At 70.9% G+C, this 57,671-nt stretch carries 51 protein-coding genes (2 of these 51 only partly in view); 35 read left to right on the plus strand and 16 right to left on the minus strand.

Features of this window, described 5'->3' with window-relative positions; genetic code table 11:
• Positions 1 to 2,567, minus strand: the 5' portion of a protein-coding gene (locus OG410_RS26410) for a tetratricopeptide repeat protein (protein WP_329301417.1). It extends 628 nt beyond the left edge of the window; the window shows 2,567 of its 3,195 coding nt (coding positions 1–2,567); it begins with the start codon at positions 2,565 to 2,567; its stop codon lies off the left edge, out of view.
• A 77-nt stretch (positions 2,568 to 2,644) separates the two neighbouring features.
• Positions 2,645 to 3,106 (minus strand): hypothetical protein, encoded by a 462-nt coding sequence (locus OG410_RS26415; RefSeq protein ID WP_329301418.1) that lies wholly within the window; start codon positions 3,104 to 3,106, stop codon positions 2,645 to 2,647.
• Between the two features lie 92 nt (positions 3,107 to 3,198).
• Here OG410_RS26415 and OG410_RS26420 point away from each other — a divergent pair, with 92 nt between their 5' ends.
• The 6 genes from OG410_RS26420 (at position 3,199) to OG410_RS26445 (ending at position 12,521) form a co-directional block, all read left to right on the plus strand.
• Entirely contained in the window at positions 3,199 to 3,783 is a 585-nt protein-coding gene (locus OG410_RS26420; protein WP_329301419.1) for an ArsR/SmtB family transcription factor, read from the plus strand.
• Complete coding sequence (locus OG410_RS26425) at positions 3,764 to 5,800, plus strand: thioredoxin domain-containing protein (RefSeq protein WP_329301420.1); 2,037 nt, start codon at positions 3,764 to 3,766, stop codon at positions 5,798 to 5,800. The genes OG410_RS26420 and OG410_RS26425 overlap by 20 nt, the downstream gene beginning before the upstream one ends.
• A 181-nt stretch (positions 5,801 to 5,981) precedes the next feature.
• A complete protein-coding gene (locus OG410_RS26430; RefSeq protein WP_329301421.1) occupies positions 5,982 to 7,244 on the plus strand; it encodes a glycosyltransferase in 1,263 nt (420 codons plus the stop codon).
• Complete coding sequence (locus OG410_RS26435; protein ID WP_329301422.1) at positions 7,241 to 8,911, plus strand: ArnT family glycosyltransferase; 1,671 nt, start codon at positions 7,241 to 7,243, stop codon at positions 8,909 to 8,911. Before OG410_RS26430 ends, OG410_RS26435 begins: the two co-directional genes overlap by 4 nt.
• On the plus strand, positions 8,908 to 10,113 hold the full coding sequence (locus OG410_RS26440) for a glycosyltransferase family 2 protein (RefSeq protein WP_329301423.1): 1,206 nt from the start codon (positions 8,908 to 8,910) through the stop codon (positions 10,111 to 10,113). The genes OG410_RS26435 and OG410_RS26440 overlap by 4 nt, the downstream gene beginning before the upstream one ends.
• A gap of 143 nt (positions 10,114 to 10,256) precedes the next feature.
• On the plus strand, positions 10,257 to 12,521 hold the full coding sequence (locus OG410_RS26445) for a galactose oxidase early set domain-containing protein (RefSeq protein WP_329304257.1): 2,265 nt from the start codon (positions 10,257 to 10,259) through the stop codon (positions 12,519 to 12,521).
• A 31-nt stretch (positions 12,522 to 12,552) separates the two neighbouring features.
• Here the strand turns inward: OG410_RS26445 and OG410_RS26450 are convergent, their stop codons facing one another.
• The 4 genes from OG410_RS26450 to trhA all read right to left on the minus strand — a co-directional run bounded on the left by OG410_RS26450 (position 12,553) and on the right by trhA (position 16,396).
• Positions 12,553 to 13,278, minus strand: coding sequence for a Mut7-C RNAse domain-containing protein (locus OG410_RS26450; protein ID WP_329301424.1), 726 nt, complete (start codon positions 13,276 to 13,278; stop codon positions 12,553 to 12,555).
• 4 nt (positions 13,279 to 13,282) lie between these two features.
• The gene (locus OG410_RS26455) at positions 13,283 to 13,945 is read right to left on the minus strand and encodes a TetR/AcrR family transcriptional regulator (protein WP_329301425.1); all 663 of its coding nucleotides are present in this window, start codon (positions 13,943 to 13,945) and stop codon (positions 13,283 to 13,285) included.
• Positions 13,946 to 13,950: 5 nt separating this feature from the next.
• Positions 13,951 to 15,516, minus strand: a complete 1,566-nt coding sequence (locus tag OG410_RS26460; protein ID WP_329301426.1) for an MFS transporter — start codon at positions 15,514 to 15,516, stop codon at positions 13,951 to 13,953.
• A 166-nt stretch (positions 15,517 to 15,682) separates the two neighbouring features.
• Positions 15,683 to 16,396, minus strand: a complete 714-nt coding sequence (gene trhA, locus OG410_RS26465; RefSeq protein WP_329301427.1) for a PAQR family membrane homeostasis protein TrhA — start codon at positions 16,394 to 16,396, stop codon at positions 15,683 to 15,685.
• Between the two features lie 323 nt (positions 16,397 to 16,719).
• Between trhA and OG410_RS26470 the strand changes: the two genes are divergently transcribed.
• From OG410_RS26470 to OG410_RS26500, 7 genes are all read left to right on the plus strand, one after another.
• The gene (locus OG410_RS26470; RefSeq protein WP_329301428.1) at positions 16,720 to 18,546 is read left to right on the plus strand and encodes a phosphoenolpyruvate carboxykinase (GTP); all 1,827 of its coding nucleotides are present in this window, start codon (positions 16,720 to 16,722) and stop codon (positions 18,544 to 18,546) included.
• A gap of 221 nt (positions 18,547 to 18,767) precedes the next feature.
• Positions 18,768 to 19,754 carry a serine/threonine-protein kinase gene (locus tag OG410_RS26475; protein ID WP_329301429.1) on the plus strand — a complete coding sequence of 329 codons (987 nt, stop codon included), beginning with the start codon at positions 18,768 to 18,770 and terminating at the stop codon, positions 19,752 to 19,754.
• Positions 19,741 to 20,205, plus strand: coding sequence for a hypothetical protein (locus OG410_RS26480; protein ID WP_329301430.1), 465 nt, complete (start codon positions 19,741 to 19,743; stop codon positions 20,203 to 20,205). The genes OG410_RS26475 and OG410_RS26480 overlap by 14 nt, the downstream gene beginning before the upstream one ends.
• Before the next feature lie 144 nt (positions 20,206 to 20,349).
• Positions 20,350 to 21,603 carry a hypothetical protein gene (locus tag OG410_RS26485; protein WP_329301431.1) on the plus strand — a complete coding sequence of 418 codons (1,254 nt, stop codon included), beginning with the start codon at positions 20,350 to 20,352 and terminating at the stop codon, positions 21,601 to 21,603.
• Between the two features lie 17 nt (positions 21,604 to 21,620).
• Positions 21,621 to 22,382, plus strand: coding sequence for a vWA domain-containing protein (locus tag OG410_RS26490; RefSeq protein ID WP_328448780.1), 762 nt, complete (start codon positions 21,621 to 21,623; stop codon positions 22,380 to 22,382).
• 27 nt (positions 22,383 to 22,409) lie between these two features.
• Positions 22,410 to 23,216 (plus strand): PP2C family serine/threonine-protein phosphatase, encoded by an 807-nt coding sequence (locus OG410_RS26495; RefSeq protein WP_329301432.1) that lies wholly within the window; start codon positions 22,410 to 22,412, stop codon positions 23,214 to 23,216.
• Positions 23,213 to 24,382: a hypothetical protein gene (locus tag OG410_RS26500; RefSeq protein ID WP_329301433.1), complete on the plus strand. Its 1,170-nt coding sequence runs from the start codon at positions 23,213 to 23,215 to the stop codon at positions 24,380 to 24,382. The genes OG410_RS26495 and OG410_RS26500 overlap by 4 nt, the downstream gene beginning before the upstream one ends.
• A gap of 73 nt (positions 24,383 to 24,455) precedes the next feature.
• Here the strand turns inward: OG410_RS26500 and OG410_RS26505 are convergent, their stop codons facing one another.
• The 6 genes from OG410_RS26505 to OG410_RS26530 form a co-directional block, all read right to left on the minus strand.
• A complete protein-coding gene (locus tag OG410_RS26505; RefSeq protein ID WP_328448774.1) occupies positions 24,456 to 25,064 on the minus strand; it encodes a hypothetical protein in 609 nt (202 codons plus the stop codon).
• The gene (locus OG410_RS26510; RefSeq protein ID WP_329301434.1) at positions 25,051 to 26,595 is read right to left on the minus strand and encodes a substrate-binding and vWA domain-containing protein; all 1,545 of its coding nucleotides are present in this window, start codon (positions 26,593 to 26,595) and stop codon (positions 25,051 to 25,053) included. Before OG410_RS26510 ends, OG410_RS26505 begins: the two co-directional genes overlap by 14 nt.
• Positions 26,592 to 27,764, minus strand: coding sequence for a toxic anion resistance protein (locus tag OG410_RS26515; protein WP_329301435.1), 1,173 nt, complete (start codon positions 27,762 to 27,764; stop codon positions 26,592 to 26,594). Before OG410_RS26515 ends, OG410_RS26510 begins: the two co-directional genes overlap by 4 nt.
• Positions 27,765 to 27,776: 12 nt before the next feature.
• The gene (locus OG410_RS26520) at positions 27,777 to 28,850 is read right to left on the minus strand and encodes a substrate-binding domain-containing protein (protein ID WP_329301436.1); all 1,074 of its coding nucleotides are present in this window, start codon (positions 28,848 to 28,850) and stop codon (positions 27,777 to 27,779) included.
• A gap of 223 nt (positions 28,851 to 29,073) precedes the next feature.
• Positions 29,074 to 29,493: an SCO4983 family protein gene (locus tag OG410_RS26525; RefSeq protein ID WP_329301437.1), complete on the minus strand. Its 420-nt coding sequence runs from the start codon at positions 29,491 to 29,493 to the stop codon at positions 29,074 to 29,076.
• A 123-nt stretch (positions 29,494 to 29,616) separates the two neighbouring features.
• A complete protein-coding gene (locus OG410_RS26530; protein WP_326785792.1) occupies positions 29,617 to 30,828 on the minus strand; it encodes a pyridoxal phosphate-dependent aminotransferase in 1,212 nt (403 codons plus the stop codon).
• 217 nt (positions 30,829 to 31,045) lie between these two features.
• Here OG410_RS26530 and OG410_RS26535 point away from each other — a divergent pair, with 217 nt between their 5' ends.
• The 4 genes from OG410_RS26535 (at position 31,046) to OG410_RS26550 (ending at position 34,408) form a co-directional block, all read left to right on the plus strand.
• Positions 31,046 to 31,429, plus strand: a complete 384-nt coding sequence (locus OG410_RS26535; protein WP_329301438.1) for a hypothetical protein — start codon at positions 31,046 to 31,048, stop codon at positions 31,427 to 31,429.
• Positions 31,429 to 32,337, plus strand: coding sequence for an RNA-guided endonuclease InsQ/TnpB family protein (locus OG410_RS26540; RefSeq protein ID WP_329301439.1), 909 nt, complete (start codon positions 31,429 to 31,431; stop codon positions 32,335 to 32,337). The genes OG410_RS26535 and OG410_RS26540 overlap by 1 nt, the downstream gene beginning before the upstream one ends.
• A 71-nt stretch (positions 32,338 to 32,408) precedes the next feature.
• The gene (locus OG410_RS26545; protein ID WP_329301440.1) at positions 32,409 to 33,038 is read left to right on the plus strand and encodes a hypothetical protein; all 630 of its coding nucleotides are present in this window, start codon (positions 32,409 to 32,411) and stop codon (positions 33,036 to 33,038) included.
• A 467-nt stretch (positions 33,039 to 33,505) separates the two neighbouring features.
• A complete protein-coding gene (locus OG410_RS26550) occupies positions 33,506 to 34,408 on the plus strand; it encodes a S1 family peptidase (RefSeq protein WP_329301441.1) in 903 nt (300 codons plus the stop codon).
• Positions 34,409 to 34,428: 20 nt separating this feature from the next.
• On the opposite strand, the gene OG410_RS26555 is transcribed toward OG410_RS26550, so the two are convergent.
• The gene (locus OG410_RS26555) at positions 34,429 to 36,057 is read right to left on the minus strand and encodes an N-acyl-D-amino-acid deacylase family protein (RefSeq protein ID WP_329301442.1); all 1,629 of its coding nucleotides are present in this window, start codon (positions 36,055 to 36,057) and stop codon (positions 34,429 to 34,431) included.
• Between the two features lie 93 nt (positions 36,058 to 36,150).
• Entirely contained in the window at positions 36,151 to 37,428 is a 1,278-nt protein-coding gene (locus tag OG410_RS26560; RefSeq protein WP_329301443.1) for an amino acid deaminase, read from the minus strand.
• A 275-nt stretch (positions 37,429 to 37,703) separates the two neighbouring features.
• Between OG410_RS26560 and OG410_RS26565 the strand changes: the two genes are divergently transcribed.
• From OG410_RS26565 to OG410_RS26585, 5 genes are all read left to right on the plus strand, one after another.
• Complete coding sequence (locus OG410_RS26565) at positions 37,704 to 38,789, plus strand: sugar kinase (RefSeq protein WP_443063909.1); 1,086 nt, start codon at positions 37,704 to 37,706, stop codon at positions 38,787 to 38,789.
• Positions 38,786 to 39,553, plus strand: coding sequence for an IclR family transcriptional regulator (locus OG410_RS26570; protein WP_329301444.1), 768 nt, complete (start codon positions 38,786 to 38,788; stop codon positions 39,551 to 39,553). The genes OG410_RS26565 and OG410_RS26570 overlap by 4 nt, the downstream gene beginning before the upstream one ends.
• 7 nt (positions 39,554 to 39,560) lie before the next feature.
• Positions 39,561 to 39,971 (plus strand): RidA family protein, encoded by a 411-nt coding sequence (locus OG410_RS26575; protein WP_326785785.1) that lies wholly within the window; start codon positions 39,561 to 39,563, stop codon positions 39,969 to 39,971.
• A 207-nt stretch (positions 39,972 to 40,178) separates the two neighbouring features.
• Positions 40,179 to 41,702, plus strand: coding sequence for a GntP family permease (locus OG410_RS26580; protein WP_329301445.1), 1,524 nt, complete (start codon positions 40,179 to 40,181; stop codon positions 41,700 to 41,702).
• Between the two features lie 136 nt (positions 41,703 to 41,838).
• Positions 41,839 to 42,552 (plus strand): hypothetical protein, encoded by a 714-nt coding sequence (locus tag OG410_RS26585; RefSeq protein ID WP_329301446.1) that lies wholly within the window; start codon positions 41,839 to 41,841, stop codon positions 42,550 to 42,552.
• Between the two features lie 78 nt (positions 42,553 to 42,630).
• Here OG410_RS26585 and OG410_RS26590 read toward each other — a convergent pair whose 3' ends face one another.
• Both OG410_RS26590 and OG410_RS26595 read right to left on the minus strand, forming a co-directional pair.
• Complete coding sequence (locus tag OG410_RS26590) at positions 42,631 to 44,001, minus strand: M14 family metallopeptidase (RefSeq protein WP_329301447.1); 1,371 nt, start codon at positions 43,999 to 44,001, stop codon at positions 42,631 to 42,633.
• A 257-nt stretch (positions 44,002 to 44,258) separates the two neighbouring features.
• The gene (locus OG410_RS26595; RefSeq protein WP_329304259.1) at positions 44,259 to 45,944 is read right to left on the minus strand and encodes a chitinase; all 1,686 of its coding nucleotides are present in this window, start codon (positions 45,942 to 45,944) and stop codon (positions 44,259 to 44,261) included.
• 383 nt (positions 45,945 to 46,327) lie between these two features.
• Here OG410_RS26595 and OG410_RS26600 point away from each other — a divergent pair, with 383 nt between their 5' ends.
• The 13 genes from OG410_RS26600 to OG410_RS26660 all read left to right on the plus strand — a co-directional run.
• Complete coding sequence (locus tag OG410_RS26600) at positions 46,328 to 47,209, plus strand: hypothetical protein (RefSeq protein ID WP_329301448.1); 882 nt, start codon at positions 46,328 to 46,330, stop codon at positions 47,207 to 47,209.
• Positions 47,210 to 47,501: 292 nt separating this feature from the next.
• On the plus strand, positions 47,502 to 48,215 hold the full coding sequence (gene cpaB / locus OG410_RS26605; protein WP_329301449.1) for a Flp pilus assembly protein CpaB: 714 nt from the start codon (positions 47,502 to 47,504) through the stop codon (positions 48,213 to 48,215).
• Positions 48,216 to 48,395: 180 nt separating this feature from the next.
• Positions 48,396 to 50,015 (plus strand): AAA family ATPase, encoded by a 1,620-nt coding sequence (locus OG410_RS26610; protein WP_329301450.1) that lies wholly within the window; start codon positions 48,396 to 48,398, stop codon positions 50,013 to 50,015.
• A 263-nt stretch (positions 50,016 to 50,278) separates the two neighbouring features.
• On the plus strand, positions 50,279 to 50,554 hold the full coding sequence (locus OG410_RS26615; RefSeq protein ID WP_329301451.1) for a hypothetical protein: 276 nt from the start codon (positions 50,279 to 50,281) through the stop codon (positions 50,552 to 50,554).
• Positions 50,555 to 50,572: 18 nt separating this feature from the next.
• Positions 50,573 to 51,916 (plus strand): CpaF family protein, encoded by a 1,344-nt coding sequence (locus OG410_RS26620; RefSeq protein ID WP_328671168.1) that lies wholly within the window; start codon positions 50,573 to 50,575, stop codon positions 51,914 to 51,916.
• A 103-nt stretch (positions 51,917 to 52,019) separates the two neighbouring features.
• Positions 52,020 to 52,961: a type II secretion system F family protein gene (locus tag OG410_RS26625; RefSeq protein WP_329301452.1), complete on the plus strand. Its 942-nt coding sequence runs from the start codon at positions 52,020 to 52,022 to the stop codon at positions 52,959 to 52,961.
• A 13-nt stretch (positions 52,962 to 52,974) separates the two neighbouring features.
• Positions 52,975 to 53,865, plus strand: coding sequence for a DUF5936 domain-containing protein (locus tag OG410_RS26630; RefSeq protein WP_329301453.1), 891 nt, complete (start codon positions 52,975 to 52,977; stop codon positions 53,863 to 53,865).
• On the plus strand, positions 53,865 to 55,277 hold the full coding sequence (locus OG410_RS26635; protein ID WP_329301454.1) for a sensor histidine kinase: 1,413 nt from the start codon (positions 53,865 to 53,867) through the stop codon (positions 55,275 to 55,277). The genes OG410_RS26630 and OG410_RS26635 overlap by 1 nt, the downstream gene beginning before the upstream one ends.
• The gene (locus OG410_RS26640) at positions 55,270 to 56,001 is read left to right on the plus strand and encodes a response regulator transcription factor (RefSeq protein WP_329301455.1); all 732 of its coding nucleotides are present in this window, start codon (positions 55,270 to 55,272) and stop codon (positions 55,999 to 56,001) included. Before OG410_RS26635 ends, OG410_RS26640 begins: the two co-directional genes overlap by 8 nt.
• A gap of 114 nt (positions 56,002 to 56,115) precedes the next feature.
• A complete protein-coding gene (locus tag OG410_RS26645; protein WP_326785771.1) occupies positions 56,116 to 56,316 on the plus strand; it encodes a hypothetical protein in 201 nt (66 codons plus the stop codon).
• Positions 56,313 to 56,921 (plus strand): pilus assembly protein TadG-related protein, encoded by a 609-nt coding sequence (locus tag OG410_RS26650; RefSeq protein ID WP_329304260.1) that lies wholly within the window; start codon positions 56,313 to 56,315, stop codon positions 56,919 to 56,921. Before OG410_RS26645 ends, OG410_RS26650 begins: the two co-directional genes overlap by 4 nt.
• Positions 56,922 to 56,936: 15 nt before the next feature.
• Positions 56,937 to 57,530 carry a hypothetical protein gene (locus OG410_RS26655; RefSeq protein WP_329301456.1) on the plus strand — a complete coding sequence of 198 codons (594 nt, stop codon included), beginning with the start codon at positions 56,937 to 56,939 and terminating at the stop codon, positions 57,528 to 57,530.
• Between the two features lie 3 nt (positions 57,531 to 57,533).
• Positions 57,534 to 57,671 carry the 5' end (the start) of an OmpA family protein gene (locus OG410_RS26660; protein WP_329301457.1) on the plus strand. The gene runs 510 nt beyond the window's last position, so the window shows 138 of its 648 coding nt (coding positions 1–138); it begins with the start codon at positions 57,534 to 57,536; its stop codon lies beyond the right edge, outside the window.

Consider the following 57,671-nt stretch of genomic DNA (forward strand, 5'->3'; position numbering starts at 1 on the left):
TGGCCCAGGTAGTACACCGTCCACGCCTCGCCGCGCGCGTCCTCGTTCTCGCGGTGCGAGGAGGCCGCCTGGCGCAGCCCGTCGACCGCGGCCGAAGGGTCGCCCTCGACGAGTCGCGCGCGGGCGAGCTGGGTGAGCGCCCAGGCCTCCCCGCGGGCGTCGCGCGTACGGCCGTACAGGTCGAGCGCCTCGCGCAGTTCACGTTCGGCGCGCGGTACGTCGCCCATCCGCAGCCCGAGCTGGCCGAGCTGGAAGTGGGCCCAGGCCTCGCCGTGGACCGAACCGCTCTCGCGGTGCAGGACCAGGGCCTCGGTGAGCAGGCCCAGTGCCCGGCCGAGCCGGGACCGGTCGCGTTCCACCGCCGCGAGCGCGTGCATCGTCCAGGCGCGGTCGGCCGCCAGCTCGGGTGAGGCCTGGAGGTCCATGGCCTCCTGGAGCTTGGCCGCCGCCTCGACGAGGGTGCCCTGGTGGTGCAGCGTGATGCCGAGGGAGCACAGCGCCCTGGCGGCCCCCGCGTCGTGATGGGCCTCGAAATAGAGATCCACCACCGCGGCCAGGGTCGTCCGCGCCTTGTCCAGCTCGCCGAGCTGGCGGGCCGCGATACCCGTGCGCCACTGCACCGAGCGGACCAGGAGCCCCTGGTCGACGGCCTGGGTCAGCTCGCTGATCTCGCCCAGCCGGTACAGATCGCCGCGCAGCAGGCAGTAGTCGCACAGAGCGCCCAGCAGATGGAGCACCGCCGCCTGGTCCACCCCCTCCGCGTGCCGCAGGGCCGCCGTGATGAAGCTCGACTCGTCGTCCAGCCAGCGCAGCGCGGCGTCCAGGGAGGTGAAGCCCTGCGGCCCGAACTGGTCGGCGCGCGTCGACGTCCGGCCGTCCACCAGGCGGATCACCGAATCGGCGAGTTCCGCGTAGTTCACGATCAGCCGCTCCTGCGCCGCCGTGCGCTCCGAGGCCTCCTCCTCGTCGAGGAGGCGGGCCGCCGCGAAGGTCCGCACGAGATCGTGCAGGCGGTAGCGGCTGCCACGCACGTGGTCGATCAGACCCGCCCGGGAGAGGTCGGTCAGATGACGGACGGCCTCGGGTTCGTCCGTCGCGAGCAGGGACGCCGCCGCTGCCGCGCCCAGCGAGGCCCGGCCGGCCAGGGCCAGCCGGCGCAGCAGCCGGCGCGCCGTGTCCGACTGGTCCGTGTAGCGCAGCCACAGCACCCGTTCGACGGGCTCCACCGGGCCGTAGGCCGCGAGGTCGCCGGCGAGGGCGCGCGGGGTGCGGGGGCCGAGCGAGGAGCCCGCGACCCGCAGCGCCAGCGGCAGACCGCCGCACAACTCCCGTATCAGGTCGGATGATTCGGCGTCGTACGGACCGGAGGCGTCCTGTGCCGCCGCGGTCAGCAGCTCCTCGGAGCCTGCCGCGTCCAGTGCCTCCACGGGGAGCTGGTGCACCCAGGCGGAGAGACCGGCGGGCAGGTCGAGGGGTTTGCGCGCGGTCACCAGGACCAGGCTCTCGGAGCGCTCGGGGACCAGGGTGCGTACCTGCTCGGCGTCGCTCGCGTCGTCCAGCACGATCGTCACGGGCAGGCCGGTCAGATGCTGGTGGTAGAGCTCGCTCAGTCGTTTGACCTGCTGGTCCTGCGAGGAGCGTTCGCGGAAGAGGAGCTGTTCGCGCGGGGCGCCCAGCCGGTTCAGCAGGTGCAGGAGCGCGTCGCGGGTGGTGAGCGGCGGATCGTCCGGGCTGTCGCTCCGCAGGTCGACCACGCACGCGCCGCGGAACTGGTCCTTGAGGGCGTGCGCCGCCCGGACCGCGAGGGTGCTGCGGCCGGAGCCGGGGGCGCCGTGCAGCACGACGACCGTCGGTCTCGTCTCCGTGCTCGCGCGGGCCGCGTGAACCCACTGCGCGATCCGCGACAGTTCCGTGCGGCGCCCGGTGAACGGGCCCTCCTGTTCCGGGAGCTGGCCGAAGGATTGCTCCAGCACGCTGCGCCGGCGGGCGGCCGCGCTCTTGTCGGTGCGCCGCAGCTGGGGGGCGCCCTTCTTGGCGCCGGTGGTGGCGGTGAGCACCCGCTGCTGGTCGAGGAACGGCCGGATGCCCCGTACTTCCAGGGCCGTCAGCCACTGGAGGCGCAACTGCTCGGGGCCGCCGGGCTGCCCCAGGGCTCCGGCGCGGCGGCTCGCGGCGGGTACGTGCGAGGCCGTCACCTTGAGGACGGTGGCGGTCGCGCCCGCCACGGCCACCGTCGCTCCGGTGCCGACGGCCGTGCCGGCGCCGGTGCCGAGGGCCAGGTCGCAGGCGACGGCGGCGAGCGCGCCGACCGCGGCCACCAGCAGGGGAGTTCCGGATCCCTCGCGGGCGAACCGCTGCCCGAAGGTCAGCCGTCCGGCCTCGGACTCGTCCAGCGCCCGTGTGTACGCCGTGTACTCCTCGGCGGCCGTCTCCGCCATCGCGTCGAGCGAGGCCCGCGTCCGGGACAGTAACGCCGTCCCGTCCGCACGCCCCCCTGAGCGGCGCACCTCCTCCTCGACGGCCCGGACCAACAGCCGCTCGGCCTCCGCCCGATGGCCGTCCCGCATGTCACGTCCCCCTCCGGCAGCAACTCCCTGGCCTACGAGTGTCCTTCGGCCGGGACGCGAACGCGAGGGGGCGTCGATCATTCGCCGCGATCGCGTGTGCCCGGCTCCGGAGTTCGCCCCCTCGGACGCACGAGCTCCGGCTGTTCATCGCGTGGGGCGCGGCCTTTGGAGAGAGCGAGGAACACGCAGGCGCAGGCGAGTCCCGCCTCCGCCACCGCGCAGGCCAGGGCCTGGACCAGAGGGGCGCCCGGCTGCGCGGTGGTTATGTCGAACCAGGCGTCGAGCACCGCGACGGCGGCCGTCGCCGAGGCGGTCAGCCGGGCGCGCGGATCGCGGCGCAGCCCCAGCACGGCGGTCGCCGCGCAGCCCGTGGCCATCAGCACGTCGAGTCCCGCCCAGGCCACCTGCCAGTTCCGCACCTCGGTGCTCGCCGGGAGCGTCCGCACGAGGAGCACCATCCACGGCACGAGCGCCACGGCGATGACACCGAGCAGCACCAGAGCCCAGTCGCTTCGCATGACGGCGCGATTCGTCTTCATGCCTCCACGATAGAACCACAGAGGAATTTCTGCAAAGAAAATTCTGCAGAACTAGTTCTGTGGAAGAGGTGGGCCGGAGATACCGTGTCCGTATGCCCGACCCCGAGCTGACCGGTCTCGAACGCACCGCCCTGTACAAGTCCCTCGGCAGCCCGCTGCGCCGCCGCATCCTCGACTACCTCGGCCGGCACGGCGAGGCGAACTCGACCGTGCTCGCCAGGGAACTCGGCGAGAGCTCCGGCACGACCAGCTACCACCTGCGCAAGCTGGCCGACCAGCATCTGATCGAGGAGATCGCGGAGAAGTCGGGCGGCCGTGAACGCTGGTGGCGGGCCCTGCCGTTCAGTCACACCACACCCGATCCGGCCACGATGGCCCCTGAGGAGCTCGCGGCCGCCGAGGGCGTGGCGCGCCTGAAGATCGAGATGGATACCGGGCTGTACCTCCGGGCGCACAAGGAGTACGCGGGGCCCGAGGGGTGGGCCCAGGTCCAGCGCTCCGGCAACTGGATGACCAGGGAAGAACTCCTGGACTTCGTACGCGAGTACCGGGCGCTCCTGGACCGGTACGGCCACGCTCGTGAAGACGCCCCCGACGGGGCGCGCCCGGTGCATCTGCGCTTCTACGCCGTCCCGGACGCCGTGGGAGAGTGGCAGGGTGAACCGACTGGCCCATGAGACGTCCCCGTATCTGCTCCAGCACGCCGACAACCCCGTCGACTGGTGGCCGTGGTCGGCCGAGGCCTTCGACGAGGCCCGCAGAAGCAACCGGCCCGTTCTGCTGAGCGTCGGATACAGCAGCTGCCACTGGTGTCATGTCATGGCCCACGAGTCCTTCGAGGACGAGGCGACTGCCGCCTATCTGAACGAGCACTTCGTCAGCGTCAAGGTCGACCGCGAGGAACGGCCGGATGTCGACGCCGTCTACATGGAGGCGGTGCAGGCGGCGACCGGGCAGGGCGGCTGGCCGATGACCGTGTTCCTCACCCCCGATGCCGAGCCCTTCTACTTCGGCACCTACTTCCCGCCCGAGCCGCGCCACGGCATGGCCTCCTTCCGGCAGGTGCTGGAGGGTGTGTCGACCGCCTGGAGCGACCGGCGGGACGAGGTCGCCGAGGTCGCCGGGAAGATCACGCGGGATCTCGCCGAGCGGGAGATGTCCTTCGGGGACAGCCGGGTGCCGGGCGAGGAGGAGCTGGCCGGCGCGCTGCTCGGGCTCACCCGGGACTACGACGCGGCGCGCGGCGGATTCGGCGGTGCGCCCAAGTTCCCGCCGTCCATGGTGATCGAGTTCCTGCTGCGCCACCACGCGCGGACCGGTTCCGAGGGCGCGCTTCAGATGGCCGTGGACACCTGTGAGCGGATGGCGCGCGGCGGTCTCTACGACCAGCTGGGCGGCGGATTCGCCCGCTATTCCGTCGACCGGGACTGGGTGATCCCCCACTTCGAAAAAATGCTCTATGACAACGCCCTCCTCTGCCGGGTCTACGCCCATCTCTGGCGTTCCACCGGGTCCGAGCTCGCGCGGCGGGTCGCGCTGGAGACGGCGGACTTCCTGGTGCGCGAACTCCGCACCGACGAGGGCGGGTTCGCCTCCGCGCTCGACGCCGACAGTGACGACGGCACCGGCAGGCACGTCGAGGGCGCCTACTACGTGTGGACGCCGGCGCAGTTGCGTGAGGTGCTCGGGGACGCGGACGCCGAGTTCGCGGCGCGGTACTTCGGGGTCACCGAGGAGGGCACCTTCGAGGAAGGGGCCTCCGTGCTGCAACTGCCGCAGCAGGAAGGAATCTTCGACGCCGAGAGGCTCGCCTCGGTACGGGAGCGGCTGCTCGCGGCACGGGCCGGGCGGCCCGCCCCGGGGCGCGACGACAAGGTGGTCGCCGCCTGGAACGGGCTCGCGGTGGCCGCCCTGGCGGAGACCGGCGCCTACTTCGGCCGCCCCGACCTGGTGGAGGCTGCGATCGGCGCCGCCGACCTGCTCGTACGGCTGCACATGGACGACCGGGCGCGCCTCGTCCGTACCAGCAAGGACGGCCGGGCCGGGGCCCACGCGGGGGTGCTGGAGGACTACGCGGACGTCGCCGAGGGCTTCCTCGCGCTGACGTCCGTGACCGGGGAAGGGGTCTGGCTGGAGTTCGCCGGGTTCCTGCTCGACCATGTCCTCGCGCAGTTCACGGACGCCGAGTCGGGTGCGCTGTACGACACGGCGGCCGACGCCGAGCGGCTGATCCGCCGCCCGCAGGATCCCACCGACAACGCGACGCCCTCGGGGTGGAGCGCGGCGGCCGGGGCGCTGCTGTCGTACAGCGCGCAGACCGGCGCGGAACCGCATCGCACCGCCGCCGAGCGGGCGCTCGGCGTGGTGAAGGCGCTGGGGCCCCGGGCGCCCCGCTTCATCGGGTGGGGGCTCGCGGTGGCCGAGGCGCTCCTCGACGGTCCCCGAGAGGTCGCGGTGGTGGGCGAGGCGGGCGATGCGGCCACAACGGCCTTGCGGCGTGCGGCACTTCTGGGCACCGCGCCGGGGGCCGTCGTGGCGGTGGGGGTGCCGGAGAGTGAGGAGCTGCCGCTGCTCGCCGGCCGTCCGCTGGTGGACGGGAAGCCGGCCGCGTACGTCTGCCGTAACTTCGTCTGCGACATCCCGACGACCGATCCCGACCGGCTTCGCGAGGTCCTGAACGGCCGAAACACGTAACCCCCAACCGGTCCAAACGCCCCCAGAGAACGATTTGTTCGGCAATTTGGCCGAGCATGATGAAACACGCTCTTCATCGGAGCAACCCGTGTCCTTCACAGATCGCCCATAGCTTCTGCGTGGGGTCGTGACAGCCATGACGTGCTGTCACGACGGGGGTTTGGGGATCTGGGGGGATCTGTTGCTGACGTCTGTCTTCATCACTGCCGTCTCACTGGCACTCTTCTGCATGGCGGCCTTCACCCTGTGGTGGCAGATGCACGCGTGGCGTACGCCCGAAGTGCTGGCTTCCACCCGGTTCAGCAGTCCGGACGGGGGTGAGAGCCTGTCCTTCTCGCTGCTGCTGCCCGCGCGGCACGAGCAGGCGGTGCTCGACCACACCATCCAGCGACTGCTGGAATCCGGCCACACCGACTTCGAGATCGTCGTGATCGTGGGTCACGACGATCCGGAGACCGCGGAGGTGGCCCGGAGCGCGGAGGCACGCGATGCGCGGGTGCGGGTCGTCGTCGACCACCACGAGACGAAGAACAAGCCGAAGGCCATGAACACCGCCCTGCCGCACTGCCGCGGCGATGTGGTCGGGGTCTTCGACGCCGAGGACCAGGTGCATCCGGAGCTGCTGGCCCACGTCGACCACGCGTTCCGCACGACGGGCGCGGACGTCGTCCAGGGCGGGGTGCAGCTCATCAACTTCCACTCCAGCTGGTACAGCCTGCGCAACTGCCTGGAGTACTTCTTCTGGTTCCGCTCGCGCCTTCATCTGCACGCGCAGAAAGGGTTCATACCGCTCGGCGGCAACACCGTCTTCGTACGGACGGAGGTCCTGCGGGAGGCCGGCGGTTGGGACCCCGACTGCCTGGCGGAGGACTGCGACCTGGGCGTACGCCTGTCCAGCGTCGGCAAGAAGGTCGTCGTCGCGTACGACTCCGACATGGTGACCAAGGAGGAGACGCCCGGCTCGCTGGTGTCGCTGCTCAAGCAGCGCACCCGGTGGAACCAGGGCTTCCTGCAGGTCTACCGCAAGCGCGACTGGAGACAACTGCCCACCTTCGGACAGCGGTTGCTCGCCCGCTACACGCTGATGACGCCGTACCTCCAGGCGGTCTCCGGGGTGATCATCCCGCTCAACGTGGCGGTCGCCCTCTTCCTCGACGTGCCCGTCGGGATCGCCTTCGTCACGTTCCTGCCGGCCGTGACCGCCCTGGTCACCTTCGTCTTCGAAATCGTCGGGCTGCACGACTTCGGCAAGCAGTACGGGCTTCGCGTGCGCTTCGTGCACTACCTGAAGCTCGTCGTCGGCGGCCCCTTCTACCAGGTGCTGCTGGCAGGTGCCGCCGTGCGCGCCGTCTGGCGTGAGCAACGGGGCCGCAACGACTGGGAGTTGACCAGTCACGTCGGCGCGCATCTCACCGACGCGATCCGAGAGGACGTTCCCGCGTGACCTCCACCCTTCCCGCGGCGACCACACCCACGGTCCCCGCGCAGCGGCCTCCTGCGCCCAAAATCGTCTCGACGTCCCTCGCGGCACCGCGGTTTCGCAGCTCGCGCGCCGATCTGATCCTGTGTGCGGTGCTGCTCGCCGCGATCCTCCTCGTGCAGGGCTGGAACATCTCCGCCTACCCGGCCCTCAGCGACGACGAGGGCACCTACCTCGCCCAGGCCTGGGCCGTCCAGCACGGCAAGGGCCTGGCCCACTACACGTACTGGTACGACCATCCGCCGCTCGGCTGGATCCAGATAGCCCTGCTGACCTGGATCCCCGCGCACATCAGCCCGTCCCTGATGACGGTGGGCTCGATGCGCTTCGCGATGCTCGTGGTCAGCGCGGTGAGCGCGGTCCTGCTGTACGTCCTCGCGCGCCGGCTGTCGCTGCCGCGGTGGGCGGCCGGGCTCGCGATGGTCCTCTTCGGGCTCTCGCCGCTCTCGGTCGTGCTCCAGCGGGAGATCTTCCTCGACAACATCGCGGTGATGTGGACGCTGCTCGCGTTCTGCCTGGCCGCCTCGCCGAGCCGTCATCTCTGGCACCACTTCGGCGCGGGCCTCGCGGCCGCCGCCGCCGTGCTGACCAAGGAGACGATGCTCGTCATCCTGCCCGCGCTGTTCGTCACGATGTGGCGGCACAGCCACCGCGACACCCGCAAGTTCGCGCTCACCGGCGCCGTCACGGCATGTGTGCTGATCGGCACCGCGTATCCGCTGTTCGCCCTGCTCAAGGGTGAGTTGTTCCCCGGCGGAGGACATGTCTCGCTCTGGGAGGGCATCACCTACCAGATGAGCCGCCCCGGTTCCGGATTCGTCCTGGAACGCGGCACCGGTTCGTACGGGGTCCTGCATTCCTGGCTGTACTACGACCGGGTCCTGCCGCTCGGCGGACTCGCGGGCGCGCTGCTGCTCCTGGTCACCTTCCGCTGGTCGGTGACGGCCCGCGCCCTGGCCGGGCCCGCGCTCACCGTGGCGGTCCTCGCCGTGGTGGCGCTGCGCCCGAACGGCTACCTGCCCGCGATGTACGTGATCCAGGCGCTCCCCTTCCTCGCCCTCGTCCTCGCCGGAGGCACCGCGAGCGTGGCCCACGCCGTGCTGCGCAGACGGCGGACCGAGCAGGAGCGGACGTATGTGACCTGGGGGCGGCGCGGGCTGGCCGCGGTACTGGTGGTGGCCGCGGGCGCCTATGTCGTGCCCCGCTGGTACGACGGTGACCGCACCGCCATGACGGCCGACGCCAACGCCCCCTACCGGGCGGCCTCCTCATGGCTGCGGACCGAGGTGAAGGACCCCGGGGACACCCGGGTCCTGGTCGACGACGCGCTCTGGCTCGACCTCGTGCACGACGGCTACCGGCCGGGCCTCGGCGTCATCTGGTTCTACAAGGCCGACCTCGACCCCGCGGTCACCAAGACGATGCCGCGGGGCTGGAAGGACCTCGACTACGTGGTCGCCTCCCCGACGGTACGGCGTGACGCGCCCGACCTGCCGAACGTGAAGGCCGCGATGGAGCACTCCACGCCTGTCGCCACGTTCGGCACGGGCGAGGACCGCGTCGAGATCCGGCGGATCGACGACAACGACGACACCACCACCACCGTCCGTTCTTCCGGAGGCGATCGATGAGCAGCTTCGAGAGCACCGCACCGCAGGAACTGGCCGATCCGGCCGTACGTGCCGCCGAGGTCCCGGAGCCGGGCGCCGTCACCGTCGTCGTACCGACCTTCAACGAGTCGGCGAACATAAGGCAGTTGCTGCGGCAGATCACCGAGTCCGTGCCGGCCCGGCTGCCCTGCGAGGTCGTCTTCGTGGACGACTCCACCGACGACACCCCCGAGGTGATCACCGAGGCGGCGCGGGACTGTCCGTTCCCGGTGACCGTGCTGCACCGCGAGACGCCCGAGGGCGGGCTCGGCGGCGCGGTCGTGGAGGGGCTGAAGGCGGCGACCTCCCAGTGGATCGTCGTCATGGACGGGGACTGCCAGCATCCGCCCTCCCTGATACCGGAGTTGATCGCCTCGGGGGAGCGTGCGAACGCGGGCCTCGTGGTCGCGAGCCGGTACATCAAGGGCGGCAGCCGGGAAGGGCTCGCGGGCGGCTACCGGATCGCGGTGTCGCGCGGAGCGACCTGGCTGACCAAGTCGCTCTTCCCGCGCAGGCTGCGGGGCATCAGCGATCCGATGAGCGGGTTCTTCGCGATCCGGCGCAGCGCGGTGACCGCCGAGGTCCTGCGGCCGCTCGGCTACAAGATCCTGCTCGAACTCGCCGTACGCAGCCGTCCCCGCCAGGTCACCGAGGTGCCGTTCGTCTTCCAGGACCGCTTCGCGGGAGAGTCCAAGTCGAGCGCGCGGGAGGGCTTCCGGTTCCTGCGCCATCTCGTCGGGCTGCGGACCGCCTCGCCGGTGGCCCGCATGGTGGTCTTCGGGCTGATCGGCGCCACCGGTTTCGTGCCGAACCTGCTCGGGCTGTACGCCCTCACGGCCGCCGGACTGCACTACGTACCGGCGGAGATCCTCGCCAACCAGCTCGGCGTGGCCTGGAACTTCCTGCTGATCGAGCATCTGCTGTTCCGGGAGCGACGCAAGCACCGCAGCCGCTGGGACCGCATGGGCCGGTTCGCGCTGCTCGCCAACGCCGATCTGCTGCTGCGCATCCCGCTGATCGCGCTCTTCGTCGACCGCTTCGACATGGGCGCCCTGTCCGCCACGGCACTGGCCCTGGTGACGACCTTCGTTCTGCGCTTCGCCGGCACCGAAGCGCTGGTCTATCTGCCGCGCCGCAGCCGCGAGAGCGGGCACGGAGGCCGTACCGCGAGGAGGACCGTGTGAGATTCCGGGTGAGACCGCGACGCAGAACGTCACTTCTGGCCGTGACAGGTCTGGCCGCCGGGCTGCTGCTCGTGTCACCGCAGCCCGCGTCGGCCGTCAACCTGGTCACGAACCCGGGCTTCGAGACCGCCGGCACGGACGGCATGCCGTCCTGCTGGGAGAAGTCCGGCTGGGGCGACAACGACTTCACCTTCGCGACCGTGACCGACGCCCATTCCGGTTCCCAGGCCATGAAGGTGACGCTGACGCGCCGGGTGGACGGCGACCGCAAGGCGCTGATCACCGAGTCCGCCGCGTGCGCGCCGGTGGTCACCGTGGGCAAGCAGTACGATCTCGGGCTCTACTACAAGACGACGACCCCGGACGCGGCGATCACGCTCTTCCGGCACGACACCACGGCGGGCTGGCAGTACTGGACCGACCTGAAGACCCTGGACATGGCGGCGGCCTGGACCGGGGCGACGGTGCGCACCCCGGTCGTCCCGGCGGGCACCGACCGGATCACCTGGGGCGTCTCTGTGTATGGCACGGGCTCCGCGACCACAGACGACTACACGATGGAACAGGTCTCCGACCCCGTTCCGCCGGCCACCTGTACCGGCACGGCCGAGGAGTGCGCGAACGGGAAGTGGACGGTCCTGCCGACCCAGAACCCGGTCCGCTCCATGCACTCCGTCGTCCTCAACAACGGCAAGGTGCTGCTGATCGCGGGCTCGGGGAACAGCGAGGAGAACTTCGCCGCGGGAACCTTCACGTCGGCGGTCTACAACCCGGCGACCGGCTCGTACAAGGTGATCCCCACCCCCAAGGACATGTTCTGCGCCGGGCACGTCCAGCTCGCCGACGGGCGGGTGCTGGTGATGAGCGGCAACAAGGCCTTCCCGGTCGTGGGCGGTCACGGCTACGAGGGGTACAAGGACTCGTACGTCTTCGACCCGGTCACCGAGACGTACGGCAAGACCAACGACATGAACGACGGTCACTGGTATCCGTCGGCGACCGAGCTGGGCAACGGCGACATCATCTCGTTCGGCGGTCTGCGCGAGGACTCGTCGGGTTCGGTGACCGCCGAGCGGTGGTCGAACGCCCAGCAGCAGTGGCTGCCGCTGTGGCAGGTCAACCAGACGTGGTCGTTCTGGGGCCTGTACCCGTCGATGATCCTGATGCAGGACGGCCGGCTCTTCTACTCGGGCAGCCATGTCTTCGGCAACGGCACCCCGGGCACCGGCTCGGCGATCTACGACTACGACGCCAACACCACGACCGCGGTCCCCGGGCTGCAGAACAAGGACGAGCGCGACCAGTCCGCGAGCGTGCTGCTGCCTCCCGCGCAGGACCAGAAGGTCCTCACCCTCGGCGGCGGCAACATCGACTCGAACCCGGCCGCGAACCGGCTCACCGACATCATCGACCTCAAGGCCGCCGACCCGGCGTACACGATGGGCCCGCCGATCCCGCAGGGCACGGTGGACCTCGGAACCGGCAAGGTCGCCCAGACCGGCGCCCAGGGGAAGATGTACGTCTCCGCCGTCCTGCTGCCCGACGGCAAGGTCCTGGAGACGGGCGGCGGACTGCACAACCGCGCCGACCCGGTCTTCGAGGCGTCGATCTTCGACCCGGCGACCTCGGCCTTCGACCCGGTGGCCGCCGACCCGGAGGCGCGCGGCTATCACTCCTCCGCGTTCCTGCTGCCCGACGGCCGCGTGATGGCCACCGGTGACAACCCGGGCAACGGCACCTGGAACCACGACGTGTCCATCTACACTCCGCCGTACCTCCTCAAGGGCACCCGCCCGACGATCACCTCGGTGATCGACAACGAGTGGGTGTACGGGGACACGCAGCGCATCACCGTCGACCGGCCCGTCGTGAAGGCGGAGTTGATCCGGCCGGCCGCCGTGACCCATTCCTCCGACCCCAATCAGCGGTTCGTGGACCTGCCGCTGAGCGTGGACGGCAACAACGTCGACCTCAATGTGACGAGCAACCCCAACATGGCGCCGCCCGGCTGGTACATGCTCTTCGCGGTCGACGCCAACGGCGTTCCGTCGGTGGCCAAGTGGGTGCATCTCCAGGGGCCGTCCGCGCTCGCGGGGGACACCGCCTCGGCGCACGTCCACTCCTTCGCCGACTCCCTCGAGGGCACCGTCACGGAGCCGGGCAGGAAGAAGACCTCGCAGAAGGTGTCCACGACCATCTCGGGCTGCGACCGCCACTACGGCACGGTCAACGTCTGTGTGCCGACGGTCTTCCCGGAGGGGGTGAAGAAGACGACGGCCTCCCGCTGCGCCTGGCTGAAGAAGAACGACTACGGGCGGCTGAGGATCAACGGCAAGGACGATCCGCTCGGACTCGACCCCAGCGGGGACGGGCTGGCCTGCGGGGCAAGGGATCTGATCAGGCGCTGAGTGTCATCCGCGGGGCTCCGGGGCCTGTCCCTCAGGTCCCGAACTCCGCGAGGGCGCGCTCCACGACGGTCTCCAGCCGGTCGTGGTGCGCGCCCTTCCAGTAGGCGCGCCCGCACTCGGCGCACTGCGCGAAGACGTCGTACGACCGCTCGGTGCCGCTCTCCAGCTGGTCCGCGACCTGTTCCTTGGTGGCCTTCGCGAGCAGGCCGTTGCACGCGGTGCAGCGCGACCAGGGTCTCAGCTCGGGCGCGAACCGGCCCAGGACGTCACGGAGTTGGTCGTCGGGCTGGGTGCTGTAGACGAAGCCGCCGGCCCACAGCTCGCGGCGGTGCAGCAGCCCGCGGTCACGGCTGAGCAGGACGCGCCGCTCGGCCGCCGAACGGGCGGCGAGCGCCGGGTCGCCGATGTCGGTGGACTCGTACGCCGTGTCGACGCCGAGCAGGCGCATCCGGCGGGCCAGGGTGCCGAGATGGACGTCCAGGAGGAAGCGCAGCGGCGCGCCGGGGACGCGCTGCGGGCGTTCGACGGCGCGGACCCGCACCGTCTCGTCCGCCGCCGGGATGTGCGAGAAGGGAACCTCGCGCCCGTCCACGACCAGGGCGCCGACCTCGGTGAGCGGGACGCCCAGCGACTCGACGACATGGCCGAGGGTGGAGGAGCCGTCGGTGCCGACGGGGCTGTTTCCCGTACGGCGGGCGTGCGGGACGAACAGCCCCAGTTCGGGGGCGAATTCGATGTGGATCTCCGGTCCGTTCACCCGGTCAGGATGTCATGCGGGGTGCGCCCCGGTCCCCCGGGTTCTGCGGCGGCAGACCGTGCTCCAGGACGTTCACGGTCCGCTCGACGAGATCGGCGAGGTCGTCCCCCTGCCCGGTCTCGGCCCAGTACATGGAGGTCTCCATCAGCCCGCCGATGAGCGACATCGCGAAGACCCGGACCTCCAGACTGTCCGGGTCCCGGCCGGAGCGCTCCCCGACGACCCGGCTCAGCAGCCGCCCGGTGACGGACATGCTCTCCATCATCCGGGAACGCACCGCGGGGACCTCGACCATCAGCCGTGTCCGGAGCCGGCTGATCTCGGGGTCCTCGGAGCTGCTGGCGCCGATGGCCTTCCTGATCACATGGCGCAGGGAGTCGAACCACGGCTCGTCGGCGGGGCGCTCGCGCAGTTCCTGTTCCAGGAGCGGGTCGTACTCGTCCGTGAGGACGATGTCCTCCTTGGTCGGGAAGTAGCGGAACACCGTGGACGGGGAGACCTCGGCCGCCTCCGCGATCTGCTCGACCGTCGTCGCGTCGTACCCCTGCCGCTCGATCAGCCGGTAGGTCGCCTCGCGGATCGCGACGCGGGTCTTCATCTTCTTCCGCTCGCGGAGCCCCGGCTGGGGCTCCGCGGCGGGAGCGGAACTCTGAGTGGTGGCGGCCATGGTTCCTATTGTCCGGCATCCGCCGGGGCAGGGGCCATGGCGGTGTCCTCCACGGGCACCGGGTCGGCCTGCCGCGGGCTCGGCAGCAGCGCCGCCGCCAGCAGCGCGGTGACCAGCGCCGCGATCCCGCTGACCAGCAGGACCAGATCCATGCCGTGGAGGTACGCGGCGTTCGCGGAGGCGGCGAGGGCCGGGTCGCCGAGCCGCTCCGCGACCACATGGGCGCCGACCACCGAGCCGTCGGCGGCGTCCGCAGCGGCACGCGGCAGCGCGGACGTGTCGAGACGGTCGGCGTACGTGCTCGCCAGCAGGGAGCCGAGCAGGGCGATACCGATCGCGCTGCCCACCTGGCGCACCGTCATCAGCAGCCCGGAGCCGCTGCCGGCCCGGTCGCGGGGGAGTTCGCCGAGGGCGGCGGACATGGCGGGCACCACGGCGAAACCGAAGCCGAGCCCGGCGACGGACAGCCACAGTGCCGTGGCGCCGTACCCGTCGTCGACGGTCGTACGGCTGCCGAGGAACGCAGCGAAGGCGAGGACGACGAGACCCGCGCTGATCACCGAGCGCGCCCCGATGCGGGCGACCAGCGGCTGCGCGCCCCGGGAGGCGACCAGCAGTCCGCCCATCATCGGCAGCATCCGGACCCCGGTCGCCAGCGCGTCGTGTCCGAGCACCGCCTGGAGGTACTGCGGCAGTACGAACATCAGGCCGGACAGGACGAACATGACGAGTGTCGCGGCGAGGGCGTTGAGCAGGAAGCCGCGCTGGGCGAGCAGGGAGAGATCGAGCATCGGCCGGGGGCTGCGGCGTTCGCGGACGACGAGCAGCGCGATCAGGAGGACGGAGGCGGCGAAGCAGCCGAGGACGAGCGGGTCGCCCCAGCCGCGGGACGGGGCCTCGATGATGGCGTAGATCAGGACGCTGAGGCCGACCGCGGTGAGCGCGGTGGAGAGCGCGTCGACCTTGGGCGATGCCGGGTCCCTGGTCTCGGGGAGCAGGAAGGCGCAGGCGGTGATCCCGATGGCCGCCATCGGGATGTTGACCAGGAAGACCGAGCCCCACCAGAAGTGGTTCAGGAGCCAGCCGCCGATGATCGGGCCGAGCGGCAGACCGAGCGCCGAGGCGGCGGAGACGGCTCCGACCGCCTTGGTGCGCTCGTCGGGTCCGAACAGCGAGGGCAGGACGGCGAGCGCGAGCGGCATCACCAGCGCGCCGCCGACACCCATCAGGGCGCGGGCGGCGATCACCCAGGTGACATCGTCGACGAGGGTGCCGACCAGGGAGCCGGCGAGGAAGACCGCGAGGCCCGTGATGAGCATCCGGCGCCGCCCGAAGCGGTCGCCGAGCAGGCCCGCCGGGAGCATCAGCGAGGCGAAGACCACGACGTACGCGTCCGCCATCCACTGCTGCTCCCCGGTGGACGCGCCGAGGTCCCGGGCCATCGTCGGCAGCGCCACATTGAGGATCGTCATGTCGAAGCCGAGCGCGAGCATGCTCGCGACCAGGGCCCCGAGGGCCCACCAGCGTCGGGGGTCGCGCCGTACGGCGCCGTCCTGCGTGAGAGTCACCATGAAATGAGAGTAACTCCCAAAAGCTAGGTGATGTCAATCGAGTACGACTTTCAGGCCACTGGTGGGTGTCGTCGCGGCGGAGGCGCGAGGGCCGGACGGTGGCCGGAAAACGCGCAGTGGCCGCGGCTGGGGAGCCGCGGCCACTGAGGAAGGAGAGTCGGGGGGATCAGCCGTGCTGGTAGGCCACCAGGGAGATGCCGACGTAGTGCACGATGAACGCCGCGAGGGTCAGGGAGTGGAAGACCTCGTGGAATCCGAACCAGCGCGGTGACGGGTTGGGCTTCTTGATGCCGTAGATCACTCCGCCGGCGCTGTAGAGCAGCCCGCCGACGATCACCAGGACGAGGACGGCGATGCCGCCCGTGCGCATGAAGTCGGGCAGGAAGAACACGGCTGCCCAGCCCATCGCGATGTAGCAGGGCGTGTAGAGCCAGCGCGGGGCGCCGACCCAGAACACCCGGAAGACGATGCCCGCCGCCGCGGCGGCCCAGATGCTCCACAGGAGCCACTGCCCCTTGGCCTCCGGCAGCAGCAGCATGGTCAGCGGTGTGTAGGTGCCCGCGATGATCAGGAAGATGTTCGCGTGGTCGAGTCTGCGCAGGACGCCGTCCATGCGCGGGCTCCAGTCGCCGCGGTGGTAGAGGGCGCTCACGCCGAACAGCAGGCAGGCCGTCAGAGCGAAGATCCCGCAGGCGATACGTCCGCGGGGCGAGTCCGCCAGGGCGGTGAGGACCAGTCCGGAGACGAGGGCGGCCGGAAACATGCCGAGGTGCAGCCAGCCGCGGAGCTTGGGCTTGATCTCTTCCGACAGGGAGTGCGCGACAGAGACATGGCCGGCGGCCGGCGTGTCCGTGGGCGCGTCGGGGACGGACGCAGTCATGCGCCGAATCGTACCTACGGAACCGTAAGTTACGCGTCAGTCCCACGTAAGCGAGTCGCGATAGTGGCCATGATCTCACGGCGCCGACGGGATCCAGGGGGTACTCGCGGTGAACCCCGGGTGAGCGGGCGGAAACCCCCCTGGAAGTGGCGATGCTCACTCCGCTCAGTTGTGAGGCCCTCTGGACATATGCGCGACACGGTCGGATCATCAAATGAGTGCGGTCGGCACCGGATGAGCGCCAGGGGTTCCATCACCGTGAAGCATCCGGGTCGCAGCCCCCACGGGGCATGACAACAAAACCCCCTCATTTAGGAGCAATCGTGGCGCGCGACATCGCGGCTCCCGTCCCGACCAACCACAAGGAACTGATCTCGTGGGTCAACGAGATCGCCGAACTGACCGAGCCGGACAGTGTGGTCTGGTGTGACGGATCCGAGGCCGAGTACGAGCGACTGAGCGAGGAGCTCGTCCGCAAGGGCACCTTCAAGAAGCTCGACCCGATCAAGCGCCCCAACTCGTACTACGCCGCTTCCGACCCGACCGATGTCGCGCGGGTCGAGGACCGGACGTTCATCTGCTCCGAGAAGGAGGAGGACGCGGGCCCGACCAACCACTGGAAGGCTCCCGCCGAGATGCGGGAGATCTTCCAGGGCGAGGGCGGCCAGGGCGGCGTCTTCCGCGGCTCGATGCGCGGCCGCACGATGTACGTGGTCCCGTTCTGCATGGGCCCGCTCGGCTCGGACCTCTCCGCGATCGGCGTCGAGATCACCGACTCCGCCTACGTCGCCGTGTCCATGCGCACCATGACCCGTATGGGACAGCCCGTCCTGGACGAACTCGGTACCGACGGGTTCTTCGTGCGTGCCGTGCACACGCTCGGAGCGCCGCTGGCCGAGGGCGAGGCGGACGTGCCGTGGCCCTGCAACTCCACGAAGTACATCTCGCACTTCCCCGAGACCCGCGAGATCTGGTCGTACGGCTCCGGCTACGGCGGCAACGCGCTCCTCGGCAAGAAGTGCTACGCCCTGCGCATAGCCTCCGTGATGGCGCGCGACGAGGGCTGGCTCGCCGAGCACATGCTGATCCTCAAGCTGACGCCGCCGCAGGGCGAGTCGAAGTACGTCGCCGCCGCGTTCCCGAGCGCCTGCGGCAAGACCAACCTCGCCATGCTGGAGCCCACGATCTCCGGCTGGACGGTCGAGACCATCGGCGACGACATCGCCTGGATGCGGTTCGGCGAGGACGGCCGCCTCTACGCGATCAACCCCGAGGCCGGCTTCTTCGGTGTCGCGCCCGGTACCGGTGAGCACACCAACGCCAACGCGATGAAGACGCTGTGGGGCAACTCCGTCTTCACCAACGTCGCGCTCACCGACGACAACGACATCTGGTGGGAGGGCATGACGGAGGAGACTCCGGCACACCTGACCGACTGGAAGGGCAACGACTGGACCCCGGAGTCCGCCACGCCCGCCGCGCACCCCAACGCCCGCTTCACCACGCCCGCCTCGCAGTGCCCGATCATCGCGCCCGAGTGGGAGGACCCCAAGGGCGTGCCGATCTCGGCGATCCTCTTCGGCGGCCGCCGCGCCACGGCCGTCCCGCTGGTGACGGAGTCCTTCGACTGGAACCACGGTGTCTTCCTCGGCGCGAACGTCGCCTCCGAGAAGACCGCCGCCGCCGAGGGCAAGGTCGGCGAGCTGCGCCGCGACCCCTTCGCCATGCTGCCGTTCTGCGGCTACAACATGGGCGACTACATGGGTCACTGGGTCGACGTCGCCAAGGACAAGGACCAGGCGAAGCTCCCGAAGATCTACTACGTGAACTGGTTCCGCAAGAACGACGCGGGCAAGTTCGTCTGGCCCGGCTTCGGCGAGAACAGCCGTGTCCTGAAGTGGATCGTCGAGCGCCTCGACGGCAAGGCCGAGGGCGTCGAGACCCCGATCGGCGTCCTGCCGACCCGCCAGGCCCTCGACACCGACGGTCTGGAACTGGCCGAGTCCGACCTCGACTTCCTGCTCACGGTCGACAAGGAGGTCTGGCGCGAGGAGGCCGCCCTGGTCCCCGAGCACCTCAACACCTTCGGCGAGCACACGCCGACGGAGCTGTGGGACGAGTACCGCGCCCTGGTGCAGCGCCTGGGCTGACGCCCCCTGTGACTCCGCGGCCGACCCGAGTTGCCCTGACCTGCGACCTTTGCGGCGGTCGGCCGCGGTGACAGCACCCGCCGGGGTTCCGCGCACATCTGTGCGGGACCCCGGCTTTTTCGTCCCCTCCGCCCCTGCCCGTGCCGGAACGGCTGAAAAAGCACGGATTTCGCGGGACACTCCTGACATCCTGCAGTGACCCCCGAAATGAGGTGGGCGGGGTGCGTACGCCTGTCAGCGACCCCATGAAGATCGGTCCGTACCGCATCGTGGGCCGGCTCGGCTCCGGTGGCATGGGATGGGTGTATCTCGGCCGTTCGCCCGCCGGGCGCGAGGTCGCGGTGAAGGTGGTGCGGCCCGAACTGGCCGCGGAGCGCGAGTTCCGGGAGCGCTTCGCGCGCGAGGTCGCCGCGGCGCGCGTGGTCAGCGGCGCCTACACCGCGGCCGTGGTCGACGCCGACACCGAGGCCGAACTGCCCTGGCTGGCCACGCTGTACGTGCCCGGTCCCTCGCTCGCCGAGGCGGTCCGGACCGACGGTCCCCTGCCCGAGCCGCAGGTACGACGGCTCGGCGCGGGCCTGGTCGAGGCGCTCCAGGCCATCCACGCCGCACGCGTGGTGCACCGGGATCTCAAACCGGCCAACGTGCTCCTCGCCTCGGACGGACCGCGCGTCATCGACTTCGGGATCTCCCGCGTGGACGGCGCCCCCGGCCTCACCCAGGTCGGCGTCGTCGTCGGCACCCCGCCCTTCATGTCGCCCGAGCAGATCAAGGGCGCCGCGGTGGGCCCGCAGAGCGATGTCTTCTCCCTCGGCGGGGTCCTGGTGTACGCGCTCACCGGGCGGCCGCCGCACGGCAGCGGAGAGGCCGTGCGCCACCGTGTCGTCTTCGCCGAACCCGGACTCGACGGCATCGTGGGGCCGCTGCGGGATCTGGTCGCGCGCTGTCTGGCCAAGCATCCCGAGGACCGGCCACGACTGGACCTGCTCCTGGCCGGGTTGCTGGAGGAGGAGCCCCGCCAGGCGGAGTGGCCACCGCCCACGGTCGCCCTCAGCATCAAGGCGCGCACCCAGGACCTGGTCAAGCGCCGCAAGCAGAGCTCCAGCGTGTCCGTACCCTCCTGCCTGCTGTCGCACGCCCAGGCGCTGCTCGACGCCGGACTGACCGACGCGATGGTCGCCGAGGCGGTGGTCCGTGGCGACGCCTGACCCCTTTCCCGGCGGCGGCCGGGAGATCCTGGAAATCGGAACGCACTGGCGGCAGTTGGTGCAGACCTGGGTGGCCAGGCGGAATTTCCACACGGTGACCGACACCGTTTCCGTCTCCATGAGATTCGACCTCGAGGAAACGGGCCGGATGGTCACCGTCCGGTTCATGACGACCAAGAGATTGTTGGTCGCATTCGCCACCGACGGACATTTCCTGCGCAAGGACCAACTGGCCCTCGCCGCCGCCGCGTCGAACGCGTGGAACACCGAACAGCTCCACCCCATGCTGTCCGTATGGGACGTACGGGGACCGCGTCCCTGTCTCGCGGGAGTGTGCGATCTTCCCCTGACCTGTCGCATGACGCAAACAGATTTCGATGCTTTGGCCAGTGATTGGGTGGAGCGGGCGAGACAAATGTTCACCCGATGCCATCAGGTGTTCGAGTTGTAGAAGTGATGCCCGCCGCGTTTCTCAAACCCTTTCGGACACCCTCCGGTTTCCGCCACTATGGGCGAGTGCCTTTCCGGGCCACGGGGGTGTTTTCTTAGGGCCATGGGGGGTCTTTTCATGCGGCGTCGGATTTCCCTCGTCATAGTGTCCGGACTCCTGGCCGCGTTCGCTCCGGCGGTGCCCGCCGCGGCCGGCGAGCCGTGCGGCGGCACCTTCGACCGGCACCTCGGCTGCTGGGCCGACTGGATCGGCGAGGGAACGGTGCGCGTCACCCTCGACCGGACCCTGCCGTTCGACGGCGCCGCCGACCGCCGCGAGCCCTTCGAGCGGACCCTGTCGGCCCACAGCGAGAGGCTCCTGGTCGAGGTGCCCTCGCGCATCCACACCGGGCAGGGCGGAACGGCACTTCTCGTGCTGGCGGACCGCAAGGGCAGGCTCGTCGCGGACGACGCCGTCATCGACCCGCTGAAGCCCGGGACCGTGGCCGAACTGGCCGCACACGGAGCCTGCCACCCCAAGGAGACGGGGGACCTGTGCGCCCGGCTCGGCAAGGGCGACTCGCTGACCGGGGCCGACCTGGTCCGCCTGGGCCTGGCCGGCGACCTCTCCCGCACGGACACCGTCAGCGGCTCCGGGGCCGGCTCGTCCGCGACCCCCACAGGTGAGACCGCCGCCGGCAAACAGGAGCAAGAGCAAGAGCAAGGGCAAGGGCAAGGGCAAGAGCAAGGGCAAGGGCAAGGGCAAGAGCAAGGGCAAGAGCAAGGGCAGGGGCCGACCCAGGAGCAGGAGCAGGAGCAGGTGACCGGGAACGGCGGCAACACCGGCCCGGACCCCGGTACCGCCCCCGACCCCGGCGACGACGCCGGCTGGGACACCGCCACCGCGGTGCTCACCGTCCTGTGCGCCGTACTCGTCCTCCTGCTCGGCCTGCTGCTCTTCCTGATCCGCCGCTCCGCCCGGTCCGTCGCCGTCGGTGCCCTGTCCAGGCGCTCGCTCGCCGCACAGGGCGTCGGCGCCGTACCGGCCGCCGCGACGCCCCGTCCCCGTACCCGCCCCCGTACGCAGATGCCCGACGAGGCCACCACCCGGACCCGTGCCCGGATGCCCGACGAAGCCACCACCCGCCTCCGGGCCACGCCCGCGCCCCGCAGCCACGGACGGCACGTCGGCAACGTACCGGGCCCCGCCCGGCCCGCCGTCGTACGCACCGAACTGCACCCGCAGGGATATGTCGAGGTGGAGCACGTGCTGTACCGGGCGGTGTGGGCCGAACCGGGCCGGCCGCCGCCCGCGCCCGGCGGACTCGTCGATGTCACCGAGGCGGGGGAGCGGGACTCCGACGTCCTCTACGCGTTCCCGCCCACAGCCGGACGGCACGCCAAAGCCACCAGGCCCTGAGACCAGGAGAGATCCCCATGCACAGCGACTACCCGCCCACGCTGCCGGCGGAGTACGCCGACATCGAGTTCGAGAACAACGCGCAGCGGCTGCCGCTCGTCCTGTGCCTCGACATCTCCAGCTCCATGGCGGGTCAGCCCATCCAGACGCTCAACAACGCGCTCGCCGAGTGGACCCGGGAACTGCACGACGACGTCAGCCTCAGCTACAGCGTCGAGGTCGCCGTGGTCACCTTCGGCGGCCCCGGCGTCACCGCCTGGCGCGGACCCCAGCTCCTGCCCCCGCACGCGCCGGTGAGCCCCTTCGTGCCGGCGCACATGTTCCACCCGCCGCAGCTCGCCGCCGCCGGGGTCACCCTGATGACCGAGGCCCTGGAACTGTCGATGAACATCATCGCCGCCCGCAAGGCCGAGCTGCGCGCCTCCGGACTCCAGTACTACCGGCCGCAGATCTGTCTCGTCACCGACGGACTGCCCACCGATGCCACGGGTCATCTCACCGACTCCTGGCACCGGTTGATCCCGGTCCTCGCCGACGAGCAGCAGGCCCGCCGCTTCCGGCTGTACGCGATCGGGGTCGGCGGCATCACGGACCGGGGCGAGCAGGTGCTCCGGTCCTTCGCGCCGAAGTTCAACGCCCGGCTCCAGGGATTCCCGTTCCGCGAGCTGCTCCAGATGATGTCCGCGAGCGCCAACGCCGAGCAGAAGGGCGCGGGTGACGAGGTCTTCGAGAAGATCTTCAGCCAGTTCAAGACGCAGCGCCCGGCCTGGGAATCCTGACTGATGACCCGATGGGAATCCTGACTGATGACCGCAGCCGACGAGAGGGACACGCCGTGGCGGATCCACGGAATGAGCGTCGAGGGATACCGGCACCGCCGTCAGGGGCAGCCCTGCCAGGACGCCTGCGCGCACACGGTGAGGGCGTCCGTCGCGGTCCTCGCCGTCGCCGACGGCGCGGGCAGCCGGCCGCGTTCGGAGGAGGGCGCCCGGCTCGCGGTCGACCTGGCCACCGAGCACTTCGCGCGCCGGGCCGCCAGCGCGGCGGACCGGCGTCCCGGCAAGGCGGTGCGCGAGCTTCTGCGGGACGCCTTCCACGACGTCTCCAAGGTGTTCCTGGACCGCACGGGCGCCGACGCGGCGGACTTCGCGACCACGCTCACCGTGGTCGTGCTCGCGCGCGGCTGGCTCGGTCATCTGTCCGTGGGGGACGGCTTCGTCGTCCTGCGGGCCGGTACGGAGGACGGTGAGCGGCAGTTCCATCTGCTGCCGCAGCCGGCCGCGGCCAGCGAGTACAGCAACGAGACGGTCTTCCTCACCTCGCCGGACGCGGCCCGCTGGGTGCACACCGACTGCGTGTCCGACAACGGGATCGACGGGGTGCTGCTGTCCACCGACGGACTGGCGCAGGCCGCGCTCAACCGGTCCACGGGCGGCGCGCTGTCCCCGAACACGTCCTTCGCCGAGGCCGTGTTCCGCTCGCTCGACGCCCCCGGTCCGGTGACCGCGAGCGCCCACGAGGGCCTGGGGACCCTGCTCCGCTCGGACCGGCTCACCGCCCTCAACGCCGACGACAAGACCCTGCTGCGGGCCGTGCTCAAGGCGCGGCCATGAGCGGCCGCACCGTGTTCCTGGACGGCAAGCCGGTCACCCTCGCCGAGCTGCCCCTGAAGGGCGGCGGTCAGGCGGCCGTCTTCCCGGTCGTCGGCGACGACGGCATCGTCGTCAAGCTGTACCGCGAGACGCCGGGCCCCAAGGAGGAACAGCGGCTGAAGCGGATGCTGACCATGTCCCCGCTCGTGACCCGTCCCACCGACGCCTCCCAGCCGCCCGAACTGGCCTGGCCGACCGCCCTCGCCCGCGGCCCGCAGGGCGAGTTCCTCGGCTACGCCATGCGCCGCTTCGGCGAGCCCCAGCACGTCCAGCTCATCGGCCTGTTCACCCGAGCCCAGCGCCTCAAGCTGTTCGCCGACCGGGCCGACTGGCGCTTCCTGCTCGGCGTCGCCTGGAACCTCGCCTTCATGACCGCGCGCATGCACTACGACAATCTCGTCATCGGCGACTTCTCCAGCAGCAACGTCGTCGTCGACGCCAACGGCTTCGTCACGTTCCTCGACTGCGACTCCATCGCCTTCAGCGACCCGGTGACCGGGGAGCTGTTCCCGTGCCTGATGCACACCACCGACTACTCGTCCCCCGAGCGGCAGGCAGGCGGCCCCGCCACCCGCGCCACCGACGAATTCGCCCTCGCGGTCCTCGTCTACCAGCTCCTGACGGCCGGGAACCACCCCTTCGGCGGCGTCCCGCACGACAGCGCGTCCGAGTCGACCGTCAAGGACAACATCGCCGCCAGCATCTCCTACGTCGTGCGCCCCGAACGGGTCGTCATCCCGCGCGGCACCATCGACCCCTCCGTGCTCCCGCCCGAACTCCTCGCGCTGGCCCGCACCGCCTTCGGCCCCGGTGTGCACGACCCCGCCACGCGGCCCTCCGCGGAGGCGTGGCTGCGCGCCCTGGACAAGGAGCGCGCGCTGGTACGGGTCTGCCCGGCCCGCCCGCTGCACGCGTTCGGCTCGCATCTGACCTCGTGCCCCTGGTGCACCCGGGCGGCGCTCACCGGGCACGACGTGTTCAACGTCCCGGTGACGGTCCCGGGGCCCGGCGTGCCCCAGCCGCCGCCGCCCGTGCCGACGCCGGGTGAGCCGTGGCCCACGGGGCTGAAGGTGGCGCTGCTGATCCTGGCGATCGTGATCCTGGCGGTGATCGTGGCGAACGCCTGAGCCGCTGGAGCCCCCGGAGCCCCCGGAACCGTGGGTGGCCGTGGGCGGCCGAGGTCACTGCGGGCAGTCGAGGTCACTGCGAGCGGCCGCGGTCCTCCAGATAGCGCGTGTGGGACTCCTGGCGTCGCGCCTCCGTCTCCCGCAGCGCCGCCGCGAGCCGGTCCGACTCCTCCTGGAGCACGGTGAGCTGACGCTCCAGATGGCGCTCCGGCGGTTCGGTGCCGGGGGCCAGCCGGGTCCACCACCGGGTGCGGACGAAGGTGTCGACGGCTTCCGGGATGTCCTGGCGCACGGCACGCGACAGGGCGTGCACGCCCTCGGGGTCCTGGGCGAGGATCTCGGCGACCCAGCCCGGATCGAGCAGGGCGGTGAGGACCTCGGTCAGCTCGGTGAGCCGGCCGGCCGCCGCCGGGGGCAGCTCGACGCCGTCCAGATACTCCCGCAGTTTGCCGAAGTCGACGCGCAGTTCGGCCAGTTGGGCGGAGGGGTCCGGGAAGTCGGGCGGCGCCGGGCGCTCCGGCGGTGCGATCAGCGCGCCCGCGCCGTACAGACCGGCCACGACGACCGGCCAGTACGGTCCCGCCAGACCGGTGAAGGTCAGCGCGAGTCCGGCGATCCCGCACGCGCTGCCGGTGAGGTTCTTGCGCGATTCGAGGAAGCCGATGAACCTACTGGTAGCCACGGATCTCCTCGAAGGCGCCGTCGAGCGAGCCCTTCTGGGCGTCGAAGAGACGGCCGCCGGTCAGGTCGGCGATGTGCTGGAGCTCGCCGCGGTCGGAGTCGCCGAACAGGATGGGGAAGACGGGGATCTCCCGTTGTCCGTCCGGCAGCCGCCGGTAGAAGGCTTCGAAGTCGGACGGGCTCGCGCCCCTGGTGTTCTCGCCGTCCGTCATCAGCACGATCGACGTGAACGTGTCGTCGTCGGCGCCCAGATGTCCGTACGCCTTCTCCAGGGAGGTGTAGATCGCGGTGTCGCCGGAGGCTTTCAGGGCGAGGACGTCCTCGTGGATGGCGTCGAGCCCGGTCCTGGGGTTCTCGGGGCGGACGACGTGCGTGCGGACACTCTTGACCGCCGACCCGAACGGCATCAGCGTCACTTCCTCACGGTCGCGGAAGTCGCCGGTCAGATTGCCGAGCGCCTTCCTCAGCCGCTCGATGCGCTCGCCGCCCATCGAGCCCGAGGTGTCGAGGACGTACACGGTCCTGGACGGCCGGCGCAGCTTGTTCTCGTACGAGTCGAGCAGCCGGTCGGCGACGGACCGGCTTCCGGGGAAGGGGAGTTCACGCCGGCGGCCGGTGTCGAGTCCGGCCGCCGGGGCGACGGAGGCGACGACCGGACGGCGGTGTGTCCGCTCGGTGATCAGCTTCTGGGTGGCCGGCGCGCGCAGTGCCTCGGCGAGGCGCCGCACGTCGTCGCGGGTGTCCCTGGAGGTCGCGGCGAGGGAGGAGAGCGGATAGTCCGCCGTCACCACGCCGTCGCGCGGGCGGATGACGGTCAGGCCCTTCACGCCCATGAGGACGGACTCGTAGTTGAGCAGGGCGTCCACGGTGCCGCGGCGTTCGTAGGCGGTGGCCAGCCAGCCGGATGAACCCGACGTCAGCTTCTGCCCCGCGAAGAACTCCCGCAGCCGGGGTGTCGCCCTGGCCACGTCGGCGTCCGTGAGCGCCGACTGGGCGCCGGACAGGGCCGAGGCCACCGAGATCAGTGTGGAGAAACCGGAGTTGGAGTGGGCCGGATCGGTCATGCCGTACGTGAGCTTCCCGTCCGCCACGGCCTTCTCCACCTGCGACCAGGTGACGTCGTCCGGTTTCCAGCCGAGGGCCCGCACCGTGTCCGGCTTCACGCCGAGGGCCACCGGGCTCGACATGACCGGTGTCTCCGAGACGACCTTCTTCGCGGCCTCCGGGCGCAGATGCAGATAGTCGTCGGAGGAGAGCCACAGGGCGTCGAACCTGTCGTCCGAGGCGCCCCGCGCGATCAGGTCCACGGCGGCGAGGGTGCCCATGTAGGTGGGTCTGACCGTGATGCCGGTGTCCCGCCGGATTCGGTCGAGCACCGGCTTCATGTCGCCGAGTTCGCTGGAGGCGAGGATCCGGAGGGTGCCGGGCCGCGGTGCCCCGTCGTCCCCGGACCTCGGCTCCTCCTGGGCCGTGCAGGCCGTGACGGCGAGCAGGGCCAGGGCGGCGCCGGCCGCCCGTCGGAGCGCTCTCATCCCTGCCCGCCGTCCAGGGCGCCCCGCGTGCGGCTGCGCTCCAGGTAGGCTCCGGCGTTCTGGAGTTCGGAGGTCAGGGACTCCACGGTCGCGGCCATCGTCTCGGTCGCCCGGACCTTGTAGGTGTCGATCGCGTCGAGGGTGCGGTAGATCTCCTGGAAGGCGGTGCGCAGGGTCTCGGCGCCGACGGCCGGGTCGGCGGCGATGCGTTGGATCTCTCCGCTCTGGGTGGCGAGCATCTCGGCGTTGCCGCGGATGAGGTCCTCCGTCGTGCCGCGCAGGGCGTTGACCTGTTCGACGACCTTGCGCTGGTTGTCGAGCGCGGAGGCGAGCATGACCGAGATGCGCAGCGCGGAGACCGTGGTGGTGGCCGCGCGGTCGACGCCCTTGATGAGTTCGTCGTTGTTGCGCCGGACCACGTCCATCGCCAGATAGCCCTGGGCGCACACCGCGAGCTGGGTGAGCAGGTCCTGGTGCTTCTGCCGGACGGGGAAGAGCACGTCGGAGCGGAGGGTGTCGGCCTGCGCGGGGTCGGCGGCGTCGACGCCCGCGATGTGCTCCTCGACCGCTGTGTCCAGGGCCTGGGTGAGCACGACGTACTCCTGGAGCTTGCCCATCGTCTCCCAGAGCCGGACGCGTTCGGTCTGCAGTGCCGCGTTGTCCCGGCGCAGTTCGTCCTGGCCGCCGCGCAGCGAGCCGACGATCTTGTTCAAGGTACCTTGCGCGGAGGCGTACTTGGCGACGTGGTCGCGCAGCTTGTTGCCGCCCGGCAGCCTGGACAGGAACTTCCTGCCCTTGCTCGCGGACAGGTCGCGCGGGTCCAGGTCCTCGACCACACGCCGGAGTTCGACGAGCGAGCCCGCGACGTGCGACTGCGCGTCCTCGCCCTTGGAGGGCAGGCTGCGGATCGTCCGCTCCAGCATGCGGTTGGACTGGGCGGCGGCGCCGCGCATCTCGGTCGACCCCAGGCCCGCGATCTCCCCGACCTTGCCGGCGAATTCGGGGGAGCGCGCGTCCAGGACGGCGAGACCGTCGATGTACTCGGCGGCGCGTCGCGCCATCTCGTCCTGCACACCGGGGTCGACGGGGACGAGTCCGCCGGCCTTCTCACGGGGCACGGGGGCAACGGCCTCGGGCGGCGTGAGGGTGAATGTGTCGTCAGTGGTCACTTGCTCTTCCCCCTAGTTCCCGGCCCGGCGCGCCATCTCGTGCAGCACCTTGTAGGCGGGCACGGGCGCCTGCCGGACGCCGGACAGCTTCTGGTTGACATACGCGGCACGGCCGGCGGTGGCCGCAGTGAACTCGCCGGTGGCGCCCTGCGGCCGGAACCCGTGCCGGACGGCGAGCTTGCGCAACGCCGGTTCGGTGCTGAGGAGTTCACCCAGCGCGCGGCCCTCGGGCGTGAGCGGTACGACCGTGTGGTCGCTGTTCGCCGTGGTGTCCGGGTAGAGGACCGTGAGGTCGCCGGTGTCCTGGCCCTCGGTGAGCAGGGCGGCGACCTGGGACTCGTAGACGAGGACGAGCGGGTTGCCGGCACCGCTGACGAAGTCGCCGAACGCGGCGTCGGTGCTGGGCTGCTGCGCGCCCTGGACGCTGATGAGCCGGTGCATCAGGGACGCGGTGCGTCCGACGGCGGCCTCGTCGGCGGCGACGCGCCCGCCGTCGGCGACATAGGACGCGGCGGCGAGGTAGAGGGCGCCGGAGTTGGACGTCTCCGGGTCGGTGCTGGCGATGTAGAGCGTGCCGGTCAGTTCACCGTGCGCCTCGGCGCCCTTGAGCTGCTGCCAGGTCCGCTCGTGCCGGGCCGCGTCCAGATAGGCGGCCATCTTCAGCGTGCCGCTGTTCTTGTCGAGGGTGGCCAGTCCGTTGGCGGCGAGGACCTGCGCCGCGCTGCGGTGGGCCACCACGACGAGGGGCGAGTAGAAGGGCCGGGGCAGCGGCCGGCGGACGTGGTACTTGTCCGCGAGCTCGTCGGCCGGGGCCTGGCTGGAAGGGAAGGCGAAGTCGTACCCCTTGAGGTCCAGGCCGTCCATGGCCCAGGACCCGGAGGTCTCCGTCCTCACGGTGTAGCCCTTGGCGGCGAGGGCCTTCACCACATCCGGATCGGAGAAGAACTCCGCCTTCTCCGAACCGATCATTCCGTGCACGGTCTTCGTTGCCGTGCCCTTGTCCTGATCATTGCGGCCTGCGACGACGGCTGCTGCCACTCCGCCGATCAACAGGACCGCCAGGACGATTCCCGCGATGCGTCTCACGCCTGGAGCGTGCACCTCGGAATCCAACGTTCCCGGTCTCGGAGGGTGAACGCGGGGTGACCACCGGGTCCCGGTACGCAACCGGAGGGGGAGGTGCCGCTACGAGGGCGGCGCGGAGCCCCGCGCGTGGCTTACGAAGGTGTGTGGCACCCGGTCCGCGCGTCGCTTCGAAGGCGCGCGGACCGGGGCCGTACGGGGCCTCGGGCTCAGGGGCCCGAGGGATTCAGCGGGTGGCCAGCTCGCGGGGTTCGAGGGCCGGCGCGTGGGCGTCCATGCGCTCGGCGGAGAGGATCGCCGCGGCCGTGTCGGCGCGGGAGGCCGCGACGACCAGGGCGCGGCCCGCGAGGGTGTGGGCCCGCCGGTGGAGGGCCGTGAGGCGCGACGCGCCGGACGCCGTGGCGGCCACGGCGCGCACCGGGGCCTCGCCGCGCAGCCGGGTCACCTGCTCGGCGAGCCGCTCGGCGCCGGCGTCCAGATCGGCGGACGGTGCGATCGCGCGGATCTCGTCCGTGACGGCGAGCAGTGCCGCGAGGTGACCGGCGAGCTGGATGTCCAGCTCCTCCTCGCGCGACCGGTGGGGGAAGTCGGAGGAGGGGGCGCCGGCCATCGTGTGGACCGACTTCGAGCGGATCGGTTCGTACATGGGATGGCCTCCTGTGCCTGACAGGAAGCCATCCTAGCTTGGATTTCGTCTAAAGTTGAGCTGGTTCGCATACTGGGACGCGACGCGCACACAGGGTGAGCGCCGGGTGCGTCCCGGCGGGCGTCACGGCTGGCCGTAGCCGTCCAGGAACGTGCCGATCCGGGTCACCGCGTCCGTCAGATCCGCGACCGTCGGCAGGGTGACCACCCGGAAGTGGTCCGGCTCGGGCCAGTTGAAGCCCGTCCCCTGGACGACCATGATCTTCTCGGCCCGCAGCAGGTCGAGCACCATCTGCCGGTCGTCCTTGACCTTGAAGACCTTCGGGTCGAGGCGCGGGAACAGATACAGCGCGCCCTTCGGCTTCACACACGTCACACCCGGGATCTGCGTCAGCAGCTCGTGCGCGACGTCCCGCTGCTCCTTCAGGCGCCCGCCCGGCAGGACCAGGTCGTTGATCGTCTGGCGTCCGCTGAGCGCCGCCACCACTCCGTGCTGCCCCGGCATGTTCGCGCACAGCCGCATGTTCGCGAGGATCGTCAGGCCCTCTATGTAGGAGGAGGCGTGCGCGCGCGGCCCCGAGACCGACATCCAGCCGACGCGGTAGCCCGCCACCCGGTACGCCTTCGACATGCCGTTGAAGGTGAGGGTGAGCAGATCGGGGGCGATCTTGGCGGTCGCGGTGTGCGTGGCGCCGTCGTACAGGATCTTGTCGTAGATCTCGTCGGAGCAGACCAGCAGGTTGTGCCGCCGCGCGATGTCCGTCAGCCCCCGGAGCATCGCGTCGTCGTAGACCGCGCCCGTCGGGTTGTTCGGGTTGATGATGACGATCGCCTTGGTGCGGTCGGTGATCTTCCGCTCCACGTCCGCGAGGTCGGGCATCCAGTCGGACTGCTCGTCACAGCGGTAGTGCACGGCCGTGCCGCCGGACAGCGAGACCGCCGCGGTCCACAGCGGGTAGTCCGGGGCCGGTACGAGCACCTCGTCGCCGTCGTCCAGCAGCGCCTGCATCGCCATCACGATGAGCTCGGAGACGCCGTTGCCGATGAAGACGTGATCCACGTCCGTCTCGATGCCGAGGGTCTGGTTGTGCATCACGACCGCGCGGCGGGCGGCCAGCAGGCCCTTGGCGTCGCCGTAACCGTGCGCCGAGGAGACGTTGCGGAGGATGTCCTCGAGGATCTCCGGTGGGCACTCGAACCCGAAGGCGGCCGGGTTGCCCGTGTTGAGCTTGAGGATGCGGTGACCGGCCGCTTCGAGCCGCATCGCCTCCTCAAGAACCGGACCCCGGATCTCGTAGCAGACGTTGGCGAGCTTCGTGGACTGGATCACCTGCATATCCGTGAGCTTACGGCCGCCCACCGCGCGCCGGGGCGTGTTTTCCACCACCTTGCTTTCGGGCAGGGTGCCCGGCCCTTCAGGGCCGGGGTGAATGTCTGCTCCTGCGGAGCGGGGGAAGCCGAATCGCCGCCAGGGCGGTTCGGTGTCTCGAGAGGGGCGGTGGTGAGGCCGGTCTCGAGCAGGTGCAACAACCCGTAGTGGACGGTGGCCGGGCGTGTCGGCGGCCGGGGTGATCACTCGCACGGGCGCGCACGCCCGGTACGTCTGGAACCTTGCTGTCGAGCAGCACGCGCACTGGTACAAAGGCCGCGGGGCGGCGCCCGGCTTCGCCGAGCAGTGCCGTCAGCTCACCGAGGCCCGGCGTGACAACGCATGGCTGGCCGCGGGCAATGCCGATGTGCAGCAGCAGGCACTGAAGGACTTCGCCAAAGCCAAGAACGCCATGTTCGCCTCCGGTTTTGGTGAGCCGACCTGGCGCAGGAAGCACGTGCACGAGGGTTTCCGCGTGATCGGCACGGACCGTATCGGGGAGTTCGAGGCGGATGGTTCACCGAAGCTGAACGCCAGGGGCAGGCAGGTCATGGCCGCTCGGTGGTGATGCAGAAGCTCAGTCGGCGGTGGGCGCGGGTGAAGGTGCCCGGCTGCGGCTGGGTCCGCTTCCGGCTCAGCCGCAACGGCAAGGGCTCTGAACTGCCGAAGGCGAAGACGTTCCGTGTCACCTGCCGCAACGGCCGGTGGCACATCGCGTTCGCCGTCGTCCCCGCACCCGTCGAGGCGCCCGGCACGGGCGAGATCATCGGCATCGACCGGGGCGTGGCAATCACGGCCGCCCTCTCCGGCGGGCGGAAGTTGAACTGCCCGCAGCTCACCGTGAAGGAACGCGCGCAGGTCCGTAAACACCAGCGACGTGCCGCACGCGCTCCGAAGGGCAGTGAGCGCAAGGCCGCCGAGTACGCCAAGGTGGCCAGGCTCAGGGCGTGTGAAGCCGACCGGCGCAAGGACTGGTGCGAGAAGACCTCGACGATGCTGGCCCGCAGCTACGGCCTGGTGCGGTTCGAGAAGCTGAACATCAAGAACATGACCCGCTCGGCCAGGGGAACCACCGAGCAGCCCGGCAGGCAGGTCAGGCAGAAGGCCGGGCTGAACCGGGCGATCCTGGCCCAGGGCTGGGGCCTGCTCCGCCGGCGCACCGAACACAAGGCCCCGGGCCGGGTCGAGGACGTCCCCGCCCCCTACACCAGTCTGCGCTGCAGTGCCTGCGGTTGGATCGACAAGAACTCGCGCAAGAGCCAAGCCGAGTTCGTCTGCTCCTGCTGCGGCTTCACCTGCAACGCCGACACCAACGCAGCAGTCAATGTCGCGGCAGGACAGGGCGGGATCCCCCGCCCCCGGCGAACAGCCGGTGCCGGAGGGGTGACAACGGCCACCGGCCGTTCGAGCACCCGTGAACCCCAACCCATACGGGTCGGAATCCCCCTCTTTCAAGAGGGGGAGGATGTCAAGTGAGACGTGTCGGTTCCGGCGATTTCGCCCTCCGGCTACACCGAACGCCCTGCTGGTCCCTACAATGCGCGATCATGTCCTGGCAGTCCGGAGATCCCGAAGCCCGGCCGACGGTGTACCTCCCGCAGAGCGACGGGGCGACACCTTTGGCCTACGAGACGTACGCCGATCCCGCCGAGGCCCACGGCTGGCGGAAGGCCTACACGGACGGCGACGACACCAGCGTCCTGCCCGTCGTGCCCGGCGATTCGACGGGGCCGCAGGAGCGGCGGTCGCGCCGCAGGCAGCCCCGCCGCAGCAAGCTGGCCCGGCGGCTGGCCGTGGCCGGAGGCGCGGCGGGCGTCGTCGCGCTCGGCATCGCCGTCTCCGGGGTGTTCGACTCCGGGGCGGCCGGGGGAGCGGGTGGTACGCCCCAGGGCACGTCCCAGCCGGTGCACCTCCCCACCGGACCCGCCCAGGCGGACGACGACTCCACCGCGGCCGCCTCCGCGCAGCCCCTTCAGGCCCCACCGGCGACCACGTCGGCGGCCACCCCTTCTCCGGGTACGAGCGCCTCCACGCCCGGGAACGCTTCCACGCCCCCCGCGTCCGGCGCCCCCACGGCCTCTGCCACCACCAGCCCTTCGGCCGCCCCGACCGCGTCCGCGACGAGCACCCCGGGCAGGCGCGGACACGGCCACGGGCACGGCGGTTGGTCCGAGTAGAGGGCCGTCGTCCGGACCGGGCCCAACGTCCGGACCGGTCCCGATAGGTCGCCACGCCACGAGCGGCACCCTCCTCTCCCGCTGCGCCCAGGAGGCGTACGAGTCGTCCGGCTCCTGGCACCGCAGCAGGCGACGGCCGGAAAGCGGCTCCCGGGTGCCGCCGGTGATGTCCGGAAACGGCTCCCGGTGTCGCGGGCGACATCCGGAGACGGCTCCCGGTACCAGCACCGACGGTCCCAAACGGCTCCCCGCACCACGGGCGGCATCCGGAAAACCGTTCCCGGCACCGCCACCGACGGCCGGAGATCGGCTCCCGATATCTCGGGCAACGGCCGGAAACGGCTCCTTGTTCACTTTTCCCTCTCCCCTCACAATGCGCATGACAACAGATGGCCGGAAGACCTCCGGCCAACGGAAGGCGGCCGGATGACCTTCGGTCGCCCCAAGTCGCAAGAGGGGACCCCCACATGAGAAAGCCTCTCGTCGCCGTACTGTTCGCCCTGGTGCTGTCCGGGGCGGGCGCGGCACCCGCGGGCGCGGCACCCGCTCCCCACGCCGCACCCGCGTCCCACTCGGCTCCCGCGCGCGTGTCGGCCCCCGCCGCCACGGCCGGCGCCGAGGCGGCGCCCACCCTCCAGGCCGTCAGCCTGGCCGGGACCGTCGCGCTCAGCAACTGCTCCGGCTCCGTCATCCGCTTCCCCAACTCGGCGGACAGCGCCCCGGCGCTCGTGCTCTCCAACGGCCACTGCCTGGAGACCGGTTTCCCGGACCCCGGTGAGGTGATCGTCGGCCAGTCGTCCAGCCGCACCTTCAGCCTGCTCAACTCGGCGGGCACCAAGGTCGCGACCCTGCGCGCGAGCAAGGTCGCGTACTCGACCATGACCGACACGGACGTCACGATCTATCAGCTCACCAGCACGTACACGACCATCAAGAACTCGTACGGCATCAGCGCGTTGACCGTGCAGGACACGCACCCGGTCGCCGGCACCGCCATCACCGTGGCCTCCGGCTACTGGAAGCGGCTCTACAACTGCAGCATCGACGGGTTCGCGTACCGCCTCAAGGAGGGTGACTGGACCTGGAAGGACTCGGTCCGCTACACCTCCGCCTGCAACACCATCGGCGGCACCTCGGGCTCACCGGTCGTCGACCAGTCCACCGGCAAGGTCGTCGCCGTCAACAACACCGGCAACGAGGACGGTGAGACCTGCACGGTGAACAACCCGTGCGAGGTCGACGCGAGCGGCAACGTCACCGTCCGTGAAGGCATCAACTACGCCGAGGAGACCTACCAGATCCCGGCCTGCTTCACGACCGGCAACCAGCTGAACCTGAGCGCGAGCGGCTGCGTCCTGCCCAAGCCGTAGGACCGCGGGAGGGCGAGCGGTCACGCCGTTCGGCGGACCGCCCGTCCCGCCAGCACGCCGGTCCGGCGTCCGTCCTCGATGACGAAACGGCCGTCGATCAGGACGTGCGGGATGCCGGTCGGCAGTGTGCGCGGGGCCGCGAAGGTCGAGCCCGCCGCGACCGTCGCCGGGTCGAAGAGGACCAGGTCGGCGCGGTACCCCTCGCGGACCAGGCCGCGGTCGGGCAGCCGCAGCCGGGCGGCGGGCCTGCCGGTGAGACGAGCGACGCACTCCTCCAGTGTCAGGACGCCCAACTCCCGTACGTACCGGCCGAGATAGTGCGGGAAGGTGCCGTAGGCGCGCGGGTGCGGTTTGGCGCCGTGCAGGATGCCGTCCGAGCCGCCGGTGTGCACACGGTGCCGCATGATCGTCCGGACGTTCTCCTCGTGGCCGACGTGCTGGAGGATCGTGGGGCCGAGCCGGTCCTCGACCAGCAGCCGCCGGGCGGTGGTCCAGGGTTCCTCGCCGCGCAGGTCGGCGGACTCCTGGACGGTCCGGCCGACGTACGACCCGAGGGCGGGGTCGCTCACACCGGAGATCTCGATCGTCTCCCACGCGATGGGGACGCCGTGGCAGCCGTCCGAGCCCACGGCCTCCAGATGGTGGCGGACCCGTTCGGCGGTGGCGTCGTCCCGCAGCCGGGTGAGCACCGCCTCCGGGCCGCCCACGCCCGCCCAGCTCGGCAGCATCGCCGCCAGGGTGGTGCACCCCGGGGTGTACGGATAGGTGTCGAGGGTGATGTCGGCGCCCTGTGCCAGCGCCTTGTCCAGCAGGGCGAGGAGCTCCGGCGCCCTCCCCTCGTTCACTCCGAAGTTCATGGTGGCGTGGGCGAGATGGAGCGGGCAGCCCGCCTCACGGGTGAGGGCCACCATCTCCGCGTACGCCTCCAGGGCGCCCGCCCCGTACGAGCGGTGGTGCGGACAGTAGTAGCCGCCGTACTCGGCCACCACCCGGCACAGGGAGGTGAGTTCGGCGTCCCCGGCGTACATCCCGGGGGTGTACGTCAGTCCCGAGGACATGCCGACCGCGCCCTCCCGCAGCCCGTCCGCGACCAACTGCCGCATCCGGTCCAGCTCCCGGGGGGTCGCCTCGCGGTCCTCCCAGCCGACGGCGAGCATGCGGACGGTTCCCTGGGGGACGAGGTAGGCGGCGTTGACCGCGATGCCCTCGCCGTCGAAGCCGTGGTCGAGCCGGTCCAGGTACTCGCCGACGGAACGCCAGGTGAAGTCGATGTCGTCTCCGTCGCCGTTCCAGCCGGTGATCGTCCGGCGGACCTCGGCGAGCGTGCGGTCGTCGACCGGCGCGTACGACAGGCCGTCCTGGCCGATGACTTCGAGGGTCACGCCCTGGGCGGCCTTCGCGCTGTGGTCCGGGTCCCGCAGCAGCGCGAGATCGCTGTGCGCGTGCATGTCGATGAAGCCGGGGGCCAGGACCAGACCCTCGGCGTCCAGTTCCCGTGTGCCGCGCGGCCGTTGGCAGCCGGCCGCCGCGGCCTCCTGGACGATCGCGACGATCCGGCCGCCCTTGACGGCCACGTCCGCGCGATACGTCGGCGCGCCGCTGCCGTCGGCGACGTCCACGTCCTGGATGACCAGGTCGGCGTGGTCCATGGGACATCTCCCGTCTCGGAACGATGAACGATGTACGGATCTCCGGCTGAACCCGGGGACGGCTGAACCCGGGGATGGCCGGAAGAGGGATCGCTAGAAGAACGTACGGATGTAGTCGACGACCGTGCCGTCCGACTCGACCAGGGGGATCAGCTGCCACTTGTCGAAGGACGTGCACGGATGGGACAGGCCCATGCCGACCCAGTCGCCGACCTCCAGGTCCGCCTCGGGGGCCGTGCGCAGCCAGGCGTGCTGGTCGGAGAGCCCGCTCACCTCGATGCCGGCCGCCGGGCGCTCGGTGCCGCCCCGGCGCACGACCTGGGCGAAGGGCAGATCGAGATCGTGGGCCGCGTCGCGCTTGCCGGCGTTGGTGAAGGCCTGCTCGGGGGAGGGCCGTGAGACGACCTGCGACCAGAGGCGGAACGCCGGGTGCAGGGCGCCCTCCCGCGGGACACGGGTGAAGGGGGTGATCCTGCGGTAGTGGCCGTCGTCGTGCGAGACGTACGCGCCCGAGCGCAGCAGCTTCAGGACGGGCAGCGAGAGTCCGGGGATCTCGGCGAACACGTCGGCGACCGCGTCGAACCAGGCGCTGCCGCCCGCGCTGACGACGATCGTGTCGACGTCCTTGAAGCGCCCGGCGGCGTCGAAGGCCGCCGCGAGCGCGGTCAGCCGCCGCAGCCAGGCGTGCACCCGCTCGGGGTTCGCGTCCGGTACCTCGCCCTCGTACCCGGCGACGCCGGCCAGCCGCAGCGTCCCGGTCGCCGCGACGGCGTCGGCGACGGCCGCGCAGTCCTCCTCCGTCCGCGCGCCGGTACGGGCGCCCGCGCCCGCGGCGAGTTCGACGACGACGTCCACCGGGCGGGCGCTCCCGCGCAGCGCGGCGTCCATCAGCTCCACCCCGCGCACCGAGTCGACGTAACAGACGAACCGGAAGTCCGGGTCCTCGGCCAGTTCGGCGGCGATCCAGCGGAGGGCGGCCGGGTCGACGAGTTCGTTCGCGAGGAAGATCCGGTCGATGCCGAACTCCCGGGCCACCCGCACCTGGTGGGGGACGGCGAGGGTGATGCCCCAGGCGCCGTGCTCGATCTGCCGCCAGAAGAGCTGGGGCGCCATGGAGGTCTTGCCGTGCGGGGCGAAGGCGAGGCCGTGCCGGGTCGCGTACGTCTCCATGAGTTCGAGGTTGTGGGTCAGGCGCTCGGCGGAGAGGGCGAGGACGGGGGTGGTGAAACCGTCCGTGAAGAGGTTGCGGCGCTGGGCGGCCAGCTCGCCGACGCTCAGCCCGCCGGCGTCCGGCGGCAGGCCCTTGAAACGGTGGTCGACGCGCTCCGCCGCGAGAGCGGCCAGCGGTGCGGCGGCGGTGTCGGCGCTCATGGGGCCTCCTCGGCCTGATCTGTTCGTTGCATCATGTGCAACGCTCATTGCGTATGTCGTTTCCTGCTGTCTAACATCCCAGCCGACGCACGGTCAACGGTGCCGTCCGCCGATGTCGACCGCCAGAGCGAGGAGCCCCGACCGCCGTGAGCAGCAACGGACCCGCGGACGCCGCGACCCCCGACACCGGCACCGAGACGGACGCCGACGCCGCCACCGGTGTCGGCGTCGGTGTCGGCACGGGTGGCGTGGACGTGGTGGCGCTCGGCGAGTCCATGGTCACCTTCCTGCCCACCAGCCCCGGACGGCTCGCCGACGTGCCGTCGTTCGAGCGGGGCATCGGCGGCGCCGAGTCGAACGTGGCCTGCGTGCTCGCCCGCTCCGGTCACTCCGTCCGCTGGGTCGGCAGGGTCGGCGCCGACGGGTTCGGCGACCACCTGGTGGAGACGATCGCCGCGTACGGCGTCGACACCTCCGCCGTACGCCGGGACCCCGACCGCCCGACCGGCGTCTACTTCCGCACCGCGGGCGACCGGGCGACCGACGCCCACGAAGTCGCCTACTACCGAGCCGGGTCCGCCGCCTCCGCCATGACGGCGCGGAACACGGACCTGGCCGCCGCCCGCTCGGGCCGCGTGCTCCACCTGTCCGGCATCACCGCCGCGCTCTCCGACGGCTGTCTGGCCCTGATGCGCGAGCTGACCGCCCCCCGCCCCGGCCGCCCCCTCGTCTCCTTCGACGTCAACCACCGCCCGGGCCTGTGGCGCGACCACCCCGAGGGACCGCGCGTCCTGCTCGACCTCGCGCGCCGCGCCGACCTCGTCTTCGTCGGCGACGACGAGGCCCGCGACGCCTGGGGACTGCGCGGAGCGCACGCGATCCGCGAGGCGCTGCCCGAACCCGACGTCCTGGTCGTCAAGGACGGCAAGGCCGGTGCCGTCGTCTTCGACAGGACCACGGCCGGGGGCACCGGCGGGACGGAGCCGGCCGAGAACGCCGTCCGTGCCGAAGGGAGAACCGCCGGGGGCGGCCGCGAGTGCGGCGAGGACGCGGCCGGTGCCGCCGTCTTCGTCCCCGCCCTGCGGGTCGACGTCGTCGCGGCCGTCGGCGCCGGTGACGCCTTCGCCGCAGGGTTCCTCTCCGCCACCCTGCGCGGCCTTCCCGCCCGCGACCGCCTGCGGCACGGCCATCTGACGGCCGCCGCCGCCCTCACCGTCCCCGGCGACCTCGCCGAACCGCCCGCCCGGGGGCTCGCCGACCGGCTGGCCGCTCTCGACGACGGTGCCTGGGAGACACTTCGTCTCGGCCCCGGCTGGACCGCAGCCGACGCACGGGCCGCGGAGGAGGTACGTACGCCATGAGCCAGACCGTCGACCGAGCGCTGAGCATCCTGCCGCTGCTCGCCGAGGGCCCCGCCGACCTCGGCCAGGTCGCCGACCGCCTCGGCGTCCACAAGTCCACGGCCCTGCGGCTGCTGCGCACCCTGCACGAACACGGCCTGGTCTACCGCCAGTCCGACCAGCGCTACCGGCTCGGCGCCCGGCTGTTCGCCCTCGCCCAGGAGGCCGTCGAGAACCTCGACGTCCGCGAGATCGCCCACCCCCACCTCGTCCGCCTCAACGAGAGCTGCGGACACACCGTCCACCTCGCCGTGTACGAGGAGGGCGAGGTGCTCTACATCGACAAGGTGGAGAGCCGCTACCCGGTGCGCATGTACTCGCGGATAGGGAAACCCGTCGCCATCACCGTCGCCGCGGTCGCCAAGCTCCTCCTCGCGGACCTGCCCGAGACCGAGCGCCGCGCCGTCGCCGACCGGCTCGACTACCCCCTGTACACGGCCCGTTCGACGCCCAACGCGCCTGCCTTCCTGAAGGAACTGGCGGCGGTGCGCGAACAGGGCTGGGCCACCGACCTCGGCGGCCACGAGGAATCCATCAACTGTGTCGCCGCCCCCGTCCGCGGCGCCGACGGACGCGTCGCCGCCGCCATGTCCCTCTCCGCGCCCAACGTCGTCGTCACCGCCGAGGAACTCCTCGCCCTGCTCCCGCTGGTGCGCCGTACGGCTGACGCCATCAGCCACGACTACTCCGGCAAAGCCCCCACGAAGGATGATTCGAAGGAATGAGCACCGCATGACCGACAAGACCGCCCTCACCCCCGCGACCCACACCACCCCGCCCGCCAAGTTCTCGCACGGCGTGCGGAAGGGGAACATCCTCCAGGTCGCCGGGCAGGTCGGCTTCCTGCCCGCCGAGGAGGGCAGGCCCCCCACACCCGCCGGTCCGACGCTGCGCGAGCAGACCCTCCAGACGCTCGCCAACGTCAAGGCCATCCTCGAAGAGGGCGGCTCCGGCTGGGACGACGCGATGATGATCCGCGTCTATCTCACGGACACCGGCCACTTCGCCGAGATGAACGAGATCTACAACCAGTACTTCGAGGAGCAGGGCCTCACCGCGCCCCCCGCCGCCCGCACGACGGTCTACGTCGGTCTGCCGGCCGGACTGCTCGTCGAGATCGACGTGCTCGCCGTTCTCGGCTGACGTCTCCCGTGCGGGCCCCTGCCCGCACACCGCTTCTCCGGGCCCGCGCCCGCGCGACTCCCGCGTAACCCCCGTAACCCGCGTAACCCGCGCAACTTCCGCACCACGTACGACGTCACGGTGCGGCACCCGGCCACCCCGGGGTGCCGCACCGCGATCCGCCCTGCCCGAAAGCCCCACGGACTGACGAAAAAGAGGCTCCCCGACATGTCGTCGTACCCGCTCGCAGCGACAGCCCCGACCCCGGAGACACCACCGCACACCGGTGGTCTCCTGCTCCTTCTCGACGGAACGGCCGGACTGCTCACGGTCGCCGCCCTCGGTATCGTGCTCCTCCTCTTCCTGATCATCAAGGTCAGGCTCCAGCCGTTCGTCGCCCTGCTCGCGGTCTCCATAGCCGTCGGCCTCGCGGCCGGACTCTCGGTCACCGAGCTGTTCGGCACGGTCCAGCGGTCGACCGCCGTGTCCGTCATCGAGACGGGCATGGGCGGCATCCTCGGCCATGTCGCGATCATCATCGGGCTCGGCACGATGCTCGGGGCGATCCTCGAAGTCAGCGGCGGCGCCGAGGTGCTGGCCTCCCGGCTGCTCGGCCTCTTCGGAGAGAAGCGGGCTCCGCTCGCCATGGGTCTGACCGGCCTGATCTTCGGCATCCCGGTCTTCTTCGACGTCGGCATCTTCGTCCTCGCGCCGATCGTCTACGCCGCCGCCAAGCGGTCCGGCAAGTCGATCCTGCTCTACTGCCTGCCGCTGCTCGCCGGCCTGTCGATGACCCACGCCTTCCTGCCGCCGCACCCCGGCCCGGTCGCCGCCGCCGGACTGCTGCACGTCCAGCTCGGCTGGGTCATCCTCATGGGCATCGTCTGCGGCATCCCCGCGGTGCTGGCCGCCTGGGTCTACTCCGCCTGGATCGGCAAGCGCATCTTCGTCCCCGTACCGCAGGACATGGTCGAGGCGGCGGCCGAGGCCAAGCGGGCCGTCGCGGCCGAACAGCGGGGCGCGGGTGTCTCCTTGCCGGGCGAGGACGGGAGCCCGGGGGACGGAGCCGGGCCGCGGGAGAAGCCGGTGCCGCTCGGCACGGTCCTCGGCATCATCGGCACACCGCTGGTGCTGATCCTCGCGGCGACCTTCTCCTCGATCGCCCTCGACCCCTCCACCCCGCGCTCGGTCATCGAGTTCTTCGGCAGCCCGTTCGTCGCCCTCACGATCGCCCTGCTCCTCGCCTACTACCTGCTCGGCATCCGGCGCGGCTGGTCCCGCAAGTCCCTGGAGACGGTGTCGACCTCGTCCCTGAAGCCGGTCGGCAACATCCTGCTCGTGGTCGGCGCGGGCGGCATCTTCGGCGCCGTGCTGAAGGCCAGCGGGGTCGCCCAGGCCCTGTCGGACACCTTCAACGACGTCGGCCTCCCGGTGATCTTCCTGGCCTATCTGATCTCCCTGGTCCTGCGGGTCGCCCAGGGCTCGGCGACGGTCGCGATCGTCACCACGGCCGGCATCGTCGCGCCCCTGCTCACCGAGGGGCACCACTCCCAGGCCTTCGTCGCCCTGGTCATCATGGCGATCTCGGCGGGTTCGATCTTCGCCTCGCACGTCAACGACGGCGGTTTCTGGATGGTGGCCAAGTACTTCGGCATCAGCGAGCGCGACACCCTCAGGACCTGGACCGTCCTGGAATCGGTGCTGTCCGTCGCCGGGTTCGCCGTGGCCGCCGTGGTCAGCCTCTTCGTCTAGGACCTGTCCGGCCCGGGCCGGGGCCGGCGCCGCCGGCCTGTCCGTACGTCCGAGATGCCTCTCTTCGTGTAACAGAGGCATCGCCAATTCGGGGCTGGCTGTGCCCCGCACAGGATCTTCGACCATACTTCCGGCTGTGGAGCAGCGCATAGGTTCGAAGAGCCAGCCCCTGGACGCAGCCGCGGTGAACCCGGCCTACATCCCCGGGCTTACGTCACCCGTGCCGGCGGAGCCGAAGGACGCGGTCGTGGAGACCGAGGAGGCCGTCGCCGAGGAGACGGTCTCCGACGAGACGGTCTCCGAGGACGCGGCGTCCGACGAGGCGCCCGCCGCCGAGACCCCGAAGGAGTCCGCGTCCGAGGAGGAGGCCGCCTCCGAGGCCGACCCGGAATCCGGGGCCGTCCCCGACGGTCCCGTCTTCGAGGCCTCCGACCGGCGCGCCTCGATCAGAGCCGACCACAGCGGTGTCCGGCTGCGCCTGGACGACCAGGAGGCGGAGTTCCGCTGGGACGAGATCGGCGCCGTCGAGACGGAGTCGCCGCGCTTCGGCAGGCGGTTCACCATCACGGTGCACACGCCGGAGCGCCGCTGGTATCCGATCGAGATAGAGGCGAACGCCCGGGCACGCTTCAAGGAGTGGGAGGAGCAGCTCGACGCCGTCCTGGACGCCTACTTCGAGGACGGCGAGCCCGAGACCGAGCCCGAGCCCGAGACGGCGGCTGAGGTCGAGGCCGAGGCTGAGGTCGAGACGGCGGTCGAGGCTGAGGTCGAGGTCGAGGCCGAGGTGACGGCTGAGGCCGGCAGCCGGGTCGAGGACGACAAGGCCAAGGCCAAGGGCGAGAAGCCGTAAGCGGTACGGGGATCCGCACGCCGGTCAGGAAGGGCGCGCGGATCCCCGTTCACCGGCCGCCTCGGCCGGAGCCGGGCCCTAGGAGCAGTACTGGGCCGCCTTGCCGATGGACCGGTACATGCAGTCCGCGTTCTCCAGGAGTTGGAGCACCGCGTCCCGGTTGCGGGACGTCTCCCGCTCGATGACCTCGTCGGGCGGGTAGAAGCCGCCGCCGGAGCTGGACGTCGGATACATCTCGAAGGTGTAGTCGAAGATCTTCTGGGTGCCCCAGAGATAGTCGTCGATCGAGCCGTCCGTGATGTACAGATCACTGGCCTGCTCGGCCGTGTACCCGTTGCTGGCGGCCATCTTCTGGCCGATGGCCTTGAACGCGGCGGCGTCGTCCGCCGTCATTCCGGTGGCCGTGTCGGCGGTGGTGTACCCGAACGGCCACAGCACCAGCTCGCTGTAGGTGTGGAAGTCGATTCCGGCGGTGATCTGCTGCTTGCCGCCGACGACCCGGCCCCGTACGAAGTCGGCCACCACCTTCACCTCGGGCGCCGACTCGGCCGAGGTGCCGCGGTAGGTCTCGGAGGACGTGGACCCCGAAGAGCCGCCGCAGCAGCCCCACTTGTAGTTCCAGTTGCGGTTCAGGTCCGTACCGACGTACGAGGAACCGGAGTTGGGCTGGCGGTTCTTGCGCCACGAGCGGTAGGAGCCGCTCGCGATGTCGTACTCGCCGCCGTCCGGGTTGAGGTCGGGGACGATCCAGATCTCGCGGTTGTTCACCATGCTGGTGACGCGGGAGTCGCTGCCGTAGCCGGCCCCGAGTTCGCGCAGCAGATACAGCGCCATCTCCACCGTGAGGTGCTCGCGGGCGTGCTGGTGGAAGGTGAGCAGGACCTCGGGCTCGCTCTCGTCGGTCGCCACGTTGTCGCTGACCTTGATGGCGACGATGTCCCGGCCCTGGTACGACTTGCCGATCACCTTCTTGCTCATGATGCTCGGGTAGGCGGCGAGCCGCTGGTCGATCTCCGTGTTCATCTCGGCGTAGTTGTGGTACTTCGAGTCCGCCGTCGGGAAGTCGAAGAGCCGTACGTCGCCGGCGGCGGTGGAGCGGTCGGGCGCCGAGCCCAGCGGAGTGACGTCGTATCCCTGCCGGCGCAGCGTGGCGATCTGGTCCGCGCGGCCGGAGACGACGACGGTCTCCTCGTCGGCCTCGTCCACGGTGACGCCCGACCGCTGGATCTGGGTCCGGGACGCGGACGTCGAGCTCGTGTGGATCTCGTACTGCCTGACGTCGTCGGACGAGGGTGCGAGGACCCTGGCCCCGCTCGCCGTGGCGTCGGTGGCGGCGGCGGTCAGGGGAGCCGCGAGAGCGAGGGCCGCGAGGACGGCGAGCGCGGCGCCGCGTCGGCGGCCTCTGCCCTTCCCGTCGGCGCTGCCACTGCCACGTGGGCGAATTCGCATGAAGTCTCCTTGTTTCTCCGGAAATTCCGGGATCTCCGGAATTGTGGGGGAGCGGAGCCGGGGGGTGGCTCAAGGTGACGCGCATGGTGCGGGTGTGGCGCTCATGGTGGGGGTTGTGGCATGAGCAGGTCAAGAGACGACAAAGGGTCGTCGGCGGGAACCGGCCGCGCGGAACGGCGCCGGCCCCGTTCGCCGCGGCTGCGGCGAACGGGGCCGGATGGGCACCGCCGGGGGAAGGGTGACGCGGCGGTCCGGAACTACAGTGCGTGCACGTGCGGGCCGACCGCGTTCGACCAGGCGTTGCCCGCCGAGGCGTCCCAGTTGGTCGACCAGGTCATCGCGCCGCGCAGGCCCGGGTAGGCCTTGGAGGGCTTGAACGAACCGCAGTTGGTGAGCTTGGTCAGGCAGTCGAGGGCGTTGTTCACGATGGCCGGGGAGACGTAGCCGCTGCCCGCGCCGCTGGTGGAGGCGGGGAGGCCGAGGCCGACCTGGGACGCGTCGAGACCGCCCTGGAGCTGGATGCAGGCGAGCGCCGTCAGGAAGTCGACCGAGCCCTGCGAGTAGACCTTGCCGTCACAGCCGAGCATCGAACCGCTGTTGTAGTACTGCATGTTGACGACGGTGAGGATGTCCTTGATGTTCAGCGCGGTCTGGAAGTAGGAGTTCGACGTGGACTGCATGTCGATGGTCTGCGGGGCCATGGTGATGACCAGGGACGAGCCGGCCTTCGTGGACAGCGAGCGCAGCGCCTGGGACATGTAGGTCGCGTTGAGGCCGTTCTCCAGGTCGATGTCCACGCCGTCGAAGCCGTACGTCTGCATCAGGGAGTAGACGGAGTTGGCGAAGTTCGTGGCCGAGGCGGAGTCGCTCACCGAGATGGTGCCGTTCTGGCCGCCGATGGAGATGATGACCTTCTTGCCCGCGACCTGCTTGGCCTTGATGTCGGCCTTGAACTGGTCGACGGTGTAGCCGCCGAGCCCGGCCGAGTCGAGCGTGAAGCTCACGGCGCCCGGCGTGCTCGTGGCGTCGGCGAACGCGACGGCGATGATGTCGTACTGCGACTGCACGGCGGAGAGCTTCTGCACGGTCGCGCCGTTGTTGAAGTTCTGCCAGTAGCCCGTCACGGCGTGCGCGGGCACGGTGCCGCCGCCCCCGCCACCGCCGGACGCGGCCGTCGTCCCGGTGACGGCCGACGACTTGGCCGACTCACCGGCCGCGTTGGTCGCGCTGACCTGGAACGAGTACGACGTGGAGGCCGTGAGCCCCGAGACGGTCGCGGAGGTTCCGGTCACCGACTGGACCTTGGTGCCGCCCTGGTACACGTTGTAGCCGGTCGCGCCCGACACGGTGTTCCAGGCCAGGGAGACGGACGAGGAGGTCGTGCCGGGCACGGCGAGGCCCGCGGGGGTCGCCGGGACCGTCGGGGCCGGGTCGCCGCCACCGCCGCCGTCGGGTCCGAACACCGAGAAGTCGTCGGCGAAGTAGGCGGGCTGTCCGTACCAGCCGTGCGACCAGACCGTCACCGAGGTCGTCGAGGCGCCGGTGGTGAAGGTGTTCGTGAGCTGCGTCCAGGTGGTGTTGGGCGTCCAGGTCGACACGTCCGTCGTCCCCGTGCCGCTCACCCCGAGGTAGGTGTACGACCCCTGGACCCAGGCGCTCAGCGCGTACGTCGAGTTGGGCTTCACGGCGACGGGCTGGGAACACTGGGCGTAGTCCTGCCCCGCGGGCGTGGCCTTCAGGGCGGCCGAGCCGCCGTGCACCGGTGAGGAGACGGTCGCGCCGCTGCCCGCCGAACAGGTCCAGTTGCTCAGGCCGGACTCGAAGCCGCCGTTCTTGATGTTGTTGATGTCGGCGGCCTGGGCCTGGCCGGCCAGGCCGGTGAGGGAGAGGACGGACGCCGTGACGACGGCGGCGAGGGCTCCCGCCCATCTCCGTCCGGGCATACGGGTGACGCGGTCCACTGGGTCCTCCAGGGGAGAGGTGGGGGAGGGGAGGGGGAACGGAACGGTGGCCACCGCCGGTGGATACAAGTTGGTCCAGACCAATCTGGTTGTCAAGTCCCACGGCGTTCCCAACACCCTTATGGGAGGCCCCAGTTGTTTTGAGACGGCTTACTCTCCGTTGATCACGCTCGCACCTTCGGTGAGATGATCTCGGAGATTCGGTGTTGAGCGGGCCATGCCGTGGATATGGTGCTGATGCAAGAGGGCGTCACCGTGGCGATCCGTGGCCGTCGAAGGAACGGACCGCGACGCTCTTTGGCGACAAAGGGGCGATCTGAGGCGGTGGTTGACCACCCCGCCGCAGCGAACGGGGTGTGTGCAGCGTGCCGACCGCGATAGCCGTCACCAGTCCCGATCTGGTGCTCCCGCCGCACGACCGGCAGACCCCGCCGGCGGCCGTCCAGCCGCTCGGCACCCTGGAGGACTCCCTCACCGGGATGCACACGCTCATCGAGCAGCACGGGTATGTCATCTCCCTCTACCCGGTTGGCACCGAGACCGCCGTCACCCGGCGGCTGCACGCCGTCCGCTCCGTCCTGGAGAGCGACCGCATCGCGCTGCTCGGCATCGACCTGCCACCGCTCGGAATCGCCCTGCTCGCCCAGCAGTTACGTCAGCTGTCGGTCTGTGACTTCAGCCCCGGCGTGCTCGCCTCCGCCGCCCGGCTGCTCGCGCACTACATCTACGCCGGCGCCCTGCTCGGCTCGGTCGCCAAGCTCGACCGGGTCCCGGTCTCCCTGAAGTCGCACGCCAAGTCATGGGTGCCGGGCGCCCAGTTCGCCGTCCTCGCCAATCCGCGTGCCGAGTTGATCAGAGTCGGCCAGGAGGACCTGCCCGGCCCGGAGTTCGGGACCCGGATGCTCTCGGCCGTCGGCCAGCCGCCCTCCGACTGGGTCACCTCCACGCTCGCGCCCGCGTGGCAGGTCCAGGGTGCCGCCACCGTCCCGCTGCCCGCGGAGTCGGTCCGCTGGTGGGGGACGAACCGGCTCGTCGAATTCGCCGCCGGACTGTACGACGTCTCGGTCCTCTACCAGCTCGTCTCCTCCGTCCGGCGGGACGAGTGCCGCTGGTGCGGGCTCGAACTCATCGGTGACCGCTGCGGGTTCTGCGCGGCCCCGCTGTCACCGCCTTCCGCGCAGGAGCTTCCGGCCACCACCGTCCGGGCAGCCTCTCCGGTACGCGCCCTGCCCCGAGGCGCCACCTAGGCCTCTCGTGCACACCGGGCGCGACCGCACGCCGCACCAAGCACCACCGAACAGCGCATCAGGCACCACCGCACAGCACCTGCAGAGCCGACCGCACAGCGCATCAGGCACCACCGCACAGCACGTCAGCCACGACCGAACAGCGCACCAGGCACCACCGCCCGACCCCGCCGTCCCTGTAGATCGAGGTTGTCCTGAACATGCTGCATTGTCCCGGAGGTCAGCCCCCGGATCCCCGGCAGGAACGACAGCCCGGTCCCCTTTCCGGTACCGCCCCACGAGGTGAGATTCAGTGAACTCGCGCCAGCGCCGCGGCGTCATCCTGCTGGTCCTCTCGGTCCTGTGCGCCCTCGGCGCCTTCGCCGGAGTCCTCTCGGTGATCCGCGACGTGAACTCCAAGGTCGGCCCGGAGGTCACGGCGTACCGCCTGAAGAGCGACATCGCGCCCTACAAGGAGCTGTCGGCCGACCAGTTCGAGAAGATCTCGATGCCCGAGCGGTGGCTGTCGTCCACCGCCGTCACCGACCTCTCCCGGATCCGCGGCAAGATCGCCGTCACCCAGCTGGAGAAGGGCTCCCTGCTGCAGGCCGACATGGTCGTGGACAAGCCGCGACTGGCCGCCGGGCAGCAGGAGATCGCCATCATGATCGACGCCTCGACCGGTGTCGCGGGCAAGATCGACCCCGGCTCCCGGGTCAACATCTACGCCACCTTCAAGGCCGAGAACGACAAGGCCAGGGACCAGTCCAAGGTGATCGTCGAGAACGCCCGCGTCATCGACGTCGGCAAGCTCACCGCTCTCGAACCCGACCAGTCCAGCTCCGACCGGCGCAACAGCGCCGCCCAGGCCGTCCCGATCACCTTCGCCCTCGGCACCGCCGACGCCCAACGCGTCGCGTACGCCGAGTCGTTCGCCCAGCACGTGCGGCTCGCCCTGGTCGCCGGCGGCTCCGACACGATCGTGGCGCCCGGCGACCGTACGTACACCCTCGACGAGGACAAGTAGGAGGCCGCGCATGAGGTCCATGCCCACGGGGCGGCGTACGAGGCCGACCCCCGCGACGCGGACACGGCCGTTGCCGGGCCCCTGGTCCGGGACGCGGCGGCGGGTCCGCCGGGTGCCGTCGACCGCCGCGGCACCGGGCACCGGGGCCGGCGCACGGCACGCGAGCGAGGAGCTTCGCCGATGACCATCCGTATCGTTCCCGCCGTCGGCGACATCGACTCGGCCCGCGCGCTCACCACCCTGCTGAGCCAGCTCGCCGACACCGAACCCGCCCCGCCCGTACCCGACTCGACAGCCCTCCTCGACACCCTCGCGCGCCTCGCCGCCGAGTCCCTCGACGAGCTCCCCGAAGTCGTCCTCGTCCACGAACGCATCGGCCCGGTACCGGCGTTGGACCTGATCCGCGACCTCGTGATGCGCTTCCCGGCCGTCGGTGTCGTCCTCATCACCGCCGACACCAGCACCGGCGTCCTCACCGCCGCCATGGACTCCGGCGCCCGCGGCATCATCGGCCTGCCGCTCGGCTACGACTCCCTCGCCGAACGCGTCCAGGCCGCCGCCGCCTGGTCCGCCGGAATGCGCCGCCACCTGCACAGCGGTGCGCCCGAGCTGTACGCGGGCCCCGGCGGCACGATCGTCACGGTGACCGGAGCGAAGGGCGGCGTCGGCGCGACCGTCACCGCGGTCCAGCTCGCCCTCGCCGCGAAGGCCTCCGGCCACAACGTCGCGCTGCTCGACCTGGACCTCCAGTCCGGGGACGTGGCCTCGTACCTCGACGTGCAGTTCCGCCGGTCGGTGGCCGACCTGGCGGCCATCACCGACATCAACCCGCGCGTCCTCCAGGACGCCGTCTACACCCACGACAGCGGCGTCGCCCTCCTGCTCGCGCCCGCCGAGGGCGAACGGGGCGAGGAGGTCACCGACCGGGTGGCCCGCCAGGTCCTCGGGGCGCTCCGTTCCCGCCACGACGTGGTGATCGTCGACTGCGGCTCCCAGATGAACTCGGCCACCGCCGCGGCCGTCGAGATGGCAGACCGGGCCCTGCTCCTCGTCACCCCCGACGTCATCGCCGTACGCGCCGCCAAACGCATGGTCCGTATGTGGGACCGTCTCCAGATCCGCAAGGCGGAGGAGACCACGACGGTCGTGAACCGCTTCGCCCGCGGTACGGAGATCCAGCCGTCCCTCGTCGAACGCGTCACCGGAACCAAGGTCGCCCGCTCCGCGGTTCCCGCCGCCTTCAAGGAACTCCAGTCGGTCGTCGACGCGGGCCGGCTCCAGGACCTGGACAACCGCTCGACCGTCAAGCAGGCGCTGTGGGCACTCGCCGCCGAACTCGGTCTCGTCGTCCCCCAGGAGGGCGGGGCCGGCGGCAGGCGCCGGAAGGCGTCCGCGTCGGACCGGGGCGCGCTCTCGCTCCGCGGCCGGGGCGGCGACCGGGGAGCCGTCACCCTCGAATTCGCCGGGATGTTCCCGCTGCTCCTGGTCGTCATGACGATCCTGTGGCAGTGCGTGCTGTACGGGTACTCGTACTCGCTGGCCGGGAACGCGGCGGACGAGGCGGCCCGGGCGGCCACCGCGGCCTACGCGGTGCACGGCGACTTCCAGGGTGCCTGCGACGCGGCCGGGAGCAAGCATCTGCCGGGCTCCTGGAAGGACGCGGGGATCTCCTGCACCCCTTCCGGCCCGGTCATGCGGGCCACCGTCGACGTCGACGTCCCGCTGTTCTTCCCGGGCTTCGACGCGGGCTTCCACGTAAAGGGCAGCGCGGGCGCGGCACTGGAGGGGGACGGCGGATGAGGACGCACCTGCGGACGGCATCCGGCGGAAGGGGACGTGCCGGTACATCACATGTCCGTCGCTTACGTCCGGATCGGCCGACGCATCACATCGCACCGACGTCTGATCCAGCGGCGACGGACGGATGTACCGGCACGTCCCCGACCCACCACGCACGCGCAGCCGCCGCACCCGCACCCGCACCCACGCGCCGGCTCCGGGGCGACCGGGGTGTCTCCATCCTGGAGTTCACCGGGTTCCTGCCCATCCTGCTGCTCGTCGGGATGGCGGCCATCCAGCTCGGGCTCATCGGGTACGGCATCAATCAGGCCGGTTCCGGGGCGAGGGCCGCCGCGCGGGCCGCCTCGCAGCAGGGCGGCCCCCCGGCGGGTGAGGCCGCGGGCCGGGCGGCCGTGAGCGGCTGGCTGGACCCGAGCGTCGATCCCGTCTCCGGCCCCGACCTCACCACGGCCACGGTCACGGTCAGGGTCCCCGGCGTCATCCCCCTCTTCGGCCCCTACGAGGTCACCCGCCACGCCACCATGCCCACCGACGACTGACCGGGAGGAGCCGACACCATGAGCCTGCGTTCCCGTATCGCCGCCCCCGACGAGGGGGGTCCCGCCCGTGAGGACGGACACCTCGTCGCCGTCTACCGGGCCAAACTCCTCGAGGAGATCGACCTCGCCGAGATGTCCAGCCTGGCGGCGGCCGAACGCCGGGCCCGGCTCGAACGCGTCCTCGGCCACATCATCAGCCGCGAGGGCCCGGTCCTCTCCACCGCCGAACGCTCCCAGCTGATCCGCCGGGTCGTCGACGAGGCACTCGGACTCGGCGTCCTCGAACCGCTCCTCGCCGACGCGTCCATCACCGAGATCATGGTCAACGGCCCGGACTCGATCTTCGTCGAGCGGGCCGGCCGCGTCGAGCAGCTGCCGTTGCGCTTCGCCTCCAACGAGCAGCTCATGCAGACCATCGAACGCATCGTCTCGACGGTCAACCGCCGCGTCGACGAGTCCAACCCGATGGTCGACGCCCGCCTGCCCACCGGCGAGCGCGTCAACGTCATCATCCCGCCGCTCGCCCTGACCGGCCCCACCCTCACCATCCGCCGCTTCCCCCGCGCGTACACGCTCCCCGAGCTCATCGGCCTCGGCTCCCTCGACGAACAGACGCTCATGCTGCTCGCCGCCTTCGTCCGGGCCCGCTTCAACGTCATCGTCAGCGGCGGCACCGGCAGCGGCAAGACGACCCTGCTCAACGCGCTCTCCGGCCTGATCCCCTCCCACGAGCGCATCATCACCATCGAGGACTCCGCCGAACTCCAGCTCCAGCAGGAGCACGTCATCCGCCTCGAATCACGCCCCCCGAACGTGGAGGGCAAGGGCCAGATCACCATCCGCGACCTGGTCCGCAACTCGCTGCGCATGCGCCCCGACCGCATCATCGTCGGCGAGGTCCGCGGCGGCGAGACCCTCGACATGCTCCAGGCCATGTCGACCGGCCACGACGGCTCCCTCGCCACCGTCCACGCGAACTCCGCCGAGGACGCCCTCATGCGCCTGCAGACCCTCGGTTCGATGTCCGAGGTCCAGATCCCCTTCGAGGCGCTCAAGGACCAGATCAACTCCGCCGTCGACGTCGTCGTCCAGCTCTCCCGGCACGCCGACGGCTCCCGCAAGGTCACGGAGGTCGCGCTGCTCGTCTCGCACGGCCGCGAACAGTTCCGCGTCACCCCGGTCACCCGCTTCGTGCCCCTCCCGGTCGGCCCCGACCGCGTCGTGCGGGGCCACTTCGAGCACCTGCCGCTCCCGCGGCCGGTCGCGGAGAAGCTGTACGTCGCCAACGAGCCGCCGCCGCCGGCCTTCGGCGTCGCCGAGGCCATCGACGTACTCAACAACACGAGGCAGGCCATCGGTTGACGCCCCTCACCACGGAGTCCCTCACCACGGAGACCCCCACCACGGAGTCCCCGGCCTCCGAGCCCCTCACCTCCGAGCCCCTCACCTCCGAAGGGAGGCAGCAGTGAACGACCCCGCACTCCTCGCCCTCGGCGGGACGCTCCTCGGCGGCACGCTCGCCGTCGCGGGCGTGCACACCTACGCCTCCGGCCGCGCCCAGCGCCGCGACCTCCTCGACCGGCTCTCCGGCGGCGGCACTCCGCACACGGCGGGCGGCAGGGCACGCCACTTCGCCGGCGTCGACCGACGGCTGCGCCGCACCCGCCTCGGCCGCACCATCCACCTGCGCCTGACGGCCACCGGACTCGATCTCACGGCGGGGGAGTTCTTCACCTACGTCACCGCCGTGGTCGTCGCCCTGTGGCTGATCGCCGCCGCGACCCTGGCCCCCTTCTTCGGCCCGATCGCCGCCCTGCTCGGCGTGTGGAGCGCGGGCATCTTCCTCAACTGGCAGCGCCAGAAGCGCATCGAGGCGTTCATCAACCAACTCCCCGACGTGGCACGCCTGCTGGCGAACGCGACGGCGGCCGGCCTCGCCCTGCGCACGGCGCTCGCCATGGCCGCGGAGGAACTGGAAGCCCCGGCGGGCGAGGAACTCGCTCACGTGGCCGACCAGTTGATGCTGGGCCGCACGATCGACGACGCCCTCGGCGAACTCTCGCAGCGACTGCCCTCCCGTGAGCTGATCGTCCTCGTCACCACCCTCGTCCTGGCCAACAAGGCGGGCGGCTCCGTCGTCAGCTCCCTGCGCAACCTCACCCAGACCCTGGAGGACCGCAAGGAGACCCGCCGCGAGGTCCGCACGATGCTCTCCGAGGTCAACGCGACCGCCTTCACGGTCCCCTTCCTCGGCATCGGTTCCCTGGTGCTGATCAACTCCTCGAACGAGGGAGCCCTCGCCCGCGTCACCGGCTCCCCGCTCGGCCAGGGCCTCGTCCTGCTCGCCCTCGGCCTCTACACCGTGGGCTTTTTCGTCATCCGCCGGCTCGGCAAGATCGAAGTGTGAGGGAGGGATCACGTTGCTGCCGCTGCTGCTCGCCGTCCTGATGGGCACGGCCGTCGCGGGCGTCCTCCTGGGCGTCCGGATGATCCGCTCCGAGGTCAAACTCCCCAGCGACCTCCAGCTCGCCCTGGAGGTCGGCGGAACCCGGGTCTCGGCCGCGGACTCGGCCGTCGACCGCCTCGGCATGCGCTTCGCGCCGACGGTCCTGCGACTGATGGGCCCCCGGCGCGTGGACGCCAAACGCCGGCGCATCGACATGGCGGGCAACCCCGGCGGCCTGACCCTGAACCGCTACGCGGCCCGCCGCGCGGTGTACGGGGTCTTCGGCGTCGTCCTCGGCCTGGTCTTCCTCTCCAACGGCCAGCTCCTCTTCGCCGTGCTCACGCTGGCCTTCGGGCTGGTCGCCGCGGACGCCCTCATCTGGCAGGCCGTCCGGGAGCGCAAGGAGGTCATCGACCGCACCCTGCCCGACTTCCTCGACGTCCTCGCGGTCGTCGTCTCCGCGGGCCTCGGCTTCCGCCAGGCCCTGGACCGCGTCGCGGAGAAGTACGAGGGCCCCTGGGCGGACGAACTGCGCATCACCCTGCGCCAGATGGACATGGGCGTCAGCCGCCGCCAGGCCTTCGACGAACTCCGCAGGCGCAACTCCTCCGAGCAGGTGGCCCAGTTCGTCTCGGCGCTCCAGCAGGGCGAGGAACTCGGCTCCCCGATCGCCGAGACCCTCATCCAGCTCGCCACCGACATGCGCCGCACGGACGCCCAGAACGCCCGCCGCCGCGCCGCCAAGACCATCCCCAAGGCCACCATGGTCACCCTGGTGTTCATGCTCCCGGCGACGATGATCCTCATCGCGACGGGCATGTTCCTGGGCTCGGGCACCGACTTCGGCTCGATCCTGGGGCGCTGATGAAGAGTCTTCCCAGCGACCGGTGTCACACCCTCCGCGCACACCTGCTCCGGCCCCTTCGGCTCGCGCGGAGCCGAGCGCGCCGGTCCCTTCGGCTCGCGCGGACCCGCGAACAACGGGGCACCGGCTACCTCGCGGACGACGTCCCCGCACCCGGCGGCATCCGCCTCCAGCTCAACGCCCTCCAGGCCCTGTGCCGTCAGGCCTTCGCCGTCCGCCTCGCGGCCATCGCGGTCGGCGCGCCCTTCGCGATGACGAACGCCACGGGCGGCCTCCTGCGTTACGCGGTCCTCGCCGCCGCCGTCCTCGGCGTCATGGGCTCCTACGCGATGCTCCGCGACTGGGACCGCTTCGGCCCCCGTCTCCTCGCCCACCCGACCCTGATGGGCCTTGACCTCACCTTCGGCGCGGTCCTGCTCCTCACCGCGTCCCCGGCCTCCCCCCTCGCCTACGCCACGGTCTGCACCCCGCTGCTGTCGGGCCTGCTGTACGGCTGGCGCGGCGCGGGCGTCTTCACCGGGTTCCAGCTCATCGTGCTGCTCACGGTCTTCAGAGCCTGGGAGCACCGGCCCGGAGCGGGCTCCAGCACCCTGCTCATCGCGGGCTTCTGCGTCGGTGCCGGCATCATCGGAGTCACCCTGCGCAATCTGCTGTTCCGCTTCGGAACGGCAGGCCAGGCCCTGGCCGAGGCGACCAGCCGGCTCGCCGTCGCGGAGGCCGTGGAGTCCGAACGGGCCCGCCTGGCACGCGAGATGCACGATTCCGTGGCCAAGACGCTGTACGGCCTCGCGCTGGCCGCGGAGGCGCTGGCCGCCTCCGCGGAGGACGCGGACCCGCAGAGGCTCAAACGCCAGGCGACCGTCGTGGCGGACGCCGCGCGCCTCGCCGCCGCCGAGTCCCGCACCCTCCTGTCGGACCTGCGGCGGCACACCGACCTGACCGACCCGGACGTCGACCTCCTCCCCGAACTCCGCCGCATGGCAGCCGACTTCGAGGCCAGCACCGGTCTCGCCCCGGCCGTACGGCACCGGGGCGCGTCCGCGGTCCTGCCCAGCACCGCCGCCCACCACGTCCTCGCGATCGTGTCCGAGGCGCTGGAGAACGCCCACCGCCACTCGGGCGCGAACGCGGTGACGGTCGAACTCGACGTGTCGGAACACGAGTTCGCGCTGCTCGTCCGGGACGACGGAGTGGGCCTCCCGGCACCGGCGACCCCCGCCGCGCTCGCCGCCTGGACGAGATCCGGCCATTTCGGCCTGCTCGGCATGACGGAACGAGCCGCGTGCGTCGGCGGCCACATCCGGCTGGACCGGCCCCTCGGCGGGGGCACCGAGGCGCGGCTGACCCTCCCGCTCTCGACGGCCGCCCTTCCCGCTCCCCCCACTTCCCAAGAGGAGGCCGCACATGCCTGACCAGGCATTTTCCGGTCCGTCCCTGCGTGTCCTCGTGGCCGACGACAACCCGGTCGTACGGGCCGGTCTGACCGCGCTGCTGGACGCGCACCCCGACATCGCGGTCGTCGCGACGGCACGGGACGGTGCGGAGGCACTGGACCGCGCCGTTCTTCTCGTCCCGGACGTGGTCCTTCTCGACGTGCGGATGCCCGGCACGGACGGCCTCACCGCACTGCCCGAACTGTGCGTGATCGCCCCGGTGATGATGCTGACGTACAGCCGCGAACCCGAGGTCGTGGCGGAAGCCCTGCGCAAAGGCGCGTCCGGCTATCTCGTCCATGGCGAGTTCACGGCGGCCGAACTGATCGCCGCCGTACGGGAGGTACGCCACGGACGCCCGGCTGTCCCGGATTCACTCGGAGTTTCGTACCAACTGCACCCATTCTCTTCGCATCTGCAATCTGCTGTGGCACAGTCGTCGGAGGCTCGGCCCTTGCCGGCGGCGGGACTTCACCGCCATGCCGTCCATCAGTCCGAGTTCGGCCTGAGTTCAAGGGAGGTGGAGGTGATGGACCTCATCGCGGCCGGCATGAACAACCGCCAGATCGCCGCCACCTGCTTCATCGCGGAGAAGACCGTCAAGAACCACATCAATCGCATCTTCGCGAAGCTGCACAGTTCCTCGCGGAGCGAAGCGATCGCCCATTGGCTGGGTACGACACACGAGGGGTGGAGCCGATGATTCCGCCCCGCGCTCCCCACCAGCGAAGTTGGGCCCCTGGGCCCACTCGCGGTAGGCGACTTCTCACGTACGGTGCTCGGGTCGTTAGTGGCGTCGGCAGGGAGGGCAGTCCTGATGAACAGGTTCACCACATGGACCCGAACGGTGATCTCCCGGACGCGGGGCGCCCACCGGGACGCGGGCGCGGGGTTCGTGGAGTACGCGGGGTTGATGATCATCATCGCGGGGATCTTCACGTTGATCGACAGCCTGGGACTGGACGGGCTGATCTCGCAGGCGATCTTGAACGCCGTGAACGACGTTATCGGCGGCTGACCCTCGTCGGAACGGGGAGCGACCGAGGTCAGACCCTCCCCATCTACATCTGGTTGACGGGGATTCTGCTCTTCGCCGCGTTCGCCTTCTTCGCCTTCGCTCAAGCAGCGTCCGCCCGCAATGGAGCTCAATCCGCGGCGGACGCTGCTGCGTTGGCGGCGGCGCAGGACACCCGGGACGAGCTGATGGACCGTCTGGCGGGGGCTGTCGGCGAGGACGACGACTGGCTGGACTGGTTGGACGGTCGCTTGGAGGCCGACGGGGCAGGGGCAGAGGGCGCGGCCCAGCAGTTGGCCGCCCAGAACGATGCCAGCCTGTTGGGTGTTGAGTTCGCCAGGAGGAACGGCTTCCCCGGGTACCGGGCCGACATCCGGACCAATTACACCGTCGGCCACTCCATCATCCCGGGCACCGAGGGCCGGCACGCGAACGCCCATGCCATAGCGGTGATTCAGCCGCGTTGCGATTTCGATCCGGCTGCGGATCCGCAGAAGCCCCTCGAACTCGACTGTGACGGCGAGATCGTGAACATCGACCCCGGAGACTTCAACCCGGACGACCTACCGGACGCGTCGGTGCTGTTCTCCGTGCACCTGGCCGAGTGAGAGGAAGCCGTACCGATGGATCTCCGGCACACCATGAAGGGCCGCAGGGCCATGGCCGTGGTGGCGGTCAGTACCGGATTGCTCCTCGCGGTGTCCGGATGCGGCGGGGGAGACGGCGGCGACAAGCCGAAGGCCGGCTCGTCCTCCTCCGAGTCGGACAAGGGGGGCGGCGACGATGCGAATCAGGCGTCGCCGACAACGAGCCAGGACCAGGTACTGGCCGAGGTCAAGGGCGAGAACGGAATCACGCTTACGGTCACTTCGGCCAAGCGTGACCAGGGAGGCTTCGTGACCGTCGAAGGGACGGTCACGAACAACACCGACAACGCCTGGGTCGCGGCGGACTGGCGTGGTGACGAGCGGGAGTTGTCGAAGAACGGGGCATCCATCGCCGGCGCCAGCCTGATCGACCAGAAGGGCAAGAAGAAGTACCTCATCCTCCGGGACACCTCGGGCCGCTGCCTGTGCACCCAGTTCACCGGCGGCGTCAGCCAGGGTGCCACCACCCAATGGTTCGCCCAGTTCCCCGCACCCCCCGCCGGAACCTCCGCCGTCGACTTCCAGGTCGGCTCCATGCCACCCGCCTCCATCGAGATCTCCGAGGGCTGACCCATGGCCCTCCCGCCCCGCCCCGCCGCGACCGTGCTCACGGCCCTCGCCGTGCTGATCACCCTCGGCCTGCCGGGTCCCGCGTACGCGGACGACGGTGACCCCAGTGCCCCGCCCGGCAGTGTCACCACCTCCCCGCCC

The sequence above is a fragment of the Streptomyces sp. NBC_00659 genome, from assembly GCF_036226925.1.
In the GTDB taxonomy this organism is placed as follows: Bacteria; Actinomycetota; Actinomycetes; order Streptomycetales; family Streptomycetaceae; genus Streptomyces.

What these genes read in the sequence shown, in the direction of transcription:
- OG410_RS26415 (WP_329301418.1), bottom strand. Translation starts at nt 3,106, where the DNA reads ATGAAGACGAATCGCGCCGTCATGCGAAGCGACTGGGCTCTGGTGCTG.
- OG410_RS26420 (WP_329301419.1), top strand. Translation starts at nt 3,199, where the DNA reads ATGCCCGACCCCGAGCTGACCGGTCTCGAACGCACCGCCCTGTACAAG.
- OG410_RS26440 (WP_329301423.1), top strand. Translation starts at nt 8,908, where the DNA reads ATGAGCAGCTTCGAGAGCACCGCACCGCAGGAACTGGCCGATCCGGCC.
- OG410_RS26445 (WP_329304257.1), top strand. Translation starts at nt 10,257, where the DNA reads ATGCCGTCCTGCTGGGAGAAGTCCGGCTGGGGCGACAACGACTTCACC.
- OG410_RS26455 (WP_329301425.1), bottom strand. Translation starts at nt 13,945, where the DNA reads ATGGCCGCCACCACTCAGAGTTCCGCTCCCGCCGCGGAGCCCCAGCCG.
- OG410_RS26460 (WP_329301426.1), bottom strand. Translation starts at nt 15,516, where the DNA reads ATGGTGACTCTCACGCAGGACGGCGCCGTACGGCGCGACCCCCGACGC.
- trhA (WP_329301427.1), bottom strand. Translation starts at nt 16,396, where the DNA reads ATGACTGCGTCCGTCCCCGACGCGCCCACGGACACGCCGGCCGCCGGC.
- OG410_RS26490 (WP_328448780.1), top strand. Translation starts at nt 21,621, where the DNA reads ATGCACAGCGACTACCCGCCCACGCTGCCGGCGGAGTACGCCGACATC.
- OG410_RS26495 (WP_329301432.1), top strand. Translation starts at nt 22,410, where the DNA reads ATGACCGCAGCCGACGAGAGGGACACGCCGTGGCGGATCCACGGAATG.
- OG410_RS26500 (WP_329301433.1), top strand. Translation starts at nt 23,213, where the DNA reads ATGAGCGGCCGCACCGTGTTCCTGGACGGCAAGCCGGTCACCCTCGCC.
- OG410_RS26510 (WP_329301434.1), bottom strand. Translation starts at nt 26,595, where the DNA reads ATGAGAGCGCTCCGACGGGCGGCCGGCGCCGCCCTGGCCCTGCTCGCC.
- OG410_RS26525 (WP_329301437.1), bottom strand. Translation starts at nt 29,493, where the DNA reads ATGTACGAACCGATCCGCTCGAAGTCGGTCCACACGATGGCCGGCGCC.
- OG410_RS26530 (WP_326785792.1), bottom strand. Translation starts at nt 30,828, where the DNA reads ATGCAGGTGATCCAGTCCACGAAGCTCGCCAACGTCTGCTACGAGATC.
- OG410_RS26540 (WP_329301439.1), top strand. Translation starts at nt 31,429, where the DNA reads ATGCAGAAGCTCAGTCGGCGGTGGGCGCGGGTGAAGGTGCCCGGCTGC.
- OG410_RS26545 (WP_329301440.1), top strand. Translation starts at nt 32,409, where the DNA reads ATGTCCTGGCAGTCCGGAGATCCCGAAGCCCGGCCGACGGTGTACCTC.
- OG410_RS26550 (WP_329301441.1), top strand. Translation starts at nt 33,506, where the DNA reads ATGAGAAAGCCTCTCGTCGCCGTACTGTTCGCCCTGGTGCTGTCCGGG.
- OG410_RS26555 (WP_329301442.1), bottom strand. Translation starts at nt 36,057, where the DNA reads ATGGACCACGCCGACCTGGTCATCCAGGACGTGGACGTCGCCGACGGC.
- OG410_RS26560 (WP_329301443.1), bottom strand. Translation starts at nt 37,428, where the DNA reads ATGAGCGCCGACACCGCCGCCGCACCGCTGGCCGCTCTCGCGGCGGAG.
- OG410_RS26565 (WP_443063909.1), top strand. Translation starts at nt 37,704, where the DNA reads ATGGTCACCTTCCTGCCCACCAGCCCCGGACGGCTCGCCGACGTGCCG.
- OG410_RS26570 (WP_329301444.1), top strand. Translation starts at nt 38,786, where the DNA reads ATGAGCCAGACCGTCGACCGAGCGCTGAGCATCCTGCCGCTGCTCGCC.
- OG410_RS26575 (WP_326785785.1), top strand. Translation starts at nt 39,561, where the DNA reads ATGACCGACAAGACCGCCCTCACCCCCGCGACCCACACCACCCCGCCC.
- OG410_RS26580 (WP_329301445.1), top strand. Translation starts at nt 40,179, where the DNA reads ATGTCGTCGTACCCGCTCGCAGCGACAGCCCCGACCCCGGAGACACCA.
- OG410_RS26590 (WP_329301447.1), bottom strand. Translation starts at nt 44,001, where the DNA reads ATGCGAATTCGCCCACGTGGCAGTGGCAGCGCCGACGGGAAGGGCAGA.
- OG410_RS26595 (WP_329304259.1), bottom strand. Translation starts at nt 45,944, where the DNA reads ATGCCCGGACGGAGATGGGCGGGAGCCCTCGCCGCCGTCGTCACGGCG.
- OG410_RS26610 (WP_329301450.1), top strand. Translation starts at nt 48,396, where the DNA reads ATGACCATCCGTATCGTTCCCGCCGTCGGCGACATCGACTCGGCCCGC.
- OG410_RS26615 (WP_329301451.1), top strand. Translation starts at nt 50,279, where the DNA reads ATGGCGGCCATCCAGCTCGGGCTCATCGGGTACGGCATCAATCAGGCC.
- OG410_RS26620 (WP_328671168.1), top strand. Translation starts at nt 50,573, where the DNA reads ATGAGCCTGCGTTCCCGTATCGCCGCCCCCGACGAGGGGGGTCCCGCC.
- OG410_RS26635 (WP_329301454.1), top strand. Translation starts at nt 53,865, where the DNA reads ATGAAGAGTCTTCCCAGCGACCGGTGTCACACCCTCCGCGCACACCTG.
- OG410_RS26640 (WP_329301455.1), top strand. Translation starts at nt 55,270, where the DNA reads ATGCCTGACCAGGCATTTTCCGGTCCGTCCCTGCGTGTCCTCGTGGCC.
- OG410_RS26645 (WP_326785771.1), top strand. Translation starts at nt 56,116, where the DNA reads ATGAACAGGTTCACCACATGGACCCGAACGGTGATCTCCCGGACGCGG.
- OG410_RS26655 (WP_329301456.1), top strand. Translation starts at nt 56,937, where the DNA reads ATGGATCTCCGGCACACCATGAAGGGCCGCAGGGCCATGGCCGTGGTG.